This is a genomic window from Leeuwenhoekiella blandensis MED217 (genome assembly GCF_000152985.1).
GTDB classification, from domain to species: Bacteria; Bacteroidota; Bacteroidia; order Flavobacteriales; family Flavobacteriaceae; genus Leeuwenhoekiella; species Leeuwenhoekiella blandensis.
The window spans coordinates 173,015-227,748 of sequence record NZ_CH672395.1; the positions used below are offsets into that span (position 1 = coordinate 173,015).

The following is a 54,734-nucleotide window of genomic DNA, read 5'->3' on the forward strand; positions in this document are numbered from 1 at the left end:
CCATGTGTTTCTTTGCCGGAGCAAATTCGATTTTTGCCGGTGATAAATTGCTTACCACACCTAACCCTGATGTGAATGAGGATATGGAAATGTTCAAGCTGTTAGGATTAAATCCACAAGCACCTTTTGTGAAAAAAGCACAACCGGAAACTGTTGAAGCAGCAGATTCTCAACATTTGCCTAAAGGCGAAAAACCAAAATGGTCACGACCAGGGCATACCATTCCGCGTAATGAAGAAGCAAAGGCAAAGGCTAAAGCTTAATTAAATTTTAGAGCATACTTGAAACTTACCGAAATACATAGGGTAAAAAGCATTACCAAAGCGGAGTTTGTAAAAAACTACCTCAAGCCACAAAAGCCGGTGGTTATAGAGAATCTCATAGGAGATTGGCCGGCCTATGACAAGTGGAGTTTAGATTATATAAAAGAGATCGCCGGCGATAAAGAAGTGCCGCTCTATGATGACCGCCCGGTAACGCACGAAGATGGTTTTAACCAGGCGCATGCTAAAATGAAAATGGCCGATTATATCGATTTGCTAAAGCGCGAACCTACCAACTATCGTATTTTCTTGTATAATATTATGAAGGAAGTGCCTTCACTTAAGAAGGATTTTAAGTTTCCGAAAATAGGATTGCGGTTGATCAAGCAGATCCCGATGGTGTTTTTTGGGGGTGAGAACTCTAAAGTATTTATGCACCACGATATCGACTGGGCAAATATTTTACACTTTCATTTCCACGGAAAAAAACGCTGTATTTTATTTCCGCCAGATCAAACAGAAAACCTGTATAAAGTGCCACATTCTTTGATAACAAGAGAGGATATTGATTTTGACCATCCGGATTATGAGAAATTCCCTGTGCTTAAAAAAGCTGAAGGTTTAGTGTGTGATCTGAAACACGGGGAAACTTTATATATGCCCGAAGGCTATTGGCATTATATGAAGTATGTAACGCCCGGATTTAGCATGAGCTTGCGTGCATTGCCTAGAAAGCCTAAACACCTCTTACAAGCCGTGTATAACGTTTTTATCATGCGTCATTTTGATAACTTGATGCGTCGCCGTAAAGGACAAGCCTGGATTGATGAGAAAAACGAGCGTGCTATTGCAGAAACCCATAAAAAACACGGGTTGGCGGTTTAAGGAATCAACGCTTTAGCCTTTTCATAAACCCAATCTCCCGGCCAGCCGCGGTACATTAAGTAGTCGGCTAATTTTTTACGCTTTTTGTATTTGTCTTTTTCGGTGAGTTGGTCAAAACGCTTTTGAGCCAGTGCGTCAAACGTATTTCGGTATTCTTCTTCGGGGATTTCGGTAAAAGCTTTGTTGATGAGATAGGTGCCTATTTCGCGTTGCTTCAATTCTTGTTTGATGCGGTTTTTTCCCCATTTTTTATGGCGAAATTTTCCGCGAGCAAAACTGCGCGCAAAGCGTTCTTCATCTAGAAATTTATGCTGGAGTAAGTGGTACATGATCGCGTCTACAGCATCGGGGATCATTCGCATTTGAATCAATTTTTCGCGCACCTCTTTATGACAGCGATCTTGGTAGGCGCAATAGGCCTCAAGCTTGCGCTTGGCTTCTTCTACAGTATAGGTTTTTGTGGGTTGTTGATTCAAAATTCAAAGTTGAGAATTCAAATTTAAGGTCTTTTTACGCCAATACATACCGGACGGATTAAAAGGTTTCAACCGCTCTTCTTCAGGAGCAATGCTTATTAGAGTAATAAGGGTCCAATAAAAAACCCCCACCGTTTGCACGATGAGGGTTGTTTCAGTTTATCTAATTTCTTTCCCGTCTTTTGTAAAACGGTACTCGAGATACGTGTAAGCATCTCTGGGCATTATCTTAACCCATTTTTTGTGTTCTAAAAACCATTTAGAACGTACTGAAGGGAAGCCTTTTGTCAAGAAGGCTGCTATAAACGGATGCGTGTGTAACGTGATCTTTTTATAGTCTTTTTTGAATAGTTTGATCAAATCTGCTTGTATGCGATTTACAACACTAATAGGCGCTTCGATCTCACCGTCTCCGTTAGGGTCTTTTTCGCGAGTTTTTATATTCATCTCGGGACGCACACGTTGACGTGTGATTTGTATAAGACCAAATTTACTAGGCGGTAAAATTTTATGCTTGGCACGATCGTCGCTCATTTCATCACGCAAGTGATTAAACAGTTTTTTGCGATTTTCGGCTTTGCCCATATCGATAAAATCTACAACAATGATCCCACCCATATCACGCAGACGTAGCTGTCTTGCGATTTCGGTGGCAGCGATCAAATTCACTTCTAAAGCAGTGTCTTCCTGACTTTTTGCTTTGCTTGAACGATTACCGCTATTTACATCTATTACGTGAAGGGCTTCGGTATGTTCTATTACCAGATAAGCGCCTCTACTCATAGAAACGGTTTTGCCAAACGAAGTTTTTATTTGACGCTCTATGCCATGTTTTTCATAAATAGGCACAGTGTTTTGATAGAGTTTTACGATACTTTCTTTGTTAGGTGCAATCTCTTGCAAGTAATCTTTGATTTGGTAGTACAATGTTTCATCATCTACGCAGATGTTTGTAAACGAGTCATTAAAGAGGTCTCTTAACATAGAAGAGGCTCTGTTCATCTCGCCTAAAACTTTACTGGGTAAATGAGCATTGTGTAATTTTTTACACATGGCGGTCCAGCGGTCCACCAAGTTTTGTAGATCTTTGTCTAACTCTGCAACCATTTTTCCTTCAGCGACTGTGCGCACAATTACGCCAAAACCTTTTGGCCGTATGCTTTGCATCAGACGTTTAAGTCTTGCTTTTTCTTCGCGGGACTCTATTTTTTGAGAAATAGAAATTCGGTCAGAAAAAGGAACGAGAACCACATATCTCCCGGCGATAGAAAGCTCACTGCTTATTCTGGGGCCTTTAGTTGAGATGGGTTCTTTTACTACTTGAACAAGAATTGACTGGTTAGATTTAACAGCATCCGCTATTTTTCCGTTTTTGTCAATGTCTTTTTCTGCAGGAAAGTTTTTTAAGGAAAAATCCTTGAGTTTACCTGTGCTTACACGTTTTACAAATTTCAAAAGAGTGGGAAGCTGAGGTCCTAAATCGTGATAGTGCAAAAATGCATCTTTCTCGTAGCCAACATTGACAAATGCGGCATTAAGACCAGAAACCGTTTTGCGTATTTTGGCGATAAAAATATCACCTACACTAAACTGGTTGTCTTCCTCATCCTTATGTAATTCTATTAGTTTACCATCTTTTAAAAGGGCAAAATCAACTGAAGTGGAACTGGATCGAATTATTAATTCATTATTCACGCTTCATTAAATTATATCCACAGCATCATCCACAACGGATTGCTGCAAAAGATTAAACATTATTTTTCACAGGATTTTGTGTTTACGATAGGAGATATTTGTTTTCTAAAATAGCTTCAGAAAATTATCTCCAGATGTCAATGAACAGTATTATACGAGATGTATAATAAAAGAAAAAGTAGTGCTAGACTACTTTTTCTTTTTGTGACGGTTAGCACGACGACGTTTTTTACGCTTGTGCGTCGCTACCTTGTGTCTTTTTCTTTTCTTACCACTTGGCATAAGAACTCAATTTAAAATTAATAGTTAGTTTTCGTCTACAGATACGTTAGACTTAACGCCTTCTACAAATACCTTTGCAGGTTTGAATGCAGGGATGTTATGTGCTGGTATCTTGATTGTAGTGTTCTTAGAAATGTTACGGCCGGTTTTCTCAGCACGAGTTTTAATGATAAAACTTCCAAAACCTCTCAGGTAAACATTGTCACCACCTTCTAATGAATTTTTAACTTCAGTCATGAAGGTCTCAACAGTTGCTTGTACATCGTTTTTCTCGATTCCTAGTTTCTCAGAAATTTTGGCAACAATATCTGCTTTTGTCATTACTTGTTATTTTAGGGGTTAAAAATTTTCAAGGGTGCAAATATACATATTAATAAATCAATATTTCAAGCGTAAAAGATTAAAATATAACTAGATAAACGGTTAATTTGACCAAAAGGTATTTTTTGTGTTAAACTTTTCTAAAAAACTCATACACTGGTATTTACAGAATAAGCGCGAATTGCCCTGGAGGCAAACTAAGGACCCTTATAGAATTTGGCTGTCTGAAATCATACTTCAACAAACGCGAGTAGAGCAGGGAATGCCCTACTATTTTAGCTTTGTAGAGACCTATCCTGATGTAAAAGCATTGGCTGATGCTCCCGAAGATGACGTCCTTAAATTATGGCAGGGCTTAGGTTATTATTCACGCGCTAGAAACCTGCACGCTACAGCAAAAAAAGTGGCTTATGAACACAAAGGCATTTTCCCTGATACGTATAAAGAATTAAAGAAGCTTAAAGGAGTGGGTGATTATACGGCTAGTGCTATTGCTTCTATTTGTTTTGACGAGGCGGCTGCTGTTGTTGATGGCAATGTATATCGCGTGCTCTCCCGAATTTTCGGAATAGACACTCCTATTAATAGTACACCTGGCGCTAAAGAATTTAAAGCTTTGGCACAGGAATTAATAGATGAGAAGGATCCCGCCACGTTCAATCAGGCGATTATGGAATTTGGTGCGACACAATGTAAGCCTAAGAATCCGTATTGTTTGCATTGCCCGTTCAATGAAGGGTGTATTGCTTTTCAGCAAGGAAAAATTTCCGATCTGCCCGTCAAGAAAGGAAAGATCAAAGTGAGAGATCGGTTTTTTAACTATTTGATCTTTATAACGCCAGATGGTCAAACCATGCTTCAGCAGCGGGAAGGTAAAGGGATATGGCGTGGACTTTTTGATTTTCCGCTTTTGGAGACGGAAAAGGATTTGCCGGAAGCGCGCTTCCGCGAAAGCGTAAATTCCTTAAAGATCACCACAAAAGAAAAAAGTATACGTTTTAGCGATTTGCCGGTAGAAGAGGTGATACTTCAACAACGAGACCCTATTATTCATAAGTTGTCGCATCAAAAACTACACGTAAAGTTCTGGGTGGTAAAGCTTAGTGAAGCGCCTGGTTTGCAGACGATCGCCTATGAGCGTTTAGGTGATTTTGCAGTGCCCCGGGTAATCGATCGCTTTATGGAAGACTTTGATTTTAAAGACTTTTTATAATAAAATCAAGAATTTTGACCCGTATTTATTGTGAGGTGTTAACGCCATTTTAGTTGAGCAACTCCTTAATTTTAGTTACTTTTGACCTCTAAAACTTAGAGAATATGTCTGGTACGCTAAATAAAGTAATGCTCATAGGGCACACGGGTGATGATGTAAAGATGCACTATTTTGAAGGTGGCGGGGCGATAGGTCGTTTTCCGCTTGCGACAAATGAGACGTATACCAACCGTACCACCGGTGAGCGCGTAAGTAATACCGAATGGCACAATGTAGTTGTGCGTAATAAAGGTGCAGAAATCTGTGAGAAATACCTGAAAAAGGGTGATAAGGTTTATGTAGAAGGAAGAATCAAAACCAGAAAATGGCAAGATGAATCTGGTACTGAACGTTACAGTACAGAAATTCAATGCACAGACTTCACGTTCTTAACGCCTAAAGATGCAAGCGGAATGACCACACAGTCAGGAGGTGCGCAACCTGCACAGAGTACCGCTCCGGCAAGTACACCAAAACCATCACCTTCTCCGGTAGCTCCCGGCTATGACGATGATGATGAAGACGATTTACCATTTTAATTATACCGACTAAACAAATTAATTGCATTGGATCCTGACCCCCCAAGTTTATTAATTATTCAGCAAGGTTTTTCTATGACCACGGTTGTAGAGATCATTGCGGTTCTTATTTTACTTATTTGCTCGGCATTGATCAGTGGTACAGAAGTGGCTTTTTTTGCACTTACTCCAGCTGATCTTGAACTTGATGTAGAGAAGCAAACCAGAAAACAAAACCTGGTGGTGCGTCTTCTTGAGAAGCCCAAAAAATTACTTGCGACTATTCTTGTGGCAAATAATTTTATAAACATTGCGATCGTCCTCATTTTTGCCAGCCTCGGTGAAACCCTCTTTGCCGGTCTTGAGCAGTATCAATTCTGGATCATTAACCTTCGCTTTCTAGTTGAAGTTGTCGCGGTTACTTTTTTGATCTTGATGTTTGGCGAGATTTTGCCTAAGGTTTATGCAAGCAGAAATAAGGTGCAGTTCTCTGGTCAAATGGCTTACCCGATGGTGGTTTTAGATACTTTGATCTCCCCGTTGAGCGTTCCTATGCGCGCAGTTACTTTGTTTTTGCAAGACCGATTTGGTAAGCAAAAAGCTAACATTAGCATAGATCATCTGGGGCAAGCGCTTGAGCTTACCAGTGAAGAAGATACCTCGATCGAAGAGCAAAAAATTCTTAAAGGTATCGTGAGTTTTGGTAATACCGATACCAAGCAAGTGATGAAACCGCGTATGGATATTTTTGCGCTTAATGAAGAATTGACCTATCAGGAAGTGATTCCGTTGATAATAGAAAATGGGTATTCGCGTATCCCTGTTTTTACTGAAAACATTGACAATATTGCCGGGATTCTTTACGTAAAAGATTTGCTTCCGCATATTGACAAAGAAGACTTTGCGTGGACGAGCCTGTTGCGCGATCCCTACTTTGTTCCCGAAAACAAAAAGCTTGACGACTTGCTTAATGAATTTAAAGACAAGCGTAATCACCTCGCGATCGTTGTTGATGAATATGGCGGAACAAGCGGATTGATCTCTATGGAAGATATTATCGAAGAAATCGTGGGAGACATCAGCGATGAGTTTGACGACGAAGATATTATCTTCTCAAAACTTGATGATAATAACTATATATTTGAAGGTAAAACTTCACTGAAGGATTTCTATAAAGTTATCAAGTTAGAAGACAATACTGCTTTTGAAGATAACAAAGGAGAGGCTGAAACGCTAGCCGGTTTTTTACTAGAAATTTCTAAAGGTTTTCCGCGGAAGAATGAGATACTAAATTTTGAACATTATGCGTTTACTATTGAAGTAATCGATCAAAAGCGTATCAAACAAATTAAGCTTACGATTAAAGATATCGATTAGCTGTAAATACAGTCTCTTGAAGCAATTCAGTATTTATTTTTTTACCACTTTTTTGTGCGTGAGTTTATTCTCGTGCAAAGAGGATGTGTTGCCTAAACCAGATGGTTTTTTGGCGCTCAATTATAGCGAGCCAAAGTATATAGATTATGGAAGTGCCGATTGTCCCTACGGATTTATGAAAAACACCAAAGCAGTTGTGCGTTATAAAAGCGATTGCTCTGCAGTGCTTGAATATCCTGAGATGAATGGGGCATTATATCTTACCTACAGGCCGGTAGAAAATAATATTAAAGAATTGCTTATTGACGCGCAAAAACTCACCTATGAGCACGTTGTAAAAGCCGATAATATTGCCGAAGAAAAGTATGTAAATGAGTATCACGGCGTCTACGGTATGTTTTACGATGTGGCGGGTAACGCGGCTTCTCAGTCTCAGTTTTATGTGACTGATAGTACTTCGCATTTCATCACAGGCTCTATTTATTTTAATGTAACTCCCAATTACGACAGTATTCTACCTGCGGCGGCTTATCTTAAAAACGACATTAGGCATTTAATGGAGTCCCTCCGCTGGAAGAAATAATAGCTTCACGATGCTATTCTGACTTTTAAATCTCAATTTTGCAGCCTCAAAATAGAGCTATGCAGGCATCTAATAAAAAGTGGCTATATCTTTTCATTCTTTCCTTGATCTGGGGTACCTCGTACATCTTGATCAAAAAAGGTTTGGTGGGTCTTACCCCTTTACAGCTTGGAGCATTTCGCATCATTTTTACAACAATTTTTCTTTTTCTTATTGGTTTTAGATCACTGTTTAGAATTACAAAGACACAATGGGGTTGGGTGGCGTTAAGTGCGCTGCTGGGTACTTTTTTACCGGTGTTTTTATTCGCTTATGCCGAAACGCAAATCGACAGCAGTATTGCATCGATCTTAAATTCTTTAGTGCCGTTATTCACTATTTTTCTTGGCTTTTTGCTGTTTAAGATAGCCTTTACACGCAATCAGGTGGTAGGTGTGATTCTGGGATTACTGGGTGCGGCCATTCTTATCTTTCAAGGAGCAGAAGTGAATCCTGATCAAAACTACGTTTTTGCAGGTTTGGTGGTTATTGCGGCCTTATGTTATGCGGGTAATGCCAATATCTTGAAGTCAAAACTTCAAGAGGTTTCTTCGCTGGCTATTGCAGTAGGAAATTTTAGTGTTATGCTTATTCCTGCGGTAATCGTGCTTTATTTCGCCGGTGGAATGCAGCTCGATGTTGCAGAACCTGCGATTAGAAGTTCATTGCTGTATATTGTGATTTTGGCATTTTTCGGTACTGCATTGGCTAAAATTCTATTCAATAAATTGGTTCAAATCTCTTCTGCTGTGTTCTCAACTTCAGTAACCTATTTAATTCCGATAGTGGGCATTTTTTGGGGATTGCTTGATGGTGAGCGTTTCACATTGATCCATCTTTTAGGAGCCGGTGTTATTTTAACCGGTGTTTATTTGGTGAATGCTAATAGAAAACAAAAAAAGACCAACACTTAAGTTGGTCTTTCTTGATTTATTGGTCCCGCCAAAGGATTTAAACCCCTTAGCTATTTGACAAAAACCTACTTTTTACTGAAAGTCAGCGTCACTCACACCTTCATTAACTTTAATCTCGGTAAAAGTAAACTCGATGTTTTGAGGTCCCATCGATTGTGAAAGTTTGTGAGGGAATAACACACCGCCTACAGACTTATAATCGTCAAAAAGCATAGTTTGTACAAAGGTTTGTCCTTGCATTTGTTGTGTTGTTTCTTCCTTCAGTTTTAAGCCGCTTTCAGTAGCATAAAATGCTTTCTTAGCATCTGTCAATTGAATTACGTAAGCATCTTTACCATCTACTTTTTCAACGCCTTTTAATGTGATCGTTTCATCGCCTAGCATTGCCATTTCAGGAATGATAGCAGCTTCTTTTTTAAGGGCTTTTATTTGCTCTGCTGGCAGGTTCATTGTTTGTCCTTGTTTAGAAACTGAACCAGAATCCCCGTTAAGTACTTGTTTAGACATTACATTACCCATGACAGAGATTTCCTCTAAATACTGGTTATTGCTCGTCTTTTTGATGGTAAGTTTAAGCGGTGTTCCTTGCACGCTTCCTTCTCCCAACATCATTATAGAATTGATACCGGCAACAGCCTCTTGACCACCAACGGCTTCAATATAACTGTTGAAAACGTCTGTAGCTGTAAGGCCTTCTGGCATTGCTACTTCATAAGAAGGCTTTGCTACATTGTTGGCATTTTTGTCATAATATTTTACCGGAATGGTTTTTCCGTTAAAGCTTACCTTTTCTAAGTTTTCTAGAACCTCACTGCCTTTTCCTGCGATCACGATGCGGGCATTATCACTTAAAAAATACTTTTTAGCAACACGCTGTACGTCTTCAATAGTAACGGCGTTGATCTTGCTTAAATAATTCTGATAGAAATCTTCAGGAAGACCTTCGGTTTCTTTGTTAAGCGCAAAACGTGCGATAGTACTTGGCTGCTCTAAAGAGCGCACAAAACTACCTATATATTTAGCTTTTGTATTTTTAAGATCCTTTTCAGTAACGGGTTCTTGACGAATCTTGTCAATCTCTTCTAGGAACGCAACTACAGAGCTGTCTGTCACCATATTTCGCACACTTGCTGAAGCGCTAAAAGAAGTCTTGCCGTATTTGTCATTATTTATACTGGAATAAGCGCCATAGGTATAGCCTTTATCTTCTCTAAGGTTTAAGAATAAGCGGCCTTCTCCACCGCCACCCAGAATCTGATTGGCCATCAATGCCGGAAAGTAATCTGGATCACTCATTTTAAGATCAACAAGATTCTCAACAATTACCTGAGATTGTACTGCATTAGGCATATCAACAAAATTGATTTCGGTAGTTGCAACATTTTCTGGATTCGAGAAATCGTTGCTTAATGCAGCTCCTTTTTTCCAATCTTTAAAATAGGTAGTTACCCAGTCTTTAATGTCTTTATAGTCAACATCTCCTACCACAACGAGATAAGCGTTATTTGGGATAAATGCCTTGTTGTAAAAAGCCTTAGCGTCAGCAAGAGTAATACCTTCAATACTCTCTTGAGTTTCAAACTCCCCTTTAGGATGGTCTTTACCATAAAGTAAGGCACGGCTCACTTTACCAGCAGCAGCTTCTACACTTTTTTCATTGGTTTTTAAACTTTCAATAAGGATATCTTGCTCTTTTTCAAATTCTTCTTGTGTGAAATTTGGGTGAATAGCAGCGTCTGCAAGAAGTTCAAGAATGCGTTCTGCATATTGTGAAAGTCCGCCTGCGGAAGCATATTGAGAACCAAAATTCATACGAGCTCCCATATAATCTACTTCCTCATTAAAATCATCTTTGCTGATGTTGGCAGAACCTTTTCCTAGCAAAGCGCCTGATAAGGCTGCAGCTCCTGTTTTTTCTCCTTCTGCAATAGGTGGATTGTCAAGCGTTAGTGTGTAGGATACGCGTGGTAATTTGTGGTTTTCTACAACAATAACTTTGAGTCCGTTTTTTAACGTGAAGGTTTCCGGTTCGCTAAGATTGATCTCAGGTGCAGGTCCCGGTTTTGGTTGTGTGCTTCGGTCTATTTGTGCAACAGCACCAAGGCTGCAGATAAATAGTAAGCTAAAGAATATATTTTTCATCTAAATTATATTTTATTTTCGTTTCTGAAGATTAAGCGGTAGAGCTTTCGATTATTGCTCTTCTTTTTTAGGAAGATATTCTACTTCTACGCGTTGGTTAGGCTTTAGGTATTTGTTTGCTACTTCCTTAATTTCTTCCCGTGTGATAGAACGATAGATTTCGATTTCAGAATTGATCAGGTTTGTGTCATCATAAAGCATGTAGTTGCGTGCTAAAGTATTTGCAATACCAGAAACACTTGAATTTGAATTCACAAAATTGGTTTCAGCCTTATTCTGTAATTTTTCATAATCAGATTCAGAAATAAGCTCATTACGCAGTTTTGCAATTTCTTCTTCCATACCTTCAAGAAGGGTGTCTAAACTGGTTTCGCCTAACGGAAGACCAAAAATGATGTACATTCCATAATCTTCTTGCTCGAGATTGATCGCGCCGATCTGGAGGGCTTTCTTCTCGTCGTCAACCATTTTCTTATAAAGCTTAGAGCTTTTTCCGTCGCTTAAATAAGAAGAGATCATATTTAAAACATAAGCGTCGCGATCGCCGTAGCCCGGTGTGCGATATGCAGTAAGAATCGCAGGAACCTGAATGTTTGAATCATAAAATTGGGTACGCGTAGCTTCAGTAATAGGCGCTTCAGTAGGATAACTGCGCTCTAGCTCTGGTCCGCTAGGAATAGGCCCAAAATAATCTTCGATCATTTTTTTGGTTTCATCCACTTCAATATCACCCGCAACTACAAGCACTGCATTGTTAGGCTTGTAATATTTTTTGAAATAGTCTTGAAATTCCTGTAGTGAAGCCGCATCAAGATCTTCCATATATCCTACATTAGGATCTTTGTATGGGTGATTCTTGAAAAGCTGCTCGCTGATGGCAAACAAGAACTGCCCATATGGAGAGTTGTCGTAACGAAGACGACGTTCTTCTTTTACCACCTCATTTTGCGTGTCGACCCCATCTTGTTTAATGATTGGGTGCAGCATGCGTTCAGATTCCATCCATAATCCTAATTCCAGATTATTTGAAGGGAATACCTCATAATAATATGTACGGTCTTGAGAAGTGTTGGCATTATTGGTTCCGCCGTTTGAACTTACGATCTCAAACCATTTTCCGTTCTCGATATTTTCAGTTCCTTCAAAGAGCAAATGCTCAAAGAAGTGTGCAAAGCCGGTACGGCCATCTTCGCGATCTTTACCACCCACGTGATACATAACAGAGGTTGTAACCACAGGTGCAGTATTGTCTTGATGTAGGATAACATGTAGCCCGTTGTCAAGATCATATTCTTCAAATTCTACCTCTTGCGCCTGAATAGTAAGGCTCATTGCAAGAATTGAAGCCAGTGAAAAAAACGTTTTTTTCATGAAAAAGAGTATTTATTTTGTTTTGGTTATACGTAAGTTAAAGAATGCCTTTGTTACACACTACCTCAACTTTAACATTAATGATTATGTTTAATTATTTTGGGGATTAATTAAACAAAATATGAGGTGACTTGACTAAATTTAACAAGATGTTAGCTGATATTGAGGGATTTAATGGTGAAATTTATAAGGAATCAAAAAAATAAAGTTATGCTTAAAATTGCACTTCCTATACGTTTTGGCATCGCCATATCAGCTGGTTTGATCGCCTATTTTCTTGTTTTAGCCTTATTTGGGCTGCATACAAACCCATTGTTTAGTCTATTTAACGGGGTAATTACCGGTTTTGGGATTTATGAAGCCATCAAGTTTTATAAGCTAAGTAAAGGCAAAGATTTTGAATACGGAGATGGTTTTTCTGTGGGCGTAGTGACCGGCTTTGTCGCAACTATTATTTTCACGGCCTTTTTTGGTCTGTATGCAGGAAATATCAATCCGGAATTTCTAAGCAATATGATCACCGCCTGGGAAACTACCTATAATACAAGTCTGGGTAGTGTTATCTTTGTAGTCGCTATTATGGGTTTTGCGACAAGTACCGTACTCACCCTCAGTTTTATGCAATTATTTAAACCAAGCTGGAATTTAAAGAAGAAGCCTAAAACTTCACAGGCTTAAAATTACATTATACATTTGTATTGTAAGTAAATAGCTGTATATTTGCGCCCTCTTAAACCAGAAGGTTTGAGAATTTTAAAAACTATTTTTTAATAATTACGCTATGTACGCAATTGTAGAGATAGCAGGGCAGCAATTTAAAGTTGCAAAAGACCAGAAGGTTTTTGTAAACCGCTTGGCAGGAGAAGAAGGAGACGAAGTTTCTTTTGATAAAGTTCTTTTGGCAGGAGATGGTGACAACATCACTTTAGGCGCCCCGGCTATAGAAGGAGCTCTAGTAGGAGCAAAGATTTCACGTCACTTAAAAGGAGACAAAGTAATTGTTTTCAAAAAGAAAAGACGTAAAGGTTATAAGAAGAAAAATGGTCATCGTCAATCTTTAACTGAGATTGTAATTGGCGATATTTCTTTAAAAGGAGGCAAAAAAGCTGCTCCTAAAGCTGAGAAAAAAGAAGAAGCAAAAGCTGAATCTTCTGATGATTTAAGTAAGCACACTGTAGCTGAACTTAAAGAAATGGCTAAAGAAAAAGGTCTTGAAGGATATTCTTCAATGAAAAAAGCCGAATTAATTGAAGCTTTAAGTAAATAATAATCTACTAAAAACTTAAAATAAAATGGCACACAAAAAAGGAGTCGGTAGTTCGAAGAACGGTAGAGAATCAGAATCGAAACGTCTAGGTGTTAAGATTTTTGGTGGTCAAGCTGCAGTAGCAGGTAACATCATCGTTAGACAGCGTGGTAACACACATCACCCAGGTGAAAATGTTTACGGTGGAAAAGATCACACTTTACATGCTAAAGTAGACGGTATCGTTAAGTTTACTAAAAAGAAAGACAACAAATCTTATGTATCTGTAGTTCCTACTGCAGAAGCTTAAGAAACGTTTGTTACTAGTATAGAAGCCTCATTGTCGCAAGAGACAATGAGGCTTTTTTTTTTGGCGCCGACAGAGGTTCAAATACTCCTAGGCTTGCCTCGAGGTAGTTTACGGTTCTGATTTAAACTTAATCTAATAATCAGGTAACATTAGACCGGTATATTGCTCGATTAAGCAGAAGCAATGTTGAGGTATTTCTTTTTTATCATCGTTTTTTTAGCGACTAGTGGTCTTCAGGCGCAGCAAAATAAAGAGCGTTTTCTCATTTTTGAAGATTCTGTGTTCTATGCGTACAAGAGCCGATTAGATTCGGCGAAAAAGAGACAAGATGAAAAGGAATTAAGTCTTGCGCACTTAGATTTAGCACGTTTTTATAAACAGAGTCAGATCTACACAGAGGCGGTCACGCATTACAATGCAGCGCTTACCAAAAATGCAAATCACAGCAGTCAGTTTGCCGCGACAGTAAAAAATGAGCTGGCAGAAATTTACATTGCCCTTAGTAACTACACAAAAGCAGCAGAACTTTTAAATAGCAGTTTAGGGTATTCTGAAAAACAACATTTTTTACAGCTTCAGGCAAAGAGTTACCAGCTTCTGGGAACTTGCTGGGAAAAGCAGGAGCAGCCTGAAAAGGCACTGACTTTTCAGCAGCGAAGTTTACAAATCTATAGAGATCTTAAAGATGTTCAAGGAGAGGCTGCTGTTCTTGAAAACATTGGTAGTATTTACGAGGATCTTGAGGATTATGATAAGGCCTATTCCTATTTTGAGAAAGCCTTCAGTTATTTTAAAAATGCGGGAAATGAAGCGCAGGTCAACGCATTAAATAACCTTGCTGATGTCTACCGAAAAAAGGGAAACTACGCGCAAGCCATTGCTAAAACTCAAGAAGCTTTAGCCCTGGCTGAGACCTATAAAAATGCTCATCAGGTTGAAAGCGCGTATAAAGATCTGGCAAAAGCATATGCCTTATCCCAGGATTTTGAGCAGGCACATCATTATGCGTTAGCCTATCAAGATCTGGTAGAAAAGCAATTTTATTCTCAAAACTTTAATCAGCTTAATGCCTTGCAAACGGTATACGATACCAAAGAAAAGCAAGCGAAGATCGATTTGCTTGAGGCAAAAAACAAAACGGCACAGATTAAGTTTGTTGGACTGTTGCTGCTCATTATTGTTCTCATTGCTACAACAGTGCTGTTTTTTTATGTTCAGAAAAGAAAAAGACAAGCAAGATTGGACGTTGAGTTGTACAAACAACGCGCACTAGAAGCAGAACTAGAAACCAAAGCAGCTCACGAACAAAATCTGCAAAATCAAATTCAGCTTAAGACCGCTGCGCTTTCTAAATACAGTTTGAGTTTGGCTCAAAAGAACAAGCTGCTGGAGGAAGTTTCGGGTACGCTACAAAAACTGAGTACACGCAAGCGAATGGATATTCCAAGCAAACTTCATGAGCTTTCTAATGATCTCAATGTGCATTTGCAAGAAGAGGACGAGTGGGATCAGTTTATGAGTTTGTTTGATGAGATTCATCCAGATTTTACAAAAAAGCTTAATCAGATCGCATTACAGAAATTAACAGCAACAGAGCTTCGGTTGTGTTTGCTGCTTCGATTGGGGCTTTCTTCAAAAGAAATCGCTTCCGTACTGCGCATTACACCAGATAGTGTGCGTGTGGCGCGCTACCGTCTTCGTAAAAAATTACCGCTGGAGAGTCAGGACGAACTCGTAACTTTTATGTTAAAGTTATAGAAACGCCTCTTGTTTTGCTTCAAGGTTATGCCTGTGTAAACTTTAGGTAATTGTTGCCTTGTTGTAGCCTGCAATTTCTTGATTCTTTACAATTTGTTAGACTTTAGTTTAGCCCGTATTTAAAGGGCTCAGGTAAATTTGGTGCAAACAAAACATCAAAAACATGAAAATAATTACTAGTCTAAAGTTGCTTGTTGTAACGCTACTTTTTACCTTAAATTATTCCGGATTATCTGCACAAGAGGGCATTATTCAGGGGGTAATTACAGATGAATACGGTATCAATGTTCCGGGTGCCGCGGTGATGATAGATGACCTTAATAAAGGAGCTGTTTCTAACCAAGATGGGAAATTTACCTTTGTTGAAGTTCCTGAAGGAAACCACACGCTTACCATAAAATATTTAGGTTTCGCAGATTTCACTAAAGAGGTGATGGTTAATGCAGGCAAAACCACCTCGGTTTCTATTTTATTGGCTTCAGAAGAAACGCAACTCGACGATGTGCAACTTGTAGGTTTTAGCGCAGGCGGTCAGGCAAGAGCATTGAACACACAAAAAAACAATGTAAATATCACCAATGTGGTCTCTACAGATCAAATCGGGAAATTCCCTGATGCCAATATTGGTGACGCGACAAAGCGTATTCCGGGGATCACGATGCAAGTAGATCAAGGGGAAGCGCGTAATATAATCGTGCGTGGTCTTGCACCACAATTAAACTCGGTAACCTTAAACGGAAGCCGTATTCCTTCGGCAGAAGGAGATAATCGTAACGTGCAGATGGACCTTATTCCTTCTGATATGATCCAGACTATTGAAGTGAATAAAGCGGTAACGCCGGATATGGATGCAGACGCTTTAGGTGGATCTGTAAACTTGGTGACACGTTCTACGCCGCAGCGTTTTAGACTTTCGGCAACGGGTGGTTCAGGAGTTAATTTTATTACTGATAAACGCATCTTAAGCGGATCGTTCTTAGTAGGTGATCGTTCAAAAAACAAGAAGTTTGGTTGGATGGTTTCAGCATCGATCAACGATAATGACTTTGGAAGTGATAATGTTGAAGCAGAATGGACAGACACTTTTGAATATACCAACGCTGCCGGTGAAGAGGTGGAGATGGAAGTGAATCCGTACGCGAATGTTTATGAGAATCGCAAATATTTAGTACAGCGTGTGCGACGCAGTTTTTCAGCAAATTTTGATTATAACTTTGATGAAAACAATGAGATCTATTTAAAAACGATGTATAACTGGCGCGATGACCGCGAGAATAGATTCCGTTTTGAAACCGAAGTTTTAGATGCAGAAGACATTATGGAAGGCGATTTTGAGATCGTAAACGGTACACCTGCTCGTTTTCCGGTAGAAGCAAAACGCGAGACTAAAGGTGGTATTCCCGGTGGAAGAATTCAAAACAGACGTCTTGAGGACCAGCGTATGCAAAACTATAGTTTAGGCGGAAATCACCTTTTTGGAAACCTGAAGTTCACGTGGATGGGTTCTTATGCAAAAGCTTCAGAAGAGCGTCCTAACGAGCGTTACTTAGTGTATGCTACCGAATACGGAATCAATAACGAGATCAACGACACGCGCAAACCTATTCATACGCCAGCTGCTGCAGAAGATTTCAGCGAATTTGAATTAGACGAGCTTACTGAAGAATACCAGTTTACTGAAGAAAAAGACATCAATTTCTTTGCAAATTTTGAACTTCCTGCAGATTTCTTTGCTCAGGGTGATGGTAGCGTGAAATTTGGTGTGCGTGGCCGTTTCAAAAATAAAAACAGAGCCAATAACTTCTTTGAATATTCACCGCTTACCGGCGCTTTAGACAATCTTGCGATGGTAGATCAGCGTATTTATAATGACAATGATTTTCTGGCAGGAACAAAATACAATCCGGGAGTGTTTGCTTCTCCGGAATATTTGGGAAGTCTTAATTTAAATGATGCTGCTGCTTTTGAAGGTGAAGCACTTCCTGATGAATATCTTGGTGACAACTTTGATGTGACCGAAAATGTATACGCCGGTTATGTGATGACCAATCAGAAACTTTCTGACAAATTGAGCGTACTTGTAGGTCTTCGTGTTGAAAATACGCGCATAGAAAGTACGGGTAACAACTTTGACGTGGACGAGCCGGAAGCTTTTACACAAATCAACGACGAGAGTTCGTATACTAACGTATTGCCTGGTGTACATTTTAAATACAACGCTTCAGAAAATACGGTGTTACGCTTTGCGTGGACCAATACATTAGCGCGACCTAACTACATCGACCTTGTACCTTACAGACAGCGTGAAGATGATGAGGTTTCCATTGGTAATCCACAGTTAGATCCTACTACTTCGATGAACTTCGATTTTATGGCTGAGAAGTATTTCAGTTCTGTGGGTATTCTTTCGGGAGGTGTGTTTTATAAAGACTTAAATGACTTTATTTACACGAGCGTTTCAGAAGAAGAAAGTACGGGTTATGAATTGTACCAGCCGCTTAACGGAGATAAAGCGCGTATTTTTGGTGCAGAGATTGCCTTTCAGCGTCAGCTTGATTTCCTTCCGGGATTCCTTAAAAACTTTGGGATTTATGCTAACTATACCTACCTAAATTCTGAAGCAAAAGGTATTGCTAACGAAGACGGTGATATGCGCGGAGACCTTGACTTGCCTGGTTCTTCACCTAATATGTTTAACGCGTCGATCTCGTATGCAGATAAGTGGTTTAGCGCGCGTCTTTCAGGAAATTATTCTGATGCATATATCGACGAATTAGGAGGTAACGCTTTTGAAGATCGTTTTTATGACGAGCAGTTTTTCTTAGACTTTAACGCGACTGTTTTCTTGTCAAGAAACCTTCAGGTGTATGCTAACCTAAACAACATTACTAACCAACCCTTACGTTACTACCAAGGTGCTAGAAACCGTACTATGCAAATGGAATACTACAGCACGCGTTTAACTTTTGGTGTAAAATATGATTTATTCTAGAATGAGAAATTTAAAGTATATCGCCGCCATAGGCGCGGCAGTGGTTTTATTTTCCTGCGGAAGCAAAAAATCGCAACTGCCAGAAATTAAACCGGATATTATTACCGAACACGTAAAGTATGATACCGATGATCCTGCGATCTGGATCAATCCGGAAGATGCGTCGCAAAGCATCGTTTTTGGTACCGATAAGGACACAGATGGTGGTATTTTTGCCTTTGATCTTGAAGGAAAGATTATTCCTGAAAAATCAATCCCAAACATTCAGCGTCCTAACAATGTGGATCTGCGTTACGGTTTTCCAGTAACCGATTCTACACAAACCGATATCATCGCGTTTACCGAAAGAGAGCGTAAAATGCTGCGTATTTATTCGGTGCCTGATATGCAACCTTTAGACGGTGGTGGTTTTCCGGTGTTTGCTGATGACGCTAATGAAGAATTTCAGTATCCTATGGGTGTGAGTTTGTATAAATCGGCTGCTGACGGAGCATTCTATGCGATTGTTGGCCGTAAAACAGGACCTTTAGAAAACTATCTGTATCAATATAAGATCACAACTCAATCAGACAGTCTGGTAGGTTTTGAGTTGGTGCGCAAGTTTGGAAACTTCAGCGGTAAAAAAGAGATCGAAGCTATTGCTGTTGACGATGCGATGGGATTTGTGTATTATTCTGATGAAGGAGATAGCGTAAAGAAATATTATGCAGAGCCTTCTAAAGGAAATGAGCAACTCGCTGCATTTGGTCAAGAAGATTTCTTAGAAGATATTGAAGGGATCGCGATCGCAGCTTACGAGGACGGAAGTGGGATGATCATTGTGTCAGATCAGCAGCAGGGACAATTCAATATTTACGACCGTAAAACCAATGAATTGATCAATGTATTGAATCTCACGACAACAGAAACCGATGGTTGTGAAGCGGTCACCGTGCCTTTAAATGACACCTTTAAAAACGGCTTGTTTGTCGCGATGAATGACGACGGAACCTTTTACTATTACGACTTGGGTAAGCTGAAATAAAGGCTGCCTCAAATCATAGTTCATAAAAAAACCCGCCAATTTTGGCGGGTTTTTGAGTTTTTAAAATAATACGGATTATAATCCTGGGTAGGTTCCGGTAATGATTTCGATACCATCAATAACCCAACCTACGATAAAGAATCCTGCGGTTAAGATAAAGATGATGTTCCATAAAATAGGACTGCCTAAATACCATCTGTGTGCTGCAAAGGCTCCTAAAAATAACCAAAGTAAGATGGCAACGGTTTGACGATCTGCCGCTACAGCAGCAGGAGAAATAAGTTCGCTTGAAGCTTCAGCAGCAGCGTTAACTTCAGTGGTTGCTTTTGCTACACGCTCTACAGGAAAGCCGGCAAAAGTTGTTGTTGAAATCATTAGCAGAAGTGCCAGTGAAAAGATAATTTTGAAATTCATAAGATCTAAGTTTAATTAAACTATCATAAAAAGTACGCTATTTTGAGAAATCCTTCCTTTCGATTATTCCTGTTTTTGATATGTTTAACTTTTACAACTGCGCTTCAGGCACAGGAATATGAGTTCTTTGGCGTCATCAAATTAAATGATACTTCCTTCATTAGTTACAAGGTTTTGTTTGACCGTGTCAACGATTCTATACAAGGATATTCTCTTACCGATTTTGCCGGAAAGCACGAAACTAAATCAAACATTAAAGGCTATTACAATGAAGATGAAAACCTGCTAAGCTTTGAAGAATACGACATTGTGTACACAAAGTCACCTGTTGTACAAAAAGATTTTTGCTTTGTAAACTTTGAAGGAAAGGTGCGCAATTTAGATCGGGTCAAAGCCTTCAGCGGAGATTTTAAAGGGCTGTATGCAGACGGTACTTCTTGCCTCGACGGAATGATCATTGTAAACTCTGGTCAGGAGGTAAAAAAGCGTGTTGAGAAAATAGATAAAGTGGTACAGCGTTCCCGTAAATTTTCAGATTCTATTAAGAAAAATATCAAGGTAGCTAAGGTGCTTGACACCCTCACACGTAACATCATTGCAAAAGATGAAAACCTGAATATTTTCACGCGCGACCAAAAAATAAAACTCGCGATCTATGATGCGGGAAAAGAAGATGGCGATGTGATCAATCTTTATGTAGATGACAAACCGGTTTTAGAAAATTATACGGTGCTGCACGAGATCAAATACTTAGAATTCGATCTTGAAAATGTAGAAACTAAAATTAGAGTAGAAGCGGTAAGCGAAGGAACTTCGTCTCCCAATACTGTGCGATTAGAAGTGGAAGACAGTCGCAATTTTGTGCGTACCATCACCAATTTAAAAGAAGGAGAACACGCGCAAATGACGCTGGTAAAAAAATAACCCCCGCAGTACTGCGAGGGTTTTATAGCTTAATCTCTTAATTGTAGAATTAATTTTAGTATCTGTAATACTCCGGCTTGTAAGGTCCTTCAACGGTTACACCGATGTATTCAGCTTGCTCTTCGTTAAGTTGCGTCAACTCAACACCTATTTTTTCTAAGTGTAAAGCAGCAACTTTCTCATCAAGATGTTTTGGCAGCATATATACTTTATTCTCGTAGTTGTCGCTGTTTTTCCAAAGCTCGATCTGTGCCAAAGTTTGGTTAGTAAACGAGTTACTCATCACAAAACTTGGGTGACCGGTTGCGCAACCTAAGTTTACCAGACGTCCTTCAGCAAGAAGAATAATATCTTTCCCGTCGATGGTATATTTATCAACCTGAGGTTTGATCTCGTCTTTAGTGTCACCATAGTTTTCATTTAACCAAGCAACCTGGATCTCATTATCAAAGTGGCCTATGTTACACACGATGGTTTTGTCTTTCATCGCCTTAAAGTGCTCAGCACGTACGATATCTTTATTTCCGGTAGTGGTGATCACAATGTCAGCTTTGTCAAGAACCGTTTCTAAACGCTTTACTTCAAAACCATCCATTGCCGCTTGTAGCGCACAAATAGGATCAATTTCGGTAACGGTTACTATAGAACCTGCACCTCTAAACGAAGCAGCGGTACCTTTACCTACATCACCATAACCACAAACCACAACGCGTTTTCCTGCAAGCATTACATCGGTAGCACGACGTATCGCGTCTACTGCACTCTCGCGGCAACCAAATTTATTATCAAACTTAGACTTGGTTACACTGTCATTCACGTTGATCGCCGGCATAGGCAACGTGCCTTTGTTCATACGCTCATATAAACGGTGAACTCCGGTAGTGGTTTCTTCAGAAAGACCTTTAATTGCAGCAGCAAGTTCTGGGTATTCATCAAGAACCATATTGGTTAAATCACCACCGTCATCAAGAATCATATTTAACGGCTCGCGCTCTTCCCCAAAAAATAAGGTCTGCTCGATACACCAGTTAAATTCTTCTTCGTTCATTCCTTTCCAGGCATAAACCGGGATTCCTGCAGCAGCAATTGCAGCAGCAGCGTGATCTTGAGTAGAGAAAATATTACAAGAACTCCAGGTAACATCTGCACCTAGCGCTACAAGCGTCTCGATTAAAACAGCGGTTTGTATGGTCATATGCAAACAGCCCGCGATACGAGCACCTTTTAAAGGTTGTTCTGCGCCATATTCTTCACGCAAAGCCATAAGGCCAGGCATTTCAGCTTCGGCAAGTTCTATTTCTTTTCTTCCCCAAGCTGCCAAAGAAATATCTCTGACTTTATAAGGAACGTACTGCACGGTTTTCGTTGACATAATCTTATATTTACAATTCTTATTTTTTGCAAAAATACGTAATATCTACTAGTTAACGTGCCACTTTTCAAAACTATAACGCCCAATCCTAGCACTCAGGTTTACATCTGGAAGGTGGAAGAATCTGTTGAGACCTTGTCTGAAAATGTGAATCTTACACAACATTGTCAGGCGCGTTTTGAAAGTATGAAATCGCAATTGCATCAGCGCGGATTTTTAAGCATACGGCACTTGTTGCACGTGGCCGGTTATACCGATCACGATCTGTATTACACCGAAAATGGTAAGCCGCATCTTAAAGATGGCAAATACATTTCGATAACGCATTCTTACAATTTTACCGCGATTATCGTGAGTGCAACGGTTGAGGTAGGCATTGATATTGAAATGCAACGCGATAAGATCTTGCGCATCGCTTCCCGTTTTACACCACTCAAAGAATACCGAACCTTGGCAAATGATGATGCAGTAATTAGAAAGCTTACGATCGTTTGGGGTGCTAAAGAAGCATTGTATAAGATTTACGGAGTGAAAGGCTTGAGTTTTCTTCAACACATCAACGTTACCAATTTTGATTTTGAGGATTATAAAACCGATGCGGTAATCAATTACCACGGAAAGCACAGCAAATATGCTATTGATTTCCTGGAGTTTGAAGGCTTTACATGTGTTTATGCTCAGGCATTATGATCGAAAAATTAGCGCATAGCGGAACCAGTATTTATTCAGCGCTTTTAAAATCGATTGAAGCTGAAAAACCGCTTTTTGCCATACTTTTTGATCCCGAAGAACTTTCTGAAACGTTTTTGACGCAGCAGCTTTCAAAGCTACCCGAATTCACTACACACATTCTCGTTGGGGGAAGCACCGCTACACAAGCACAAACACAGGTCGCGGTTAATTTGATCAAACAAAAAACTTCTTTACCGGTGCTTTTGTTTCCTGGAGATTACCGGCAAATAACTGCAGCGGCAGATGGAATTTTGTTCTTAAGTCTTTTATCTGGAGAAAATCCGGAGTATTTGATTCGGCAGCAAATACAATCTGTGGGAAAATTGCGTGCTTCAGCCTTAGAGATCATTCCTACCGGATATATTTTAATCGATGGTGGAAAACAAACTACGGTAGAACGCGTGAGTCAAACGCAGGCGATTCCGCAAGAGTTGGTGCAACGCATTGTAGACACAGCGCTGGCGGGAGAATATTCAGGTAAAAAACTCATTTACCTCGAGGCCGGAAGCGGCGCGTTAAATCCTGTTTCCGAAGAAATCATTCAAGCCGTAAAAGACGCGATTTCTATTCCGCTAATCGTAGGTGGTGGCATACGAAGTCAATTAAAACTTGAAGCTATTTATGCAGCGGGAGCAGATCTCGTTGTGGTAGGAACGGCTTTTGAACAAGGAAATTTTTAGTATGAGTGCAGTATTTGATTTTTTCTTTGGGCAATATGCAGATTATGAGACCTCATCAATAATCCTCGAAATTATCGCGGTGATTTTTGGATTGCTTTCTGTGTGGTATTCCAAACAAAATAACATTCTCGTTTATCCAACGGGGATGATAAGCACGTCGATTTTTGTGTATTTATTACTCAAATGGGGACTTCTGGGAGATATGATGATCAACGTATATTATTTCTCGATGAGTGTTTACGGCTGGTATGTCTGGACGCGAAAAGTAGATGAAGAACATGTAACTCCAATCGCAAGAGCTACGGCGAAAGAACACCTGTGGTCTGTAATAATTTTTGTGGCTACCGTGCTTTTTGTATTTGGCGTCTATACCTATTTTGAGAAGTGGACGAGCTGGACGGCTTATGTAGATACTTTTACCACAGCAGTATTTTTTGTTGGAATGTGGCTCATGGCAAAGCGTAAAATTGAAAACTGGATCTACTGGATCGTGGGAGATATAATCTCTGTACCACTGTATTTTTACAAAGGTTTCACATTTACCAGTTTTCAATATCTTATTTTTACGGGACTAGCTATTTATGGTTTTGTCGCTTGGAAAAAATACCTCAACAACAGTCCGGTTCCTGCTTAAAAATCGTGCTTTTCGGTCCCGAAAGTTCCGGGAAAACTACGCTTGCAAAAAAGCTTTCTGAATATTACCAAGGCACTTGGGTGCCAGAATTCGCGCGGGAATACCTTCAGCAGAAGTGGGATGCTGAGCAGAAGATTTGTGAGCCTCAGGATATCTTGCCCATTGCGATTGGCCAGATGAAGCTTGAAAATGCAGCCGTAAAATCCGAAAAAAAAGTAGTATTTTGTGACACAGACCTTTTAGAAACAAAGGTTTATAGTGAAGCATACTACGATGGCTGGTGTGACGATGAAGTTGCTAAAGCAGCTTTAGAAAACACCTACGATCTGTATTTGCTTACGTACATAGATACACCCTGGCAGGCAGATGATTTAAGAGACCGGCCAGATCAACGAGAAGAAATGTTCGCCTATTTTAAACATTCTTTAATTAAACACGGCCGCCCCTACCTGCTTGTTAAAGGAAGTTTAGAAGATCGAATGCAATTAATAACCAACCATTTAAATTCTTTACTCAATTGAATTTTACAGACCAAGAAATCAACGAAATCAAAGATCACGGTTTAACTCCTGAACAAGTTAAATCACAAATTGATCTTTTTACAAACGGGGTACCTAATGTCAAACTTGTTGCGCCGGCAACAGTTGCAGACGGGATTTTTAAATTGTCTGATGCCGAAGAACTTTCGTATTTAGACTATTATGAAGATAGAAAATCAGAACTCGATCTTCTAAAATTTACACCGGCCTCAGGAGCTGCGAGCCGTATGTTTAAAAAGATCTATCAGTTTTTAGAAGACTATGATGCTTCAAAAGAAACGATAGACGAGTACCTCGAGCGCACTGATGATGATCATATGCAAGCATTTTTTGCTGGCTATAAAAAGTTTCCGTTTTACAACCACATTATCGATGGTCTTGATGAGGAAACAAAAAAGGATGAAAACGCAACAAAATATGCTTTTATCAAAACGATGATGGCTGAAGATGGGGAGAACTACGGTAATCTGCCTAAAGGTCTGATTCCTTTTCATTACTACGGGGCATATATGGCAACCGCTTTTGAAGAGCATTTGCATGAGGCAGCAGCCTATGCGGCAAAAAATGGTCAAGCCGATTTACATTTTACAGTTTCACCAGAGCACAAGGAGGCTTTTGAAAAGGAGTTTGACGCCATTCACGCTTCTGTGAGCAATACGACTAATGTGAATTTTGATGTTGATTATTCCTTTCAAAAGCCTGAAACCGATACGGTGGCGGTTACGATGGAGAATAAATTGTATCGTAAAGCAGATGGTTCTTTACTCTTTAGACCCGGCGGACACGGCGCACTTATCGAAAACCTAAACGATGTAGATGCAGACGTGGTTTTTATTAAAAATATTGACAATGTTTTGGTTCAGGATAACATCCAGGTATTGTCTAGAACAAAGCGTTTTCTGGCCGGTTTACTGCTAAAAAAGCAAGAAAGTGTTTTTAAATATGCCGAACTTTTAGATAAAGATTCTATTTCTGAAAGTGAATTGGCAGAGTTGGTGAAGTTCTTAAAAGAAGATTTCAGTACGCGTATTGATGAGGCTTATGCATCTTTTTCTAACGAAGAAAAGAAAAGTTATTTAAAGGAGCTTCTAGATCGTCCTATTCGTGTGTGTGGGATGGTAAAGAATGAAGGCGAGCCGGGCGGTGGCCCGTTTTGGGTTGAAGATGAAAGCGGAAAAGTAGCGCTGCAAATTATTGAAAGCGCTCAGGTAAATGACAAAGACGACCAGCAAGAAGCGATCTTTAAAAATTCTACGCATTTTAATCCGGTAGATATTGTTGCCGGAGTGCGCAATTATAAAGGCGAAAAATACAATCTGCTCGATTATGTAAACCCTGATCTGGCTTTTATCGCATATAAAACCGATGGTGGAAACGAAATTAAAGCCTTAGAACTTCCGGGCTTATGGAATGGTGCCATGGCACGCTGGAACACGCTTTTTGTTGAAGTGCCTCTGGAAACGTTCAATCCGGTTAAGACGGTAAATGATTTACTGAAACCATCGCATCAGGCAGGAGCGTAATGAATAAGGAAGCGCTCTTTCAGGAATGTGATTTTAAGGCAGTTCGTAGTAGCGGCCCGGGCGGGCAACACGTAAATAAAACATCTACAAAAGTTATGTTACATTGGAGTCTTAAGGACTCCAATGTTTTTTCTGAAGATCAAAAGCAGCGTTTATATAAACGCTTACAAAACAAACTTACCACCGATGATCAATTGGTTTTGTCTTATGATCAGAGCCGCAGTCAACATAAAAATAAAGATGAGGTTTTTAAAAATCTCGTTAGACTTTTAGAAAACGGACTCCTAAAACCGAAGCGTCGCAAAAAAACAAAGCCTTCTCTGGCTTCTAAAAAACGCAGGCTAGATTCTAAAAAGCGCAATGCCGAGAAAAAAGCCAATCGCAAACCGCCTTCTTTCTGAAGAATTGAAAGTATTTTAAATAAATTCTTTAAAAGTGTGGATTATGTCCACACTTTTTTTGTGGAATTCTCTTTTTTCTACAGAATCCTTTTTGAAATGTATTTATGTCAAGATTCACATTTACAAGGTTTTAATGGGTTTGACCGAAGCTTTTTTGATGATGGTATGATTTTGCTACTTATCTAAGCGAACCTTTGATGTTAAAGGTTTTAAAATCAGATTAAACACATTAAAATATAGAATCATGAAAAATTTAGTAATGACCGTAGCAGCAGCTGCAACCATGTTGTTTGCAGCAGAAAATGTAAACGCACAAGAAGGCGAAGAGGTAGCAGTAACTACCACAGAGTTGCAAGCACCGGTAGAAGGATACACCAAAATTGATGTTGCAGATCTTCCAGATACGGTAACCAAAGCGGTAGCAGAAGATAAAGAAGGGGCTAAAGTCACAGAAGCTTGGGTTGATGCCGAAAACAAGACGTTTAAGTTAACCTTAGAAGCTGAAGACGCAGAACCAGAAACTGCATATATTAATGCAGCAGGTGAATGGATCGAGCCAAAAGAGTAGGTTAGGTTTCCCTAATTTGAGTTTTTAATACTAGAGTGGTTAAAAATTCAAATTTAAGCCCCGGCGTGAGTCGGGGCTTTTTTATTGGCGCCACAAAAGGTTTTGATATTTTCAGTATTGCCTAGACGTAGTTTACTTATCACGCCTAAAAATCCTTAACTTTTTTTTACGAATTAAATGTTTACCACAGTGGGTGGTATTTGTACTTTTATCGATACCGCTAAGGGAGTTTGAGATTCCTAGGCTCGCTTCAAAATAGATTACCTAAAACTAATTGATTTGTCAAAAATCTTACTAATAGAAGATGACGTAGCATTTTGTAAAATGCTTGAAACCTTTTTATCAAAAAAGGGATATGAGGTGATCAGTGCTTTTGCAGCCGGCGAAGCCTATAAGATCTTGGCGAATCACGCAGTAGATTTGGTGATTACAGACGTGCGTTTGCCTGATGATGACGGCCTTAGTATTCTTAAACATATCAAGGAAGATTATAATAACATACCGGTTATTCTTATGACCGGTTATGCCGAAGTAAATAAGGCGGTTGAAGCGATGAAAGAAGGGGCCTTTGATTATATTTCAAAGCCGGTGCGTCCAGACGAACTCTTAAAGATCGTTGATAAAGCTTTACAAGCTGAAGCTGAAGAAGAGCCGAAAACTTCAAAAAAAGCTCCCAAGTCAGCAACTGCTGCACCACAAGCTCCAACCGGATTCATAAAAGGAGTAAGTGATGCCTCGGCAAAACTAAATCAATATATAGATCTGGTTGCGCCTACTAACATGTCTATTCTTATAACTGGAGATAGCGGTACAGGTAAGGAATATGTTGCAAAAAGCATTCACGATAAAAGTAAGCGTCAGGCTCAGCCGTTTATTGCGGTAGATTGTGGCGCAATTCCTAAAGAAATCGCGGGGAGCGAATTCTTTGGTCATGTCAAAGGTTCGTTTACAGGAGCCGTTAACGATAAAGTGGGGCATTTTGAAGCAGCCAATGGCGGAACCCTTTTTTTAGATGAAATAGGCAATCTTTCTTACGAACTTCAAGTGCAATTGCTTCGGGCTTTGCAAGAGCGAAAGATCAAACCTGTTGGAAGTAATAATGAAATTGCAGTAGATATTCGAGTGGTCGCAGCAACCAATGAAGACCTTGAAGAAGCGGTGAAGGAAGGAGATTTTAGAGAAGATCTTTACCATCGTCTGAATGAATTTTCAATTGAAGTGCCGCGTTTGCGGGAGCGTCAGGAGGATTTGATGCTTTTTATAAATCTATTTCTAGATCAGGCCAATAAGGAGCTGGAGAAAGAAGTAGAAGGCTTCAGTCCGGATGCGGTGGAAGCCTTGATTCAATATTCGTGGCCGGGCAACTTGAGAGAGTTGAAAAACATCGTAAAGCGTATGGTGCTGTTGGCTCCTGCAGCTGTGATTCCGAAGGAATTGTTACCACGGGAAATTCGTGTGGCCATGATTGAAGATAAAAAAGACGATTACGCATTATTCAACGCAAAAAATGAGCAGGAGCGCATTTTAGATGCTCTTGAAAAAACCGGCGGAAATAAAAGCAAAGCCGCTCGTCTGCTTGATATAGATCGAAAAACGCTCTATAATAAACTGAAGCAATACGACATTAAGCTATAACATTTTGCTTCAAAGCTTCCAAAAGCGCTTCAGTTTTTTGGATGCTTTGTGTTATAATACGTTGTATTTCCTGCTTTTTCCTTTGAGCTAACTCTGGATTTTCTAATTGTTCTAGTAGTGCAATTACCTCATTTGCTTCAAGCTGGCGCATCATGGGTAACATTTTGTGTGCAATTTGATTGATTTGCTCCGGGTGCGCTCGATGCTTGTCCAGCTCAATCAAACTTGCTGAGGTGCTTTCAACAAAAACGCTAAGAATGCTTTTTAACGAATCGTCATCGTCTGCGGTGAAGGCTTTGAGTTGCTTCAGGTCATAAAGATCGCTAGATGCGCTTGCTTTTGTGGCTATAGTGATATTCTCTTTTTCTTCAATTTGAGTACCGCCAAAATCTTTTAAAATGTGCAACAACGCACTGGGTCTGTACGGTTTTTTTAGATTTTCGGAGAAGCCAAAATGCTTATAATCGGCCTGTTTTAAGGTTTCATTTCCGCTTAAAGCAATCACCGGAATATCTTGTAATTCAGTGTTTGACTTTAGTGTTTTTATGAATTCAATACCGTTCATCACCGGCATCTGAATGTCTGAAAGAATAAGGTCGTATGTGTTTTTATTAATCAGTTCTAGTGCTTCTTTTCCATTAGAAGCGGTATCTATTTTTAAGTCGAAGGGAGCCAAAGTAGCTTTAGTAAGTTGTTGCTGAACAGGCTCATCATCTATGATCAAGATACTTTGAAGCCTGCCGAGATGAACTTCGGAAAGATCCTGGTCAAAAGCTGCTGGTTCTTGATGTTCAGTTTGCTCCACAGGAACGATTAAAGTAAACGTACTCCCTTTCCCCGGAATACTTTTCAGCTGAAGTTTTCCCTCTAATAATTCGGTTAATTTCTGGGAAATAGATAAACCAAGACCAAAACCACCATACTTGCGCTGGGTGGTTTCTTCGGCTTGTGAAAACTCTTTAAAAATAAGCTGTTGCTTCTCTTTAGGAATCCCGCAGCCGGTATCAATTATTTTAAATCTTAGGTTTTTTCCGTCTTTGTGCAGTGCGACAGTGATGCTTCCTTCTTCGGTGAATTTATACGCGTTGGTGATGAGATTCGCGAGAATTTGTTTGATCCTAAAAGGGTCGCTTAAAAAGATAGTGTCCAGTTCATCGGGAATTTCAGTATGAACTTCAACTCCGGTTTTTAAAGGTTGTGGTAAGCTTACGACGATTACATCTTCAATCAACTTTTTAGGATTGAAGGGTACTTTTTCAACGCTGATTTTTCCGGCTTCCAGCTTTGCAAAATCCAGCAGGTCATTGACCAGTTTTAAGATGTAATCGCCAGATTTTTGTACGGTGTCTAGATACCGCATTTGCTTGGCATCTACAGCGGTTTTTTTCAGCAAATCGGTAAAACCTAGAACCGTGTTTAAGGGCGAGCGCATATCGTGCGTTATGGTTGCCATCAATTGCTCTCTACTTTTTAAAAGCGATTGGGCTGTCGCATTGCTTTCTTCGAGTTCCCGACTGTATTGCTGGCTGCGTGAAGCATCCTTAAAAATCATAATCACAAATCCGATAGCAAGCGAAACACTAAGGATCCCAATGATCTTCAGCGTTTTTGAAATCTCTTGAATTCTACTGTTTAAGAGGGCTTCACGTTGTCTGGCAGTGAATGTGCCTTCACGTTCTAAAGTGCTTAAAAGATTGCGTATTTTAAGGTTGATGCTGCGGTCGTTCGCCAGCAGAGTATTCTCCCGGTTTATAATGTCAAGTTCCAATTCCTTCTTACGCTCTTCGATTTTGGAGAGCGTTCTACGTACGGTTTCTGCCATCGATTTGAGGCCTTGATCTTCGTCTCGCGTGTCTTTGCGTATGTATTCGTTAAAGTCAACGATCACACTTTTGATATAAGGATCAACCGAATCTAAGCGCGGATCGTTCTCATAATCTTCAAAGTAAATATCTTCTTTTACGAGTTCGTCAAGGGCTTCGTCGTAATAATTACGCGAGTATTGTTCATCGCGTAAGCGTACCATTGCCCTGATATTGCTAGTCTTGTTAGAGAGCAGCATTTTAATACTGTCTAATTGCTCGTTTTGTTCTTTGGTTTCTGTGAGGCGTTGTAAGGAATCGAGCTCTATTTTTATACTGTCAACCAGTACTTGATATTCTTTAAACTGCTGTTGCGAGCCGGTAGCCATTGCAGTTCTGCCTATGGTTTCGGCCTCATAAAGATAACTCAGCGCATTGCTGGTAAAGGTGAGTTTTTGATTGGTCGCCTGCTCTTTTTTAGGCGGATAAATAAAAGTTTTAAGCTGTGGATAAATAAAATAAATAGCGACCGATACCAGCAAACCAATCATGATATAGCCGGTAAGGACCTTGAGGGTGATGGATCGCTTGGTGTTCTTCATAGAATTTTAAAATTAAGATTCGCTTAAACAAAAGCCCTTAATTTTTTGATAAAAGCATAATTATTGTTTTACATTTGCGCCCTAAATCTCAAAGGGGTGCTTAAACTTCTGTTTTAGAGCAGAAAGCGAGCTGAGATCATACCCAATGAACCTGGGCAGATAATGCTGCCAAGGGAATCGCTTAAAAAAGCGGGTGACGACCTGCGTGTTTTAAGCAACATTGCATATTAACTTATAGTAACACAGAATAATTGCCCCTTTTATTCGTAAAAATTTTTACGAATGAAAACTCTTTTATTCGCCTGTGCTGCCACTTTAACGACTTTTGGCGCACTCGCACAACAAACACCACAAGATTCTACCGATGTAGAAAAACTAGATGAGGTGCTGGTACAATCGGTACGTGTAGATGCCGATTCGCCCATCACGTACAGCAATTTGTCTAAAGACGAAATCAACGAGCGCAATCTGGGACAAGATCTGCCTATTTTACTCAATTATTTACCCAGTGTAGTTACCACTTCTGATGCCGGCGCCGGTGTGGGCTATACCGGTTTTAGAGTGCGTGGTACCGGCAACCGCGGTATTAATGTAACCATAAACGGAATCCCGTATAACGATGCCGAAAGCTTGGGAACGTTCTTTGTGAATTTGCAAGATTTTAGCAGTTCGATACAAAGTGTGCAGTTGCAACGTGGAGTAGGAACATCAACTAATGGAGCCGGAGCTTTTGGTGCCAGTTTAAATATTTTGACCGATGCGGCTACGCTGGAAGCTTACGCTGAAGTCAATGCTTCAGGCGGATCTTTTGATACGCGTAGAGCCAATGTGAAATTTGGTACCGGACTTATAAATGATCATTTTACTTTTTCCGGAAGGCTTTCTGCTATAAAATCTGACGGATATGTAGATCGTGCCAGTTCAGATTTGAAATCCTATTACCTTCAGGGCGAATACCGCAACGAGAAGACGTTGTTAAAAGCTGTTGTTTTTGGCGGTCACGAGGTAACTTACCAGTCGTGGAATGGTATCGACGCGCAGACTTTAGCGACGGACAGAACGTACAATCCTATAGGTTTCCAATACGATGATGATGGAAATTTTGAAGGTTTTTACGACAATCAGGTCGATGATTACAAGCAAGATCACGTGCAATTGCACTGGAATCAAAAATATGGCGGAGGCTGGTCAACACAGCTGAGTTTGAACTACACCATGGGACGCGGCTTTTTTGAAGAATATGTAGATTCTTGGTATTATGCCAACGTGAATTTCTCTAGCGATGCGACTTTTGATTTCATTGGCTGGGAACCGTATGAAGTTGATGGAGAATTACAAACCGATACCGATCTTATTCGCCGTCGCTGGCTAGACAACCGCTACTATGTGGCAAACCTGACAACCAATTATAAGTCAAACGCAATAGATTTTGATGCCGGAGTTTTTGGTAGTATGTATAGTGGCGATCATTATGGCGAGATCACTTGGGCACGTTATTTTGCTCAGGATGAAGAAGCCGGTTACCGTTATTATTTTGGCACCGCAGATAAAAATGAGTTTACCACATTTGCTAAAGCAACTTGGCGCATAAACGATATGTGGAGTGTTTTTGGAGATTTACAAGGGCGTTTTATTAGCTACGAAACCGACGGGATCAACAGCGATATTGACGAATTTATCATCGATGAAAACTATTCGTTTTTCAATCCGAAAGCGGGATTGACGCTTACGCTGAATGAGGAAAATAAAATTTATGCTTCTTACGCCAGAGCCAATAGAGAGCCTAGTCGTACCGATTTTGAAAACGGAAATCCGGTGCCGGAAACTTTAAATGATTTTGAGTTAGGTTATCGTTTTACTAAAGAGCGTGCGCGTATTTTTGCCAACTTGTATTTTATGGATTATCGCGATCAACTTGTACTTACCGGTGCGATTGATGATGTAGGAGCGCCTATTCGTCAAAACAGCGGTTCAAGTTATCGTTTAGGGTTGGAGGTAGAAGCAGGGTTTCAACTGGGCAGAAAGTTTGCGATCACGCCAAATATTGCTTTGAGTACCAATAAAAACCGTGACTTTTTCTTTCAGCGGGATGGGGAATTGCAGAATTTAGGGAACACTAATATTTCTTTCTCTCCAGAAATCATTGCCGGGAATCGACTTGATTTCTTTCCGGTTCAAAACTTGCGCCTATCGCTTCTTTCTAAATATGTAGGCGAACAATTTTTAGGAAATATAGATGCTGAAAGTTCTAAGCTTGATGCGTACTTCATCAATGACTTTAATGTACAATATGACTTGAAGAATATAGGCTTTGCAAAACAGATTACGCTTACTGCTTTAGTCAATAATATCTTCAGTGAAACATATGTGTCTAATGGGTATTTCTTTACCTATGATGATGACTTCTCAAACCCGGGAACAGTTACCACCATTGAGGGAACTGGATATTATCCGCAGGCAAAAATCAATTTTTTAATTGGCGCAACGGTACGATTTTAGGGGTTCGTACCAGAAGCTGAAAAGCCGGCATTTGCCGGCTTTTTTTGTTAATACGAAACGTTTATAAGATTACCGTTTTCTGAAACGCGATATTCAATTAGTGTATACGGTAATTCTTGCGCAGTGTCCTGACCGGTAAATAAAGTATAGGTATTGTCTTCACAAGGGCAGGTCGCTTCGGTACCATTTAAAGTCATCGTAGAACAACTGCTGGGGACGTGATTAGGATCTGTAGCTTCCCAAGCTCTAATGCCTGCACCGGTATTGATGACAAATATTCCGCGAATGCCAACACCTGATACGTAAATCGCATTGCCGGGAAATTGCAACTGACTGTACTGCGGAAGGTTGGTGTTGAGGTTTACGCTAAAAGAAATAGGGTTTATATTAGGGTTGTTGATGCGGTTATCATCTGCGCTACAGCCTGTCAGAAATATTGCCGCGATCAAAAAAACGGGTAAAAATTTCACTCCAAAAGAAAATTTAAGGTTTATCAATTTATAAAATTTTAGAAGTAACAATTAATAAATTCGTATATTAGCAATGCTTAATCCCGTTTCTGATGGGATTTTTTGTGTTTATAAGCGAGCGTGTTCTTTCGCAGGTTAAACGCTATTAGATTAAACGAAAATCACACACATTACATTGTGCATTAATAAACGAAGTTATGAGTAAAGTATCATACTATACAGCAGAAGGATTAAAAAAATTGAAAGACGAGCTGAATCAGCTTAAAGATATAGAGCGACCAAAAGCTTCGCAGGCTATTGCAGAGGCGCGTGATAAGGGCGATTTGAGTGAGAACGCCGAGTATGATGCAGCAAAAGAGGCCCAAGGAATGCTCGAGATGCGTATTTCAAAAATGGAAGAACTGGTGGCTAACGCCCGTATCATCGATGAGTCGCAGTTAGATACTTCAAAAGCTTTAGTGCATTCTACGGTAAAGATTAAAAATCAAACCAATGGTATGCAAATGACCTATAAATTGGTAGCGCAAAGCGAAGCCGATTTAAAGAGCGGAAAGATCTCTGTAGATTCTCCTATAGGCAAAGGATTGCTTGGGAAAAAAGTAGGTGAAGTGGCAGAAGTGCAAGTCCCTAACGGAACGATGAAGTTTGACATTTTGGAAATTACCAGAGACTAGATTCTCAAATTTTATAAATTAAAAAAAGCGGAGTTCAATTACAATTGAACTCCGCTTTTTTTTGGCGTCACCAAAGGGTTCAATACCCAAGGCAACTTCTTAGTTTCTCCAAACAAAATCTCCCTGCTCAACAGACCAGTCGTTGCCAAAGAACCCGCTGCATTCTACACCTTCAACGCCTTCTTGCATCGCGGTATTATCAAAGATCAATACATCAGGATAAGTAGTCGCATTTACAAGATAGTCGTTGGCATAAGCTCCTTTCATACCCTTTGTACCTGTTGCAGTTACAATACCAACACTTGCTGAAGCACTTCCTGAGCGTGGATAAATGAATAAACCACCCCATTGATCTCCTTTTAAGGTTTTGTCGCCCAATTTTAAGCTGTTGTTGGTCACAAGAATCGGGGCGTCTTTAAGCAGTTTATTCCAAGCAGCGTTGTTGCTTTTGTTTCCGTATAAAACAATGTTTTGATCTAGATAATTTTCAGGTTTGAACTGCGTGTCTTTAACCACTTCTACAGCACCGTTTGCTCTGTACCAGAATTTTTCAGCATCAAATTTAGCTTTATTATACCACCAGGTGTTCTCTTCTTTTGAACCTTTTGAAGCATAAACAAAAACGACATTATTTCTAAAAGCATCTTTGAATCCGCCATTGCGTAATGGACTTTTATCCATTTCAGAAGGAGCTTCAACAGCCTTCCAGGTTCCTTGTTCATTTTTGTAATAAACGAGATCTTTAGAAGCCGGAATGAGCTTTTGACCGTCTAGTGTAAGGGTGTCGTTTATGGTGCCGGCTTTAGCTAGATCGATCTGTAAAACTGCGGCATTCTCGGTGGTTATGATAAGGTTGCCCTCATTTTTCTCAAGGTTAAATGAGCTGATCTCAAACGGCTTGTTTTGTTGTAAAATATCTACGTAATGCGACCCTGAAGAAACACCCGGAGAAGCAGTGTAAAACTCAATTTCCTCAATAGCTTCGGTAGGTTTGATCGAGTGTGCTTTAAAATAGTTAAAAAGCAAAGGATCATCTACACTCTCATCCCCGTACCAATGCTTTCCGTTAGGGTACTCATAGTATGAAAAGTCATTATGATAGGTTCCTAAGCGTTCTCTCATATCGCGTGCAATAGCGGTAGGAACTACATTGTCGATCTCGCCGTGCAGTACAAAAACACCATAGTGTAAATAGTTGCGTAAGAGTTTAAGCGTACGGCTAGGATTTCCTGCTCGCATAATAATCGCATCAAGTTCCTTATCTATTTCAGCATTGAAGCTTGCTGTGGTTTGCGCAATAAATTCTTCTTTGGTAATGCCAAGATCTTTGAAATCTTCTTCAGGAAGTTTTGCCATTTGCTCTACTCTAAAATTGCGATAACGCAATAAGTCAGGATATCCTGCACAAGGTGCAATAGCCGCAAAACGATCTGGATATGTCGCTCCCAAGTACCAGCTTCCGTGACCTCCCATTGAGTGACCGGTTAAGTAGGTGTGAGAAGAATCGGTTTTATAAATTCGCTCAGCTTCTTCTAGCACTTCAAGTGCATCTAAGCGGCCCCAATCTTCCCAGGCAAAACCATAAGGTCTGCGGTTAGTTGGCGCAACAAGGTGACCCCAATCTTTTTGTTTATAGGCGTTGGCTTGATTTACCGCTTCAACCGATGCGCCGTGCACAGATAAGAATAAAGCCTGATTGTCTTTGTCTTTAGTCAACGATGGAGCAACGCTAAAGTACTGCACGCTTCCATCTACTTTACTTATAAATGTCTTTTTGTGGTGCTTGTATTTCGATTTTGTGCCAAACGTCAAGGTGTCTTTGGCTAAAACTTTTCCGGATTTTGAGAGTAGGGTCAGCTCCGCTTCAGCTTCCTCATTTGCTTTAAGGTTGCTGGGCGGTGTGATCGTAAAAGGAACCTTGCGTACAAGAAGCGGCGATATATCGGGAACTGCTGAAGTATATGTGGCGTCTCCAATTTTTACTTCAATCTTTCCACCTTTAAACCAAGACTCTTTGGTGTTCATAATTCTGATGGCACCATAAACCGGTTTAGCATCATCTACAAGCAAGTCTGGTAAGGTAAGGTCTCTTTTAGTAAACTGCACCGCTTGATCTGGTTTGAGCAGTCTTGCGCGCATATTGTTGAATCTACCGCCAGAAAGTACAAACTCATTTTTTCCTTTTTTTAATTTAATCGGAATAAGGCTCCAGCCAAAGTCATAATGATCGCCTTCATGAGGTAAACCATTGATTAAAACACTGGTGTGGCCTGAAGCTTCAAAGAGCACAATTTGTTCTGTCTCTGATGTGTATTCTAAATACAGATGACCAGATCTGAGGTTGTCGTTTTTAAATTCGTTTTTTTCTCCGGCTTCGATCGCTTCCCATTTAGAATCTAACATGGCGGCGCCTTCTTTTATGGCAGGAGCATCGCCACTCAGAATTTGAGCAAATACAGCATCGGTTTCAATGGTGTTGTGTGTTTTGTCAAAGCGTTTCCCTTTAAGCAACAAGCCGTCGTTGAATAGATGAAGGATAGAACCTTCGTTAATGTCTTCAACTTTTTCTTTGCCAAAGTATTGAACAATATTTCCTTTTTTGCTTTGCGCGAATGAAAAAGTAGTAATTAAGAAAATGCAACTTAACAGAATGCGAATTTTCATACGTTTTAGAGGTTTAGACAAATAAGTTCTCAAAAGACGCTTATTTGTAAATGGTTAATGATGTAAATAAAATTTAAGCATACTTCAGTAGTTGAACTGAAGCTGATGGATCAATAAGCATAATCTGAATCTTACACCAACCAAGATTATAAACTTGGCTGGTTTTTTAAAACCAAAGTACAGGATTTAACTTTAGATAGCTGTTTCAAAAAAATAACGATACTGTGCTAAAATCTATTAAAATTAGAAATTATCACGGCTTAATGATTATGCTTATTGATTATCAATGACTAATCCTTAGTAATTAAGCTAAAATCAAGCAAAAGTTGAGGTTAAAATAGACAGACAACAGCATAACGTTGCTAGACGACAGAATTTGGCCTTCAAATTTTAAACGTTCGTTTAATAATTGCTGGTAAGCGTGCAATGCATCCCTTTAGTTAGAGATTGTTTAATTATAAATAATACTTTTGTTAAGCATACAAAAGCTTATCCTTAGAATTTAAATTATGGCTTCAATATTCACAAAAATCATCAACCGCGAAATTCCCGGTCATATCGTTGCCGAAGATGCGCAACACATCGCAATTTTAGATATAAATCCCAATGCAAAGGGGCATACCTTGTGCATTCCTAAAAAGGAGGTAAACAAGATTTTTGATCTACCTGAAGAAGATTATATGGCGCTTATGGCTTTTAGCCGAAAGGTAGCACTTGCTTTAGAACAGGTAGTGACTTGCGAGCGCATAGGTGTATCAGTAATTGGTCTTGAAGTACCACACGTGCACGTACATTTGATCCCGCTTACTACGATGGAAGATGCGCGTTTTATCAATAAAACTAAACTAGATCAGGAGGAATTTAAAGCTCTTGCTCAACAGATCAATGAAGCGCTTTAAGCCGCTATTTTAAAATTATAAAGTGCAAAAGCTGCTGCTGCGGCAACGACTACAATGGCAATAAGAATGAGTATTGCAAGAGGTTTAAAGCGGGTATAGGTCTCAGGATCGCCTATTCTCTTTAGGTTATAAAGGTAAACACGGTCGATTTCGTCGGTCCATAGACCGGGATATACCTGCGAAGAACAATGACTGCAATGCAGCTCTCCTTTTACGTTTTTGGTAGCTTTGGTAAGTAATTTATTGTCTTCTATTTTGTTGTAAAACGTAAAACTTAATCCATCTTGCGCGTAACATTTTGGGCAGTTGTTGCGCAGTTTAGACTCGCCAAATTTTACGTAGGAAGAAGCCATATTCAAAGGTTAGTTGGTGGCGCAAAAATAAATCATTTCATAAGATTCGCCAGATTTATTTGTGCATATTGTAAGAGCATAATGGTTTTGGCATCCTTGATTTCTCCCGATTTTATTAGTGCTAAAGCTTCAGTAAAGCTATATTCTAGAACCTCAATATTTTCGGTTTCATCGGCAGCACCACCACCTTCTGATACTTTTTGATCTTCAGTATATGCTGCAATAAAGAAATGGAGAATTTCGGTTACAGATCCCGGTGACATATAGGATTCAAATACCTTTTCAACCGTTTTGATGCGGTAGCCGGTTTCTTCTTCGATCTCTTTAATGATAGCGGTTTTGGGATCGTTTTCATCCAGCAAACCGGCACAGGCTTCGATCATCATGCCGTCTTTATTCTTATTGAGATACGTGGGCATTCTAAACTGTCGTGTGAGAATTACCGTTTGCCGCTCGAGATTATAAAGTAAAACCACCGCGCCATTGCCACGGTCATAGGCTTCGCGCGATTGCTTTTCCCAAGTGTTTTGATTGTTGAGGTATTCAAAATCAACCTTCTTTAGCGTATACCAATTGTCAGACAGTATACTCACGTTCATATTTCTTACCTTATCGTTCATTCATCTATAAGTTTTAGGGCTATTTGAAAGGTTGTTCCTTTGTTGAGTTCGCTTTGCAACACACGCACTTGGCCATCATGATATTCTTCAATAATGCGTTTAGTAAGTGATAAGCCCAGTCCCCAACCTCGTTTTTTGGTTGTATAACCCGGTTCAAAAATGGTATTGAAGTTCATTTTTGGGATTCCTTTACCGGTGTCTGAAATTAAAATTTTTGCGTAGCGGGTGTCGCGTTTTATGGTTAATGTGAGTTTACCTTTTCCTTTCATCGCATCAATGGCATTCTTGACCAAGTTCTCAATGCTCCAGGCATAAAGTTCTTTATTGAGCATCACAAAAAGCTGTCCGCGGGGGACGTCTATCTCAAAATCAATGAGTTTTGAACTGCGATTGGCCAGGTATTCAAACGCGTCTTGCGTTTCGGTAATGATATTTTTAGGATCAAGTTTTGGGATACTTCCTATTTGTGAAAATCTACCGGTAATAATTTCGAGTCGGTTTATGTCTTTGTTGATCTCTTCAATATAATCGGGATTCACATGTTCGGCCTTTAAAATTTCGGTCCATCCAACGAGCGAAGAAAGCGGCGTGCCTATTTGATGCGCTGTTTCTTTGGCCATTCCTGCCCATAAGGAGTTTTGTTCAGAAGCTTTTGAAGTCGCATAGAAGAAATAGATCACCGCGATAAAAAGGATCACGATAATAACCAGCACTACCGGGAAAAACTTTAATTGATTGATCACCGGAGAGTGCCCGTAGTAGGCGTACCAGAGTTCACCACCTAGAATATCGATGCGTATGGGGTCATTTTCGGCAGCCATTTCGAGCAGTAATTCTTGAGACCGTGCCGGATTTTCAAGAATGTTCTCGGGTATGTTAATGCTGTTTACAATACTGTCCTTGTAATCGGTAATGATTATCGGGATGTATTGGTTTTTTGAATTTATCTTTTGACTTAGCGCATAATACTGGTTGATGTCTTCGGTGTTAAAGGCTTCCATAGACGTAGCCCAAATTTCCATACGGTCCCGTTCTGACTGTTTGAGTTGGTCAAAAAATAAGGAGACATTCCAAAGAATAAGCGCAGTAATGACCACCGCTGCAAAAATGATAAACCAGCGAATAAAACGCTGATCTTTATTAAAATTCATAGGATTCGTTTCTTTGAAGCTCGTGTTTAGGTTAAGCCTATTGCTGCGTCTTGAATAAAGCGCAAATGCAAGGTGGCACTCGAACTAAATATAAAATATTTCTAATACAATTATTGTTTTCAAAACGGTTTTAAGAATACTATCGTATGCCTACCTTTGCCAAATGAGCACCGAAACACTTTCTATAGACCCTAAAACTTCAGAGAATGCCAGGATTTATGGCCTTTTATCTGCTGCTGTGGGGCCGCGTCCTATTGCTTTTGCAAGTACTTTAGATGCTGAAGGCAAACCCAATCTGGCGCCGTATAGTTTTTTTAATGTGTTCAGTTCAAATCCGCCTATTGTTGTGTTTTCGCCTGTGCGTAGGGGGAGAGACAATACCACAAAGCATACGTTAGATAATATTCTTGCGACCAGAGAAGTTGTGATCAATATGGTGAATTATGCGATGGTGCAGCAAATGTCTCTGGCAAGTACAGAATATGAAGCCGGCGTAGATGAGTTTATCAAAGCAGGTTTTAGCAAAGCGCATTCAGAAGCGGTGAAACCTTTTCGCGTGAAAGAAGCTCCGGTACAATTAGAATGTAAGGTAAATGAGGTTGTCGCTTTGGGAACCGAAGGAGGCTCCGGGAATCTTGTCGTTTGCGAGGTGCTCAGAATTCATATCAAAAAGGAGGTGTTGACCGAAGCAGAAACAATCGATGAGCATAAAATCGATCTTGTAGCGCGTATGGGAGGTAATTGGTACACGCGTGCTATAGACGGCATGTTTGAAGTGCCCAAGCCGTTGCGCAATCTTGGGGTTGGTGTAGATGCGTTGCCGGAAGCGGTACGATTGAGTACTGTGCTTAGCGGAAACGATCTGGGAAGATTGGGCAATATCGCAGCTTTACCGGATGCCGAAGCTGTAAAGGTATTTTTAGCTGAAAATCAAGACTTGAAAGAAGTGGTAAACTCAGGTGATCAGGAACGCTTGCATCAAGCAATTAAAGAATTAGTAAATCAAGATAGAACGGGCGATGCCTGGAAATTAATTTTAGCCTAATTTTAAAAGGCTTATCATATAAACAAAACAACAGAAATGGAAGTACAGGGAAAAATTAAATTGATTGGAGACGTACAAACCTTTGGGAACAATGGTTTTAGAAAGCGCGAAGTTGTTGTAACTACCGAAGAACAATACCCACAGCCTATAATGGTTGAATTTGTACAGGACAAGACCGACTTGTTGAACAACTTTAACATTGGGCAAAATGTAAAAATAAGCATCAATCTTAGAGGTCGCGAGTGGGTGAATCCTCAAGGAGAGACCAAATATTTTAATAGCATACAAGGTTGGAGAATCGAAAGTCTTGAAAGCGCAGCACCATCTGCAGGAATGCCACCGGTACCACCAGCAGACCAGTTTGAGCCGGCTTCAGATTTTGATGATGACGATCACGACGATTTGCCTTTCTAAAAAGTGCGTTAAACTAGAATAAAACCCCCGATACTTTTAGTAAGTTTCGGGGGTTCTTCATTTTATTTAATAATCGAGGTTTAATGCTCCAAGGCTAGTTTACTGCATAAAAAAAAGCTCTTGGTACAAGAGCTTTTAATTGGTTTTAGGTTAACCTATTCTTAAACTAAAAAAGCAATGATGAACAAAATTTTTAAATAGGTTATTATAAATTTCGGTAAAAAATCGGAATTAATCAAAATTTTGTATTCATTTTTATCAAAATCATAAAGTATCATATTCATTAACTCCAATCAGCCGTTTCCTGATTACCGCTTTGCAGATGAAGACGGGTTGCTTGCTGTGGGGGCAGACCTAAGTTCGGCACGACTCGTTGACGCCTATTCTAAAGGGATATTCCCGTGGTATAATGATGGCCAACCGGTTTTATGGTGGTCGCCCGACCCCAGAATGGTTTTGATTCCTCAGGAAATTCATATTTCAAAATCAATGCGTAAAGTGCTGCGTGAAGCAGCATTTAAGGTGACGTATAACACCCGTTTTCTTGATGTGATCTTAAATTGCAAACGGATTGAGCGCGAGGGACAGCATGGCACCTGGATCACAAACGATATGGTTGAAGCTTATTTAAATCTTCATAAATTAGGTTATGCCCAGTCTGTAGAGGTGTGGCAAGATGAGGAGCTCGTAGGTGGTTTGTACGGTGTAAATTTAAAAGACAAGCAGGTTTTTTGTGGCGAAAGCATGTTTTCAAAAGTGAGTAATGCCAGTAAAGTGGCGTTTATTTCTTTGGCTCAAAAACTTACGCAACAGGATTACAAGCTTATCGACTGCCAAGTGTATACCGCTCATCTTGAAAGTTTGGGGGCTAAAGAAATCTCAAGAGAAGAATTTCTGTCTTACTTAGGCTAGTTTTTATTCGATTCTAAAAGCTGGCGTGCTCAAACTAAGCATAACTTTCTCCTAATCGCTCAAGGTTTTACCCCGAGGCTTTTAACTTCAGCATATCTAAAACAATCTACCTCGTGATCGTTAACCATTCCGGTCGCTTGCATATGCGCATAGACTACCGTCGAACCGGTAAATTTAAAACCACGTTTTTTTAGGTCTTTTGATAGCGCGTCACTTATTGCTGTAGTTGCCGGAGCTTCTTTGTAAATTTTCACCGAATTCTGAACAGGCTTATGGTTGACAAAACTCCAGATGTATTTTGAAAAACTACCAAATTCTTCCTGAATTTCTATAAAAGCCTGTGCATTGCTAACGGTAGCTTTTACCTTTAATTTATTTCTGATGATTCCGGGGTTTTGAAGCAGCGCTTCCAGTTTGGCTTCAGAATAACACGCTATCTTTTTATAGTCAAAGTCATCAAGTGCTTCGCGGAAGTTTTCGCGCTTGCGCAAAATCGTGATCCAACTTAAACCCGCCTGAAAAGTTTCTAAAATCAAAAACTCAAAAATCGTTTGATCGTCATAAACAGGAACGCCCCATTCTTGATCGTGGTACGCCTCATAAAGCGGGTCGCCCACACACCAGCCACATCTTTGTTTTGTCATAATTCAAAGTAAATTACTTCAGGGCGAGCCTTGGAGTATTAATCCCTTTGGCGGCGCCAATTAAAAATTAAAGGTATACATTTTTAAAACGCATCAAAGCACTTTGGATTGTAAGTTGGTTTATAAAAAACCGACTTTTGTTCTATGACTATTACAACCTTAGAACGACAAGAATTGGTGACCGAAGCGCTTAAGAATGCATTAACCTATGCAGATTATCGCTTACTGGTTGCAAAGCACGCCGAAGCTTTTACAAGTACGGGACATACACAAACCGAAGCCTTATCAAATTATACGGTACTCAATGACCGCCGGATGAAGCGCTGGGATAAAACGCTCAAGTTTACGCAGGAGCAGGAGGAAGCTTTAAAAGCCTACACAAAGCCGGTAAACTGGTTAGTACTTACCGAAAGTTGGTGTGGCGACGCTCCCGCAGCCGTTGCGGTGATGCATAAAATGGCACAACTTCAGCCTGCGATCAATTTTAATCTGGTATTGCGTGATGATCACCCGCAATTGATGGACGCGTTTTTGACCAATGGCGGAAAAGCAATTCCTAAGTTGATCGTTCAGGATCCTGAGAATAATGCGGTGGTAACAAGTTGGGGTTCACGCTCCAAAGCCGCGCAACAACTCGTCACAGATTTTAAAGCAGAAAACGAAGCGATAACGCCAGAGTTTATCAATACGCTCCAGAAATGGTATAACGATAACAAAGGGCAGGCGATAGTTGAAGAATTGCTTGAGATCTTAAAAGCCTTTAACCTTGAAACTCAAAACTGATCGAACCTAGTTGCGATTCTCGCTTACTGGAGTTAAAAATCGCTTGTTTAGCATATTCTAAGGCTTGATCTACAAGACAGCCGTTTGAAGTGCTCGACGCATTTTTATTAAAGGTAACTTTAGAAACGCCGCCTGCGCCACTCACTTGAATGTTAATGACCACGCGTCCTGTTGCATCACAGGTATAAACGGGATTAGGGATTTGGATGGCGTTTCGGTCTTTGAGTTGATAGTTTACTGTACTGCGACGATTGCTAGACGTGTTTACTTTTGAGACTTCTTCTGTGTTTTCTGAAGTGCCGGCAGATTGTTGTGCCGCGCGTTTTTGACGCAAGAGTGCAATACGCTCTCTGTAATCGGGAAAGGCTTCCTCATCACCATCAGAATCCTCTGAGGGATCTGCGGTTTCGGTATCGCTTTTTAAGGCGTTGTCGCGTTCATCTTGTTGGCTGAAGAAACGATTGGCTTCGCGTACCAATCTACTGCTGCTTTGTGCTTGATTGGTGATTTGCTGTGTTTGTAACACTTCTTCTTCGGTCTGCTCCAAAAGTTCTTCCTCAATAACTTCTTCTTCAATGATAGGAATCGGAATAAATTCTTCTACTTGTGAAGTGTCATAAGGTTTGATGGTAAAAAACAAAAAGATAACTGCAAGAATACTGGCACCGCTAAAGGTGATCAACATCGCTTTATCTTCAGGTGAAAGTTTCATCAGTATAAAAATACAAAAACGCCGAATGCGTGGTTGTTAAACAAAACGGAAGAGCTGTTAACTAATTGTTTGAAGCTTCAGCTTGTTGTAAAGCAGCTTCAAATGCCTCTAACGAAGTGGCATCTATCACATCAAAATCTCCAATTTTTGTTCTGCGCAAAGCGGAAAGATGCCCGCCGCTATTTAATGCTTTTCCAAAATCGTGAGCTAGAGATCTTATGTAAGTGCCTTTACTGCAACGCACCCTAAAATCAACCTCAGGAAGTTCGATTCTTGTGATCTCAAAGGCTGAAACTTCAACTGTTCTGCTGGGAATTTCAACTTTCTCACCCGCGCGCGCAAACTCGTACAAACGCTTTCCGTCTTTCTTCAATGCGGAAAAAACCGGCGGTTGCTGCTGTATGCTTCCTGTAAATTGAGCAGTAGTTTTTTTTATGAGTTCGTCATTCAAATGAGCTGTAGGGAAAGTTTGATCAATCTCCGTTTCCAGGTCATAAGAAGGTGTAGTAGCACCTAACACGATGGTGCCTGTATATTCTTTCTCTTGCCCCATAAATTCTTCAATACGCTTGGTGAATTTACCGGTGCAGATGATAAGCAGGCCCGTAGCTAAGGGGTCTAAAGTACCCGCGTGACCCACCTTAATTTTTTTGATTTTATAGGTCTTGCGTATCAACCAACGCACTTTGTTTACCAGTTGGAATGAGGTCCAATTGAGCGGCTTGTCAAAAAGTAAAACCTGACCTTCTTTAAAATATTCTTCGGTAAACTGCATAATGTGTTTTTGTAATGCTTCGGTTTACAGGTTGTAATACCCAAAACTTACGGCGATGATACCTACGATAAGGCAATAGATGGCAAACCAAGAAAGTTTACTCTTTTTAACCAATTTGATCATCCAGGTACAAGCGATAAGTCCGCTGATGAATGCAGCAACAAAACCTATAGAAAGTGCTGTGAAATTACCAGATTCGGTTGTGATCTCACCGCTAAGCAGGTCTTTTGCGATCTTTCCGAATATAAGGGGAACCACCATCAAAAACGAAAAACGTGCGGCTTTACTTTTGTCATTTCCTAATAAAACCGAAGTCGAGATGGTTGCACCACTTCTGGAAATCCCGGGTAGCATGGCAATGGCTTGCGCGATACCAATTGTAAAAGCGTTGCTATAACTTACCGGCTTTTGGGTGTCTTTAGCCTTATCTGCCAGCCATAGTAAAAGTGCGGTAATGATAAGCATCATTCCTACCAGCAGAATGTTTCCGCCAAAAAGACTTTCTAATTGTTCTTCAAAAAATAAACCGATGATCACAGCAGGAATCATAGAGATGATGATTTTTACAGAAAACTGCATTTCATCATTCCATTTAAACTGAAACAAGCCTTTGAGAATGTCAAAAATATCCTTTCTAAAAACTACGATCGTACTCAAAGCGGTTGCAAAATGCAAAACCACAGTAAAGAGTAAGCTTTCTTCAGGCAGGGTGCTGTCGCCCAAAATAGCTTTTCCGAGTTCAAGATGACCGCTTGAAGAAACCGGTAAAAATTCGGTAAGGCCTTGAATGATTCCGAGAATTATCGCATCGATTATATCCATTTACTAGATGTAGGTAAGTTAGTTGGTGTTTTTATTCTTATCAGGATTCAGTAAAATCGCATAGACTTCAATACCAAAACCAATCAAAACCAAAGCAGGCGCCAGGCGTATACGTCTCCAGTTGTAAATTTCCGGATTGAAAACATTAGGATCATCACTACCACCGCCAGACATCAGGATAAAACCAAGTGCGATCACACCAAGTCCTATCAACATCACCTTGTAGTTTTTCTTCTTAAAAATAAAACTGCTACGGTGCAGTTCGTTTTGCTTTTTTCGTTTTTGTTCTCCCATGCTAAAAGGGTTAAAAATTATGTTTGGAAAGAGCTGTTGATCTAAAAGCTCTTATCTAATGTCTCAAGTCTAATAATAGAGCTCGTCTGTTCTTAAATTCAAAAAGCGTTGAGTAGCCAAAAACGTGCTAAACCACGTGATGATCATACTCGCTACAAAAACGCCTACAAATAAAATAGCCAGAATCATAGGGTCTGCCAGCAATTCTAACTCAGGGAAGGTTTGGTTTAAATAATACAAAACCGCAGCCATTCCTGCGAGTGCGATTACTGCGCCTACCATTCCTAATTTCATACTCAGCCAGATAAACGGGCGGCGAATGAACCCCTTGGTCGCGCCCACCATTTGCATCGTTTTAATCGTAAAACGCTTAGAATATACCGAAAGACGTATCGCAGAGTTGATGAGCAATACCGCGATGAGCGTAAACACACCGCTGATGATCATCACCCACAAACTTATTTTTTTGATGTTATCGTTAAGCAGCGAGATCAAAGGCTGGTCATAATTTACTTCTTCTACAAAGTCTTTAGCAAGTAAATTATCTGCGATTTCTTTAACCTGAGCCGCATCAACAAAATCGGCTTTGAGATAGACGTCAATGGAATTTTGCAGCGGGTTGTAGCCCAAAAAGTCCATAAAATTCTCGCCTATTTCTTTGCTGTGTTCTTCGGCAGCTTCTTCTTTAGAAACAAACTGCGTCGACTTGGTGTAATCGGCTAGGGCAAGTGTTTTTTCCAATTGTTTGATCTCAACATCTTTTGCATCATCCTTTAAATAAATCGTCAATGCGATCTGTTCTTTAAAATGATCGGCAACTTTTTTAGAGTTGAGCACAAGAAGGCCCAGTAATCCCAATAAGAAAAGTACCAGCGCAATACTTAAAATCACCGAAAAATACGAGGAGATCAGTCTGCGACGTTGAAACTTTTCAAAGGATGATGCCATGCTGCTGCGTAAAATTTAATGCGATTCGTGGACAAAAATACTAAAGTTCGTGCTTCTTAAACGCACGCTTGGCGCATTTTGTATTTTTATACTGAAGCAATTCGCGCGTTTAGCACCAATACTGGCGTTATCGGTTTAAAATGAAGTGCTTAAACTCTTATTACAAACGTTTATGAATATTTTAATCTACGGAATAGGTGGCGTTGGAGGCTATTTTGGCGGAAAACTCACCAAAACTAAGAATCACGTGACGTTTATTGCTCGCGGAAAACACCTGGAAGCGATTCAAAAAAACGGATTAGAAGTCACAAGTTATAAAGGTGATTTTGTAGCTGAACCCGATTTGGCTACTGACGATTTAAACGAAATCCCAACGTCTAATCTTGTGATTTTAGGAGTAAAATCGTGGCAGGTTCCCGAGACGATTGAAGCTTTAAAGCCTTATGTGAACGCCGAAACGCTGTTTCTGCCGTTACAAAACGGAGCTTCTAATGCTGAAAAAATTCTTGAAGTATTGCCTGATGCTCAGGTTTTGGGTGGTTTATGTAGAATAGTTGCATTTAAAGACGGTCCGGGAAAAATAAAGCATCCTACTTTTGAACCCAGCATCACCTTTGGTGAACTCGACGGAAGCCTTTCTGAACGAGCAAAAGAACTTCAAGCATTATTTGAAGAAGCCGGTTTTACAGCGCATTTGGTTAAAGATATTCAAGTAGAGATCTGGAAGAAATTTCTATTCATTTGTACCATAAGCGGTATTGGTGGTTTGACGCGTGTGCCTATGGGTAAAATACGTTCGAGTGCTTATTTATTTAAAATGATGCAAGACACCGCACAGGAGATTTTTAATGTAGCCAAAGCAAAAGGAATTGCACTTACCGAAAAACATATGAAATCGGTATTTGAGGCGATCCAGAATCAAGGCGCAGAGGTGACTGCTTCTACGCAACGCGATATTATGGAGGGTAAACCCAGCGAACTCAACAACTTTAACGGCTACATTGTGCGCGAAGGAAAGCGTCTAGGTGTTTCTGTGCCGGTAAACGAGATGATCTTTGAGTGTTTATTGCCAATGGAAAAAGAGGCAAGATCCTAGAAAACCTCGAGTAAACTCCCTTAGGGCAGACCCACGTGGCATTCGTTCCGAACAAATTTTCAATTTCGTGACATCCCGAAAGCTTTCGGGACGGAGTATTTAACCCTTTGGCGGTGCCAAAAAACCGGTCTGCTTAAATCGCTTTTAAATCGTTAAATTTGCCGCTCATTAAAATGCGCAGTGCGCAAAGCAATACACGGTAATGAACTACGATTTTAACGCGATAGAAGAAAAATGGCAAGAGTACTGGAGTGATCACGGTACTTTTCAGGCAAAAAATAACAGCGACAAGCCAAAATATTATGTGCTCGATATGTTTCCGTATCCATCAGGTGCGGGACTGCACGTTGGGCATCCGCTGGGATATATTGCCAGTGATATTTATGCGCGTTACAAGCGTCATCAAGGGTTTAATGTGTTGCATCCGCAGGGGTATGATTCGTTTGGTCTTCCGGCAGAGCAATATGCGATTCAAACCGGGCAACACCCTGCAATTACTACCGAAACTAACATTGCCCGTTACCGCGAGCAATTAGATAAAATAGGATTTTCATTCGATTGGAGTCGCGAGGTGCGCACTTCAAATCCGGAATATTACAAATGGACACAATGGATTTTCATTCAGCTTTTTGAAAGTTGGTATAACAACGATACCAACCAGGCAGAGCATATTGACACGCTGATCGCCAAGTTTGAAGCCGAAGGAAATGCTTCGGTAAATGCAGTATGCGATGAGGATGTTGAAACCTTTACCGCTGAAGAATGGAATTCCGCTTCCGCGAAAGCAAAACAAGAACTTCTTTTAAAATATAGATTAACCTATCTGGCAGAAACCGAAGTAAACTGGTGTCCTGCGTTGGGTACGGTTTTGGCAAACGATGAGATCGTGAACGGCGTTTCAGAACGTGGCGGGCATCCTGTGGTGCGCAAAAAAATGACGCAGTGGAGTATGCGTATCAGCGCTTATGCACAGCGTTTGCTAGACGGTTTGCAATATATTGACTGGCCACAGCCGCTTAAAGACTCGCAAACCAACTGGATCGGGCGTTCAAAAGGAGCCTCGGTACAGTTTAAGATTAAAGATTCAGAAGAGACTATTTCAGTATTTACCACGCGTCCCGATACCATTTTTGGGGTGACGTTTATGACACTAGCGCCGGAATTAGACCTTGTAAAAGAAATAACAACTCCAGAGCAAAAAGCTGAGGTTGATGCCTATATCGAAGCTACTGCAAAGCGTAGCGAGCGCGAGCGTATGGCCGATGTAAAAACCATTTCTGGTGCATTTACCGGTGCGTATGCCGAGCATCCCTTTACAAAAGAGCCGATTCCGATCTGGATTGGTGACTACGTGTTGGCTGGTTATGGAACCGGTGCTGTGATGGCGGTTCCTTGTGGAGATCAACGCGACTGGGATTTTGCAACGCATTTCAACATTCCGATCAAGAATATTTTTGACGGAGTCGATATCAGCGAACAAGCCTATGCTGAAAAAGATGCAACTCCGCTTAAAGATTCAGATTTCTTAAATGGACTGGCATACAAGCAAGCATTGCCAAAAGCGATTGAAGCATTAGAAAAATTAGGTGCCGGAAAAGGGAAAGTAAATTACCGTTTGCGCGACGCGGTGTTTAGCCGTCAGCGTTATTGGGGAGAGCCGTTCCCGGTGTATTATGTAGATGGAATGCCTCAAATGATTGATGCAGCGCATTTACCGATTCACTTGCCGGAAGTAGAAAAATATTTACCTACCGAAGAAGGCGAGCCGCCACTAGGTCGCGCCGATGTTTGGGCGTGGGATATCCAAGCCAATGCAGTCGTGAGCAATGACAAGATCGATCACGAGACGGTTTTTCCTTTAGAGTTGAATACGATGCCGGGTTGGGCAGGAAGCAGCTGGTATTTTTTCAGATATATGGAGAAAGCTCTGCGCGACGAAGCTTTTGCCTCAGAAGAAGCGATGGAGTATTGGCAAAATGTGGACCTCTATATTGGAGGTAGCGAGCACGCAACAGGGCATTTATTGTACAGCCGTTTTTGGGTGAAATTCCTTAAAGACCGTGGTTTTGCACCTGTGGAAGAGCCTTTCAAAAAGCTGATCAATCAGGGGATGATTTTGGGAACTAGTGCTTTTGTGTATCGCATTGAGGGTGAAAATAAATTTATTTCCGCTCAAAGCAAGAAAGACTTATCTGTACAACCCATCCACGCGCCTGTGGAGTTTGTAAACGCATCTGATGAGTTGGATGTAGAGGCATTTAAAAACTGGAGACCAGAATTTAAGGATGCTGAATTTGTTCTTGAAAACGGAGTTTATAAAGTAGGTCGCGAAGTCGAAAAAATGTCTAAATCCAAATACAACGTGGTGAATCCCGATGATATTTGTGAGGAGTACGGGGCTGATACGTTGCGTATGTATGAGATGTTTTTAGGTCCATTAGAGCAGGCAAAACCTTGGAATACTGCAGGAATTACGGGAGTACATAACTTCCTTAAAAAATTATGGAAGCTATACCATCAGGTAGATAAAGCAGGAAATCTAGGTGACTTTGAAGTTTCTGATGTGCCGGCTTCTAAAGAGGCGATGAAAACCTTGCATAAAACCATCAAGAAGGTACAGGAAGATATTGAGAACTTCAGTTTTAATACTTCGGTTTCTACGTTTATGATCGCAGTTAACGAACTCGCTGCTGCAAAATGTAACAACCGTGAAGTGCTGGAGCCATTGGCGGTGTTGATTTCGCCTTACGCACCACACATCGCTGAAGAATTGTGGAGTTTGCTCGGTCACGACGAGTCGATCGCCACTGCCTCTTTCCCGGATTTTGATGAAAAGCATCTGGTAGAAAGCAGTAAAGAATATCCAATATCGTTTAATGGGAAAATGCGTTTTACGATGGAACTTCCGCTAGATCTTTCTAAAGAAGAAATTGAAAAAGCAGTACGTGCGCACGAGAAAACGCAGGAGTATTTAGGCGGTCGCGAACCGAAGAAAGTCATCGTGGTTCCCGGTAAGATCGTAAACTTTGTAGGCTAGAAATTCAGTCCTACTCTTAAAACAGAGGTTTATTTTGAGATGTTAATTCACACATTCTCAAAATAAGCCTTTTCTTTTTGACATATTCTTTCTAAGCTTCTTTTTGAGAAATACTAAATTTCTGCGCAAAGCACAAATTATGATTATTGGAGTTCCAAAAGAAATTAAAAACAATGAAAACCGTGTAGGACTCACGCCCGGTGGCGTTTTTGAACTTACCAAACGCGGGCACACGGTGTATGTTCAAAAAACAGCCGGAGAACACAGCGGCTTTACCGATGCTATTTATGAAGATGCCGGAGCAGCAATTCTTGACACGATCGAGGAGGTGTATGCCATCGCCGAAATGATCGTTAAGGTCAAAGAGCCTATTGAGCCGGAATATGACCTGGTTAAGGAAAATCAGATCGTGTTTACCTATTTTCATTTTGCCTCGAGTGAAGCGCTTACGCAGGCGATGCTCAAAAGTAAGAGCGTTTGTATTGCTTATGAAACCGTAGAAGAGTCTGATCGCAGTTTGCCCTTGCTCACCCCAATGAGTGAAGTTGCGGGACGTATGGCGATTCAGCAGGGTGCGCGTTACTTGGAAAAACCGGTAAAAGGACGTGGCGTATTGCTGGGCGGTGTTCCCGGCGTAACTCCCGGAAAAGTCCTTGTTCTAGGTGCCGGAGTCGTGGGGATTCAAGCCGCTAAAATGGCTGCCGGTCTCGGTGCACACGTTACCATTCTTGATATTAGTATGAAGCGTTTGCGTTATGTAAATGATATTATGCCGCCGCACGTGGTTACTGAGTTTTCGAATGAGTTCAACATCCGTAGACATATAAAAACCCACGATTTGATAATTGGTGGGGTGTTAATTCCGGGTGCCAAAGCGCCTAAATTGATTACCCGAGATATGCTTAAAGATATGCGACCGGGAACAGTGATCGTAGATGTGGCGGTAGATCAAGGCGGTTGTGTAGAAACTTCACGACCTACCACGCACGAAGATCCTGTATTTATCATCGATGATGTGGTGCATTATTGTGTGGCAAATATGCCGGGTGCTGTGCCGTATACATCAACCGTGGCGCTAACCAATGTGACCTTGCCGTATGTGCTCAAACTTGCTGAAAAGGGATGGACGAGAGCTTGCAAGGATCATCTGGATTTACAAAAAGGATTGAGCATTATAAAAGGCGAAGTTGTTTATGAAGAAATATCTGAAGCTTTTGATTTACCCTTTAAACCTGTAGCAGAATTTTTATAGTTTACGTCAAAACGGCAGAAGCGATTTTCGGCGTATTTATTGCTAATTATTCTTTAGTTTTAAAACACTAAAAATTCAAAAAACATGATAACAGGAGGATATATGGGCTACTACATTTTGGTGGGTGTGATCGCACTGATCAGTTGGGCCGTAAGCAATAAATTAAAAAGTAAGTTTAAAGAATACTCGCAGATACATCTACAAAACGGGATGAGCGGGGCTGAGATCGCGCGCAAAATGCTAAGCGATAACGGAATTACCGATGTAAAGGTAATTTCGGTTCAAGGGCAGTTAACAGACCATTATAACCCTGCAAAAAAGACCGTTAACCTTAGTGAGCCGGTTTATAATCAGCGCAACGCCGCTGCGGCTGCTGTTGCAGCACACGAGTGTGGTCACGCGGTACAACATGCTAAGGCCTACAGTTGGTTAACCATGCGTTCTAAATTGGTTCCTGTAGTGAGTGTGGCGTCGCGTATGTCGATGTTTGTGATTATTGGAGGGGTTGTTTTAATGTCGATCATTGGGTCTGGTCTTGGGATGACCGTAGCTATCATTGGTTTAGGGCTTTTTGCAATGGGAACCTTGTTTTCATTCATCACACTTCCTGTGGAATATGATGCAAGTAACCGTGCATTGGCGTGGTTAGAATCGGCTAATATGTTGACACCAAGAGAACACGACGGAGCTAAAGATGCACTTAAATGGGCCGCCCGCACGTATGTAGTCGCTGCGATTGGTTCGTTAGCCACCTTATTATACTTCGCATTGCAGATTTTAGGAAGTAGAAGATAAGTTTGAAACTTAGAAGAATTAAGAACCCATTTCATTTAATTGGAATGGGTTTTTTTGTGTAACTTCAAGCTATAAAGTTTTGAAAATGTGGACTAAAACTAAAATATTAAAACAGTTAGAACATCTTCCGGAAGAGTTTTCAATAGATCAATTGATTGAACAGCTTTTGAATTCTGAAGATGAAGGTGTGCGCTTTTCAAAAGAGGATTTAATATCTCGTGTTAATGAATCTGAAGATGATTATACTCAAGGCCGAGTACAATCTTTGAAAGATTTAAATAAAACATCAGAAACGTGGTGACGAAATTATGCGTATTCTCTGGTCTCAATTTGCAATTGATCGCTTAAAGGAAAGTTTTGAGTATTATGCAGAGCATGTAAATAAGCGTGTAGCCCATAAAATAAGAACTGAAATTTTAAGTGCTTCCAAGTATTTAGAGAAACATCCGGAGTCAGGTCAAATTGAAGAAAACCTCAAATCTTTAAAATTTACGTATCGTTATATTCTGGTAAGTAACTATAAAATTATTTATAGAATAGTGGATGGAGATACAATACTTATCAATGATGTTTTTGACGTGCGACGTGATCCAGATAAGAT

At 40.3% G+C, this 54,734-nt stretch carries 54 protein-coding genes (1 of these 54 cut by a window edge); 35 read left to right on the forward strand and 19 right to left on the reverse strand.

The features are described from left to right. Together bioB and MED217_RS00760 are read left to right on the forward strand one after the other, a co-directional pair. On the forward strand, positions 1 to 263 hold the final stretch of the coding sequence (gene bioB / locus MED217_RS00755; protein WP_040532466.1) for a biotin synthase BioB. 826 nt of this gene lie to the left of the window's left edge; 263 of the gene's 1,089 nt are visible here — the last part of the coding sequence; its start codon lies off the left edge, out of view; its stop codon occupies positions 261 to 263. Positions 264 to 281: 18 nt separating this feature from the next. Continuing rightward, positions 282 to 1,148, forward strand: coding sequence for a cupin-like domain-containing protein (locus tag MED217_RS00760; protein ID WP_009778549.1), 867 nt, complete (start codon positions 282 to 284; stop codon positions 1,146 to 1,148). On the opposite strand, the gene MED217_RS00765 is transcribed toward MED217_RS00760, so the two are convergent. The 3 genes from MED217_RS00765 to MED217_RS00775 form a co-directional block, all read right to left on the reverse strand. After that, complete coding sequence (locus MED217_RS00765) at positions 1,145 to 1,624, reverse strand: regulatory protein RecX (RefSeq protein WP_009778550.1); 480 nt, start codon at positions 1,622 to 1,624, stop codon at positions 1,145 to 1,147. The genes MED217_RS00760 and MED217_RS00765 overlap by 4 nt on opposite strands. Before the next feature lie 159 nt (positions 1,625 to 1,783). Beyond that, complete coding sequence (locus MED217_RS00770; protein WP_009778551.1) at positions 1,784 to 3,319, reverse strand: Rne/Rng family ribonuclease; 1,536 nt, start codon at positions 3,317 to 3,319, stop codon at positions 1,784 to 1,786. Between the two features lie 306 nt (positions 3,320 to 3,625). After that, complete coding sequence (locus tag MED217_RS00775; RefSeq protein ID WP_009778552.1) at positions 3,626 to 3,922, reverse strand: HU family DNA-binding protein; 297 nt, start codon at positions 3,920 to 3,922, stop codon at positions 3,626 to 3,628. Between the two features lie 127 nt (positions 3,923 to 4,049). On the opposite strand from MED217_RS00775, the gene mutY reads away from it, so the two are divergent. From mutY to MED217_RS00800, 5 genes are all read left to right on the forward strand, one after another. After that, the gene (gene mutY, locus MED217_RS00780; RefSeq protein ID WP_009778553.1) at positions 4,050 to 5,135 is read left to right on the forward strand and encodes an A/G-specific adenine glycosylase; all 1,086 of its coding nucleotides are present in this window, start codon (positions 4,050 to 4,052) and stop codon (positions 5,133 to 5,135) included. A 104-nt stretch (positions 5,136 to 5,239) separates the two neighbouring features. Further along, positions 5,240 to 5,713: a single-stranded DNA-binding protein gene (locus MED217_RS00785; protein WP_009778554.1), complete on the forward strand. Its 474-nt coding sequence runs from the start codon at positions 5,240 to 5,242 to the stop codon at positions 5,711 to 5,713. A gap of 27 nt (positions 5,714 to 5,740) precedes the next feature. Beyond that, complete coding sequence (locus MED217_RS00790; RefSeq protein WP_009778555.1) at positions 5,741 to 7,069, forward strand: gliding motility-associated protein GldE; 1,329 nt, start codon at positions 5,741 to 5,743, stop codon at positions 7,067 to 7,069. Positions 7,070 to 7,085: 16 nt separating this feature from the next. Next, positions 7,086 to 7,652, forward strand: a complete 567-nt coding sequence (gldD, locus tag MED217_RS00795) for a gliding motility lipoprotein GldD (protein WP_050759307.1) — start codon at positions 7,086 to 7,088, stop codon at positions 7,650 to 7,652. Positions 7,653 to 7,711: 59 nt separating this feature from the next. Then, complete coding sequence (locus MED217_RS00800; protein ID WP_009778557.1) at positions 7,712 to 8,605, forward strand: DMT family transporter; 894 nt, start codon at positions 7,712 to 7,714, stop codon at positions 8,603 to 8,605. Positions 8,606 to 8,677: 72 nt separating this feature from the next. Here MED217_RS00800 and MED217_RS00805 read toward each other — a convergent pair whose 3' ends face one another. Further along, positions 8,678 to 10,747: an insulinase family protein gene (locus tag MED217_RS00805; protein WP_009778558.1), complete on the reverse strand. Its 2,070-nt coding sequence runs from the start codon at positions 10,745 to 10,747 to the stop codon at positions 8,678 to 8,680. Positions 10,748 to 10,798: 51 nt separating this feature from the next. Further along, complete coding sequence (locus MED217_RS00810; protein WP_009778559.1) at positions 10,799 to 12,118, reverse strand: M16 family metallopeptidase; 1,320 nt, start codon at positions 12,116 to 12,118, stop codon at positions 10,799 to 10,801. A gap of 210 nt (positions 12,119 to 12,328) precedes the next feature. On the opposite strand from MED217_RS00810, the gene MED217_RS00815 reads away from it, so the two are divergent. From MED217_RS00815 to MED217_RS00840, 6 genes are all read left to right on the forward strand, one after another. After that, positions 12,329 to 12,796, forward strand: coding sequence for a DUF4199 domain-containing protein (locus MED217_RS00815; RefSeq protein ID WP_009778561.1), 468 nt, complete (start codon positions 12,329 to 12,331; stop codon positions 12,794 to 12,796). Positions 12,797 to 12,899: 103 nt separating this feature from the next. Next, complete coding sequence (rplU, locus tag MED217_RS00820) at positions 12,900 to 13,385, forward strand: 50S ribosomal protein L21 (RefSeq protein WP_009778562.1); 486 nt, start codon at positions 12,900 to 12,902, stop codon at positions 13,383 to 13,385. 25 nt (positions 13,386 to 13,410) lie between these two features. Beyond that, complete coding sequence (rpmA, locus tag MED217_RS00825) at positions 13,411 to 13,674, forward strand: 50S ribosomal protein L27 (RefSeq protein WP_009778563.1); 264 nt, start codon at positions 13,411 to 13,413, stop codon at positions 13,672 to 13,674. A gap of 183 nt (positions 13,675 to 13,857) precedes the next feature. Beyond that, entirely contained in the window at positions 13,858 to 15,432 is a 1,575-nt protein-coding gene (locus MED217_RS00830; RefSeq protein WP_009778564.1) for a tetratricopeptide repeat protein, read from the forward strand. Between the two features lie 163 nt (positions 15,433 to 15,595). Further along, entirely contained in the window at positions 15,596 to 18,424 is a 2,829-nt protein-coding gene (locus MED217_RS00835) for a TonB-dependent receptor (protein ID WP_009778565.1), read from the forward strand. A gap of 1 nt (position 18,425) precedes the next feature. Further along, positions 18,426 to 19,448 (forward strand): phytase, encoded by a 1,023-nt coding sequence (locus MED217_RS00840; RefSeq protein WP_009778566.1) that lies wholly within the window; start codon positions 18,426 to 18,428, stop codon positions 19,446 to 19,448. Positions 19,449 to 19,523: 75 nt separating this feature from the next. Here the strand turns inward: MED217_RS00840 and MED217_RS00845 are convergent, their stop codons facing one another. Next, positions 19,524 to 19,862 (reverse strand): TM2 domain-containing protein, encoded by a 339-nt coding sequence (locus tag MED217_RS00845; protein ID WP_009778567.1) that lies wholly within the window; start codon positions 19,860 to 19,862, stop codon positions 19,524 to 19,526. Between the two features lie 42 nt (positions 19,863 to 19,904). On the opposite strand from MED217_RS00845, the gene MED217_RS00850 reads away from it, so the two are divergent. Then, positions 19,905 to 20,786, forward strand: coding sequence for a hypothetical protein (locus MED217_RS00850; RefSeq protein ID WP_154648884.1), 882 nt, complete (start codon positions 19,905 to 19,907; stop codon positions 20,784 to 20,786). A gap of 55 nt (positions 20,787 to 20,841) precedes the next feature. Here the strand turns inward: MED217_RS00850 and ahcY are convergent, their stop codons facing one another. After that, positions 20,842 to 22,158, reverse strand: coding sequence for an adenosylhomocysteinase (gene ahcY / locus MED217_RS00855; protein ID WP_009778569.1), 1,317 nt, complete (start codon positions 22,156 to 22,158; stop codon positions 20,842 to 20,844). A gap of 57 nt (positions 22,159 to 22,215) precedes the next feature. On the opposite strand from ahcY, the gene MED217_RS00860 reads away from it, so the two are divergent. The 8 genes from MED217_RS00860 (at position 22,216) to MED217_RS00895 (ending at position 28,870) form a co-directional block, all read left to right on the forward strand. After that, positions 22,216 to 22,848, forward strand: a complete 633-nt coding sequence (locus tag MED217_RS00860; RefSeq protein ID WP_040532470.1) for a 4'-phosphopantetheinyl transferase family protein — start codon at positions 22,216 to 22,218, stop codon at positions 22,846 to 22,848. Beyond that, on the forward strand, positions 22,845 to 23,570 hold the full coding sequence (locus MED217_RS00865; RefSeq protein WP_009778571.1) for a phosphoglycerol geranylgeranyltransferase: 726 nt from the start codon (positions 22,845 to 22,847) through the stop codon (positions 23,568 to 23,570). Before MED217_RS00860 ends, MED217_RS00865 begins: the two co-directional genes overlap by 4 nt. A 1-nt stretch (position 23,571) precedes the next feature. Then, positions 23,572 to 24,204 (forward strand): nicotinamide riboside transporter PnuC, encoded by a 633-nt coding sequence (gene pnuC, locus MED217_RS00870; RefSeq protein WP_009778572.1) that lies wholly within the window; start codon positions 23,572 to 23,574, stop codon positions 24,202 to 24,204. 5 nt (positions 24,205 to 24,209) lie between these two features. Continuing rightward, positions 24,210 to 24,725, forward strand: coding sequence for an AAA family ATPase (locus MED217_RS00875; protein WP_009778573.1), 516 nt, complete (start codon positions 24,210 to 24,212; stop codon positions 24,723 to 24,725). Next, positions 24,722 to 26,266, forward strand: a complete 1,545-nt coding sequence (locus tag MED217_RS00880) for a DUF4301 family protein (protein WP_009778574.1) — start codon at positions 24,722 to 24,724, stop codon at positions 26,264 to 26,266. The genes MED217_RS00875 and MED217_RS00880 overlap by 4 nt, the downstream gene beginning before the upstream one ends. After that, positions 26,266 to 26,667 (forward strand): alternative ribosome rescue aminoacyl-tRNA hydrolase ArfB, encoded by a 402-nt coding sequence (gene arfB, locus MED217_RS00885; RefSeq protein ID WP_009778575.1) that lies wholly within the window; start codon positions 26,266 to 26,268, stop codon positions 26,665 to 26,667. Before MED217_RS00880 ends, arfB begins: the two co-directional genes overlap by 1 nt. 244 nt (positions 26,668 to 26,911) lie before the next feature. Further along, positions 26,912 to 27,235 carry a hypothetical protein gene (locus MED217_RS00890; protein ID WP_009778577.1) on the forward strand — a complete coding sequence of 108 codons (324 nt, stop codon included), beginning with the start codon at positions 26,912 to 26,914 and terminating at the stop codon, positions 27,233 to 27,235. A gap of 279 nt (positions 27,236 to 27,514) precedes the next feature. Further along, positions 27,515 to 28,870: a sigma-54-dependent transcriptional regulator gene (locus MED217_RS00895; RefSeq protein ID WP_009778578.1), complete on the forward strand. Its 1,356-nt coding sequence runs from the start codon at positions 27,515 to 27,517 to the stop codon at positions 28,868 to 28,870. Here MED217_RS00895 and MED217_RS00900 read toward each other — a convergent pair. Continuing rightward, the gene (locus tag MED217_RS00900) at positions 28,860 to 31,274 is read right to left on the reverse strand and encodes a hybrid sensor histidine kinase/response regulator (protein WP_009778579.1); all 2,415 of its coding nucleotides are present in this window, start codon (positions 31,272 to 31,274) and stop codon (positions 28,860 to 28,862) included. The two genes, MED217_RS00895 and MED217_RS00900, sit on opposite strands and share 11 nt — an antisense overlap. A gap of 282 nt (positions 31,275 to 31,556) precedes the next feature. Between MED217_RS00900 and MED217_RS00905 the strand changes: the two genes are divergently transcribed. Beyond that, positions 31,557 to 33,773, forward strand: a complete 2,217-nt coding sequence (locus MED217_RS00905; RefSeq protein WP_009778580.1) for a TonB-dependent receptor — start codon at positions 31,557 to 31,559, stop codon at positions 33,771 to 33,773. 47 nt (positions 33,774 to 33,820) lie between these two features. On the opposite strand, the gene MED217_RS00910 is transcribed toward MED217_RS00905, so the two are convergent. Further along, the gene (locus tag MED217_RS00910) at positions 33,821 to 34,243 is read right to left on the reverse strand and encodes a Rieske (2Fe-2S) protein (protein WP_040533096.1); all 423 of its coding nucleotides are present in this window, start codon (positions 34,241 to 34,243) and stop codon (positions 33,821 to 33,823) included. A 197-nt stretch (positions 34,244 to 34,440) separates the two neighbouring features. Here MED217_RS00910 and greA point away from each other — a divergent pair, with 197 nt between their 5' ends. Continuing rightward, positions 34,441 to 34,917, forward strand: coding sequence for a transcription elongation factor GreA (gene greA / locus MED217_RS00915; protein WP_009778582.1), 477 nt, complete (start codon positions 34,441 to 34,443; stop codon positions 34,915 to 34,917). Between the two features lie 99 nt (positions 34,918 to 35,016). Here greA and MED217_RS00920 read toward each other — a convergent pair whose 3' ends face one another. Beyond that, positions 35,017 to 37,581, reverse strand: a complete 2,565-nt coding sequence (locus tag MED217_RS00920) for a carboxylesterase family protein (RefSeq protein WP_009778583.1) — start codon at positions 37,579 to 37,581, stop codon at positions 35,017 to 35,019. A 509-nt stretch (positions 37,582 to 38,090) separates the two neighbouring features. Between MED217_RS00920 and MED217_RS00925 the strand changes: the two genes are divergently transcribed. Next, entirely contained in the window at positions 38,091 to 38,480 is a 390-nt protein-coding gene (locus MED217_RS00925) for an HIT family protein (protein WP_009778584.1), read from the forward strand. Here the strand turns inward: MED217_RS00925 and MED217_RS00930 are convergent. Genes MED217_RS00930 through MED217_RS00940 form a run of 3 tightly spaced genes read right to left on the reverse strand, consistent with a single transcriptional unit; the run spans position 38,477 to position 40,604 of the window. Beyond that, positions 38,477 to 38,833 carry a hypothetical protein gene (locus tag MED217_RS00930; protein ID WP_009778585.1) on the reverse strand — a complete coding sequence of 119 codons (357 nt, stop codon included), beginning with the start codon at positions 38,831 to 38,833 and terminating at the stop codon, positions 38,477 to 38,479. The two genes, MED217_RS00925 and MED217_RS00930, sit on opposite strands and share 4 nt — an antisense overlap. 32 nt (positions 38,834 to 38,865) lie before the next feature. Beyond that, the gene (locus tag MED217_RS00935; protein ID WP_009778586.1) at positions 38,866 to 39,453 is read right to left on the reverse strand and encodes an NUDIX domain-containing protein; all 588 of its coding nucleotides are present in this window, start codon (positions 39,451 to 39,453) and stop codon (positions 38,866 to 38,868) included. After that, on the reverse strand, positions 39,450 to 40,604 hold the full coding sequence (locus MED217_RS00940) for a sensor histidine kinase (protein ID WP_009778587.1): 1,155 nt from the start codon (positions 40,602 to 40,604) through the stop codon (positions 39,450 to 39,452). Before MED217_RS00940 ends, MED217_RS00935 begins: the two co-directional genes overlap by 4 nt. 163 nt (positions 40,605 to 40,767) lie before the next feature. On the opposite strand from MED217_RS00940, the gene MED217_RS00945 reads away from it, so the two are divergent. The 3 genes from MED217_RS00945 (at position 40,768) to aat (ending at position 42,975) form a co-directional block, all read left to right on the forward strand. Beyond that, complete coding sequence (locus MED217_RS00945) at positions 40,768 to 41,649, forward strand: flavin reductase family protein (RefSeq protein WP_009778588.1); 882 nt, start codon at positions 40,768 to 40,770, stop codon at positions 41,647 to 41,649. 36 nt (positions 41,650 to 41,685) lie between these two features. Continuing rightward, a complete protein-coding gene (locus MED217_RS00950; protein ID WP_009778589.1) occupies positions 41,686 to 42,063 on the forward strand; it encodes a DUF3127 domain-containing protein in 378 nt (125 codons plus the stop codon). Positions 42,064 to 42,336: 273 nt separating this feature from the next. Continuing rightward, the gene (gene aat / locus MED217_RS00955; RefSeq protein WP_040532475.1) at positions 42,337 to 42,975 is read left to right on the forward strand and encodes a leucyl/phenylalanyl-tRNA--protein transferase; all 639 of its coding nucleotides are present in this window, start codon (positions 42,337 to 42,339) and stop codon (positions 42,973 to 42,975) included. 59 nt (positions 42,976 to 43,034) lie between these two features. On the opposite strand, the gene MED217_RS00960 is transcribed toward aat, so the two are convergent. Beyond that, the gene (locus tag MED217_RS00960) at positions 43,035 to 43,619 is read right to left on the reverse strand and encodes a DNA-3-methyladenine glycosylase I (protein WP_040532477.1); all 585 of its coding nucleotides are present in this window, start codon (positions 43,617 to 43,619) and stop codon (positions 43,035 to 43,037) included. Between the two features lie 144 nt (positions 43,620 to 43,763). On the opposite strand from MED217_RS00960, the gene MED217_RS00965 reads away from it, so the two are divergent. Beyond that, the gene (locus MED217_RS00965) at positions 43,764 to 44,402 is read left to right on the forward strand and encodes a thioredoxin family protein (RefSeq protein ID WP_009778593.1); all 639 of its coding nucleotides are present in this window, start codon (positions 43,764 to 43,766) and stop codon (positions 44,400 to 44,402) included. Here the strand turns inward: MED217_RS00965 and MED217_RS18410 are convergent. The 5 genes from MED217_RS18410 to MED217_RS00990 all read right to left on the reverse strand — a co-directional run bounded on the left by MED217_RS18410 (position 44,380) and on the right by MED217_RS00990 (position 47,953). Then, complete coding sequence (locus MED217_RS18410; RefSeq protein ID WP_009778594.1) at positions 44,380 to 45,114, reverse strand: hypothetical protein; 735 nt, start codon at positions 45,112 to 45,114, stop codon at positions 44,380 to 44,382. The two genes, MED217_RS00965 and MED217_RS18410, sit on opposite strands and share 23 nt — an antisense overlap. Before the next feature lie 61 nt (positions 45,115 to 45,175). Continuing rightward, positions 45,176 to 45,889: a tRNA pseudouridine(55) synthase TruB gene (gene truB / locus MED217_RS00975; protein ID WP_009778595.1), complete on the reverse strand. Its 714-nt coding sequence runs from the start codon at positions 45,887 to 45,889 to the stop codon at positions 45,176 to 45,178. 24 nt (positions 45,890 to 45,913) lie between these two features. Beyond that, positions 45,914 to 46,711 (reverse strand): undecaprenyl-diphosphatase UppP, encoded by a 798-nt coding sequence (uppP, locus tag MED217_RS00980; protein ID WP_009778596.1) that lies wholly within the window; start codon positions 46,709 to 46,711, stop codon positions 45,914 to 45,916. Between the two features lie 18 nt (positions 46,712 to 46,729). Then, on the reverse strand, positions 46,730 to 47,005 hold the full coding sequence (locus MED217_RS00985; RefSeq protein WP_009778597.1) for a DUF3098 domain-containing protein: 276 nt from the start codon (positions 47,003 to 47,005) through the stop codon (positions 46,730 to 46,732). 69 nt (positions 47,006 to 47,074) lie between these two features. Continuing rightward, positions 47,075 to 47,953: a cell division protein FtsX gene (locus tag MED217_RS00990; RefSeq protein ID WP_009778598.1), complete on the reverse strand. Its 879-nt coding sequence runs from the start codon at positions 47,951 to 47,953 to the stop codon at positions 47,075 to 47,077. A gap of 172 nt (positions 47,954 to 48,125) precedes the next feature. On the opposite strand from MED217_RS00990, the gene MED217_RS00995 reads away from it, so the two are divergent. The 6 genes from MED217_RS00995 to MED217_RS01020 form a co-directional block, all read left to right on the forward strand. Then, on the forward strand, positions 48,126 to 49,049 hold the full coding sequence (locus MED217_RS00995) for a ketopantoate reductase family protein (protein ID WP_009778599.1): 924 nt from the start codon (positions 48,126 to 48,128) through the stop codon (positions 49,047 to 49,049). A 202-nt stretch (positions 49,050 to 49,251) separates the two neighbouring features. Next, the gene (gene leuS / locus MED217_RS01000; RefSeq protein WP_009778600.1) at positions 49,252 to 52,086 is read left to right on the forward strand and encodes a leucine--tRNA ligase; all 2,835 of its coding nucleotides are present in this window, start codon (positions 49,252 to 49,254) and stop codon (positions 52,084 to 52,086) included. Between the two features lie 139 nt (positions 52,087 to 52,225). Next, positions 52,226 to 53,338 (forward strand): alanine dehydrogenase, encoded by a 1,113-nt coding sequence (gene ald / locus MED217_RS01005; RefSeq protein WP_009778601.1) that lies wholly within the window; start codon positions 52,226 to 52,228, stop codon positions 53,336 to 53,338. 84 nt (positions 53,339 to 53,422) lie between these two features. Continuing rightward, entirely contained in the window at positions 53,423 to 54,133 is a 711-nt protein-coding gene (locus MED217_RS01010) for a zinc metallopeptidase (RefSeq protein ID WP_009778602.1), read from the forward strand. An 85-nt stretch (positions 54,134 to 54,218) separates the two neighbouring features. Continuing rightward, entirely contained in the window at positions 54,219 to 54,434 is a 216-nt protein-coding gene (locus MED217_RS01015) for an SH3 domain-containing protein (RefSeq protein WP_009778603.1), read from the forward strand. Positions 54,435 to 54,441: 7 nt separating this feature from the next. Beyond that, a partial coding sequence (locus MED217_RS01020; protein ID WP_009778604.1) for a type II toxin-antitoxin system RelE/ParE family toxin occupies positions 54,442 to 54,734 on the forward strand: 293 nt, incomplete at its 3' end.

Excerpts from the sequence above, each read along its gene's own strand:
- MED217_RS00990 (WP_009778598.1), bottom strand. The coding sequence starts at position 47,953 with ATGGCATCATCCTTTGAAAAGTTTCAACGTCGCAGACTGATCTCCTCG.
- MED217_RS00775 (WP_009778552.1), bottom strand. The coding sequence starts at position 3,922 with ATGACAAAAGCAGATATTGTTGCCAAAATTTCTGAGAAACTAGGAATC.
- MED217_RS00920 (WP_009778583.1), bottom strand. The coding sequence starts at position 37,581 with ATGAAAATTCGCATTCTGTTAAGTTGCATTTTCTTAATTACTACTTTT.
- leuS (WP_009778600.1), top strand. The coding sequence starts at position 49,252 with ATGAACTACGATTTTAACGCGATAGAAGAAAAATGGCAAGAGTACTGG.
- uppP (WP_009778596.1), bottom strand. The coding sequence starts at position 46,711 with ATGGATATAATCGATGCGATAATTCTCGGAATCATTCAAGGCCTTACC.
- MED217_RS00935 (WP_009778586.1), bottom strand. The coding sequence starts at position 39,453 with ATGAACGATAAGGTAAGAAATATGAACGTGAGTATACTGTCTGACAAT.
- MED217_RS00815 (WP_009778561.1), top strand. The coding sequence starts at position 12,329 with ATGCTTAAAATTGCACTTCCTATACGTTTTGGCATCGCCATATCAGCT.
- MED217_RS00810 (WP_009778559.1), bottom strand. The coding sequence starts at position 12,118 with ATGAAAAAAACGTTTTTTTCACTGGCTTCAATTCTTGCAATGAGCCTT.
- MED217_RS00900 (WP_009778579.1), bottom strand. The coding sequence starts at position 31,274 with ATGAAGAACACCAAGCGATCCATCACCCTCAAGGTCCTTACCGGCTAT.
- MED217_RS00930 (WP_009778585.1), bottom strand. The coding sequence starts at position 38,833 with ATGGCTTCTTCCTACGTAAAATTTGGCGAGTCTAAACTGCGCAACAAC.
- ahcY (WP_009778569.1), bottom strand. The coding sequence starts at position 22,158 with ATGTCAACGAAAACCGTGCAGTACGTTCCTTATAAAGTCAGAGATATT.
- MED217_RS00995 (WP_009778599.1), top strand. The coding sequence starts at position 48,126 with ATGAATATTTTAATCTACGGAATAGGTGGCGTTGGAGGCTATTTTGGC.
- pnuC (WP_009778572.1), top strand. The coding sequence starts at position 23,572 with ATGAGTGCAGTATTTGATTTTTTCTTTGGGCAATATGCAGATTATGAG.
- MED217_RS18410 (WP_009778594.1), bottom strand. The coding sequence starts at position 45,114 with ATGAAACTTTCACCTGAAGATAAAGCGATGTTGATCACCTTTAGCGGT.
- rplU (WP_009778562.1), top strand. The coding sequence starts at position 12,900 with ATGTACGCAATTGTAGAGATAGCAGGGCAGCAATTTAAAGTTGCAAAA.
- MED217_RS00985 (WP_009778597.1), bottom strand. The coding sequence starts at position 47,005 with ATGGGAGAACAAAAACGAAAAAAGCAAAACGAACTGCACCGTAGCAGT.
- MED217_RS01010 (WP_009778602.1), top strand. The coding sequence starts at position 53,423 with ATGATAACAGGAGGATATATGGGCTACTACATTTTGGTGGGTGTGATC.
- MED217_RS00805 (WP_009778558.1), bottom strand. The coding sequence starts at position 10,747 with ATGAAAAATATATTCTTTAGCTTACTATTTATCTGCAGCCTTGGTGCT.
- MED217_RS00840 (WP_009778566.1), top strand. The coding sequence starts at position 18,426 with ATGAGAAATTTAAAGTATATCGCCGCCATAGGCGCGGCAGTGGTTTTA.
- greA (WP_009778582.1), top strand. The coding sequence starts at position 34,441 with ATGAGTAAAGTATCATACTATACAGCAGAAGGATTAAAAAAATTGAAA.
- MED217_RS01015 (WP_009778603.1), top strand. The coding sequence starts at position 54,219 with ATGTGGACTAAAACTAAAATATTAAAACAGTTAGAACATCTTCCGGAA.
- MED217_RS00960 (WP_040532477.1), bottom strand. The coding sequence starts at position 43,619 with ATGACAAAACAAAGATGTGGCTGGTGTGTGGGCGACCCGCTTTATGAG.
- MED217_RS00950 (WP_009778589.1), top strand. The coding sequence starts at position 41,686 with ATGGAAGTACAGGGAAAAATTAAATTGATTGGAGACGTACAAACCTTT.
- MED217_RS00965 (WP_009778593.1), top strand. The coding sequence starts at position 43,764 with ATGACTATTACAACCTTAGAACGACAAGAATTGGTGACCGAAGCGCTT.
- MED217_RS00845 (WP_009778567.1), bottom strand. The coding sequence starts at position 19,862 with ATGAATTTCAAAATTATCTTTTCACTGGCACTTCTGCTAATGATTTCA.
- MED217_RS00940 (WP_009778587.1), bottom strand. The coding sequence starts at position 40,604 with ATGAATTTTAATAAAGATCAGCGTTTTATTCGCTGGTTTATCATTTTT.
- rpmA (WP_009778563.1), top strand. The coding sequence starts at position 13,411 with ATGGCACACAAAAAAGGAGTCGGTAGTTCGAAGAACGGTAGAGAATCA.
- truB (WP_009778595.1), bottom strand. The coding sequence starts at position 45,889 with ATGCAGTTTACCGAAGAATATTTTAAAGAAGGTCAGGTTTTACTTTTT.
- MED217_RS00945 (WP_009778588.1), top strand. The coding sequence starts at position 40,768 with ATGAGCACCGAAACACTTTCTATAGACCCTAAAACTTCAGAGAATGCC.
- MED217_RS00830 (WP_009778564.1), top strand. The coding sequence starts at position 13,858 with ATGTTGAGGTATTTCTTTTTTATCATCGTTTTTTTAGCGACTAGTGGT.
- MED217_RS00905 (WP_009778580.1), top strand. The coding sequence starts at position 31,557 with ATGAAAACTCTTTTATTCGCCTGTGCTGCCACTTTAACGACTTTTGGC.
- MED217_RS00925 (WP_009778584.1), top strand. The coding sequence starts at position 38,091 with ATGGCTTCAATATTCACAAAAATCATCAACCGCGAAATTCCCGGTCAT.
- arfB (WP_009778575.1), top strand. The coding sequence starts at position 26,266 with ATGAATAAGGAAGCGCTCTTTCAGGAATGTGATTTTAAGGCAGTTCGT.
- MED217_RS00800 (WP_009778557.1), top strand. The coding sequence starts at position 7,712 with ATGCAGGCATCTAATAAAAAGTGGCTATATCTTTTCATTCTTTCCTTG.
- MED217_RS00785 (WP_009778554.1), top strand. The coding sequence starts at position 5,240 with ATGTCTGGTACGCTAAATAAAGTAATGCTCATAGGGCACACGGGTGAT.
- MED217_RS00835 (WP_009778565.1), top strand. The coding sequence starts at position 15,596 with ATGAAAATAATTACTAGTCTAAAGTTGCTTGTTGTAACGCTACTTTTT.
- MED217_RS00865 (WP_009778571.1), top strand. The coding sequence starts at position 22,845 with ATGATCGAAAAATTAGCGCATAGCGGAACCAGTATTTATTCAGCGCTT.
- MED217_RS00890 (WP_009778577.1), top strand. The coding sequence starts at position 26,912 with ATGAAAAATTTAGTAATGACCGTAGCAGCAGCTGCAACCATGTTGTTT.
- ald (WP_009778601.1), top strand. The coding sequence starts at position 52,226 with ATGATTATTGGAGTTCCAAAAGAAATTAAAAACAATGAAAACCGTGTA.